The sequence below is a fragment of the Sorangium aterium genome (genome assembly GCF_028368935.1).
Classification (GTDB): Bacteria; Myxococcota_A; Polyangia; order Polyangiales; family Polyangiaceae; genus Sorangium; species Sorangium atrum.
In genome coordinates this window covers 403,701-460,717 of sequence record NZ_JAQNDK010000007.1, presented here as the reverse complement: position 1 = coordinate 460,717, position 57,017 = coordinate 403,701, and the positions used below count along the sequence as shown (strand labels likewise).

Annotated in this window: 49 protein-coding genes (2 of these 49 cut by a window edge); 34 read left to right on the top strand and 15 right to left on the bottom strand. The window is 72.2% G+C overall.

Annotation, left to right across the window (positions count from 1 at the left end; genetic code table 11):
* The 4 genes from POL72_RS49625 to POL72_RS49610 all read right to left on the bottom strand — a co-directional run.
* Positions 1-1,564: the 5' portion of a DUF2254 family protein gene (locus tag POL72_RS49625; RefSeq protein WP_272104392.1), read on the bottom strand. 95 nt of this gene lie to the left of the window's left edge; 1,564 of the gene's 1,659 nt are visible here — the first part of the coding sequence; the start codon lies at positions 1,562-1,564; the stop codon falls past the left edge of the window.
* 97 nt (positions 1,565-1,661) lie between these two features.
* Complete coding sequence (locus tag POL72_RS49620) at positions 1,662-2,762, bottom strand: RomY N-terminal domain-containing regulatory protein (RefSeq protein ID WP_272104550.1); 1,101 nt, start codon at positions 2,760-2,762, stop codon at positions 1,662-1,664.
* A gap of 204 nt (positions 2,763-2,966) precedes the next feature.
* Positions 2,967-3,302 (bottom strand): hypothetical protein, encoded by a 336-nt coding sequence (locus POL72_RS49615; protein WP_272104391.1) that lies wholly within the window; start codon positions 3,300-3,302, stop codon positions 2,967-2,969.
* Complete coding sequence (locus tag POL72_RS49610) at positions 3,299-3,568, bottom strand: hypothetical protein (RefSeq protein WP_272104389.1); 270 nt, start codon at positions 3,566-3,568, stop codon at positions 3,299-3,301. Before POL72_RS49610 ends, POL72_RS49615 begins: the two co-directional genes overlap by 4 nt.
* A gap of 690 nt (positions 3,569-4,258) precedes the next feature.
* Here POL72_RS49610 and POL72_RS49605 point away from each other — a divergent pair.
* The 3 genes from POL72_RS49605 (at position 4,259) to POL72_RS49595 (ending at position 7,480) form a co-directional block, all read left to right on the top strand.
* Entirely contained in the window at positions 4,259-4,957 is a 699-nt protein-coding gene (locus POL72_RS49605; protein WP_272104388.1) for a tetratricopeptide repeat protein, read from the top strand.
* A 61-nt stretch (positions 4,958-5,018) separates the two neighbouring features.
* A complete protein-coding gene (locus POL72_RS49600) occupies positions 5,019-6,434 on the top strand; it encodes a protein-disulfide reductase DsbD family protein (RefSeq protein WP_272104386.1) in 1,416 nt (471 codons plus the stop codon).
* Positions 6,435-6,544: 110 nt separating this feature from the next.
* Positions 6,545-7,480: a hypothetical protein gene (locus POL72_RS49595; protein ID WP_272104384.1), complete on the top strand. Its 936-nt coding sequence runs from the start codon at positions 6,545-6,547 to the stop codon at positions 7,478-7,480.
* Between the two features lie 36 nt (positions 7,481-7,516).
* On the opposite strand, the gene POL72_RS49590 is transcribed toward POL72_RS49595, so the two are convergent.
* The 3 genes from POL72_RS49590 to ribF are packed head-to-tail and all read right to left on the bottom strand — an operon-like array spanning position 7,517 to position 11,697.
* Positions 7,517-8,494 carry a hypothetical protein gene (locus POL72_RS49590; protein ID WP_272104382.1) on the bottom strand — a complete coding sequence of 326 codons (978 nt, stop codon included), beginning with the start codon at positions 8,492-8,494 and terminating at the stop codon, positions 7,517-7,519.
* A gap of 55 nt (positions 8,495-8,549) precedes the next feature.
* Entirely contained in the window at positions 8,550-10,664 is a 2,115-nt protein-coding gene (locus POL72_RS49585) for a tetratricopeptide repeat protein (RefSeq protein WP_272104381.1), read from the bottom strand.
* Positions 10,665-10,695: 31 nt separating this feature from the next.
* Entirely contained in the window at positions 10,696-11,697 is a 1,002-nt protein-coding gene (gene ribF, locus POL72_RS49580; protein WP_272104380.1) for a riboflavin biosynthesis protein RibF, read from the bottom strand.
* Between the two features lie 173 nt (positions 11,698-11,870).
* On the opposite strand from ribF, the gene POL72_RS49575 reads away from it, so the two are divergent.
* The 6 genes from POL72_RS49575 (at position 11,871) to rplI (ending at position 15,941) form a co-directional block, all read left to right on the top strand.
* On the top strand, positions 11,871-12,815 hold the full coding sequence (locus POL72_RS49575; RefSeq protein ID WP_272104378.1) for a ribose-phosphate pyrophosphokinase: 945 nt from the start codon (positions 11,871-11,873) through the stop codon (positions 12,813-12,815).
* A 202-nt stretch (positions 12,816-13,017) separates the two neighbouring features.
* Positions 13,018-13,710: a 50S ribosomal protein L25/general stress protein Ctc gene (locus tag POL72_RS49570; RefSeq protein WP_272104377.1), complete on the top strand. Its 693-nt coding sequence runs from the start codon at positions 13,018-13,020 to the stop codon at positions 13,708-13,710.
* Positions 13,711-13,834: 124 nt separating this feature from the next.
* The gene (pth, locus tag POL72_RS49565; protein ID WP_272104375.1) at positions 13,835-14,506 is read left to right on the top strand and encodes an aminoacyl-tRNA hydrolase; all 672 of its coding nucleotides are present in this window, start codon (positions 13,835-13,837) and stop codon (positions 14,504-14,506) included.
* Between the two features lie 108 nt (positions 14,507-14,614).
* Positions 14,615-15,154, top strand: coding sequence for a 30S ribosomal protein S6 (rpsF, locus tag POL72_RS49560; protein WP_272104374.1), 540 nt, complete (start codon positions 14,615-14,617; stop codon positions 15,152-15,154).
* A gap of 3 nt (positions 15,155-15,157) precedes the next feature.
* Positions 15,158-15,478: a 30S ribosomal protein S18 gene (rpsR, locus tag POL72_RS49555; RefSeq protein WP_272104372.1), complete on the top strand. Its 321-nt coding sequence runs from the start codon at positions 15,158-15,160 to the stop codon at positions 15,476-15,478.
* A 10-nt stretch (positions 15,479-15,488) separates the two neighbouring features.
* The gene (rplI, locus tag POL72_RS49550; protein WP_272104370.1) at positions 15,489-15,941 is read left to right on the top strand and encodes a 50S ribosomal protein L9; all 453 of its coding nucleotides are present in this window, start codon (positions 15,489-15,491) and stop codon (positions 15,939-15,941) included.
* A 127-nt stretch (positions 15,942-16,068) separates the two neighbouring features.
* Here the strand turns inward: rplI and POL72_RS49545 are convergent, their stop codons facing one another.
* Positions 16,069-16,995 carry a PfkB family carbohydrate kinase gene (locus POL72_RS49545; RefSeq protein ID WP_272104368.1) on the bottom strand — a complete coding sequence of 309 codons (927 nt, stop codon included), beginning with the start codon at positions 16,993-16,995 and terminating at the stop codon, positions 16,069-16,071.
* Between the two features lie 484 nt (positions 16,996-17,479).
* Between POL72_RS49545 and dnaB the strand changes: the two genes are divergently transcribed.
* The 6 genes from dnaB (at position 17,480) to POL72_RS49515 (ending at position 27,984) form a co-directional block, all read left to right on the top strand.
* Positions 17,480-18,982, top strand: a complete 1,503-nt coding sequence (dnaB, locus tag POL72_RS49540) for a replicative DNA helicase (protein WP_272104367.1) — start codon at positions 17,480-17,482, stop codon at positions 18,980-18,982.
* Positions 18,983-18,997: 15 nt separating this feature from the next.
* Positions 18,998-19,426: a DMT family transporter gene (locus tag POL72_RS49535; RefSeq protein WP_272104365.1), complete on the top strand. Its 429-nt coding sequence runs from the start codon at positions 18,998-19,000 to the stop codon at positions 19,424-19,426.
* Between the two features lie 44 nt (positions 19,427-19,470).
* The gene (locus POL72_RS49530) at positions 19,471-22,281 is read left to right on the top strand and encodes a CehA/McbA family metallohydrolase (protein WP_272104364.1); all 2,811 of its coding nucleotides are present in this window, start codon (positions 19,471-19,473) and stop codon (positions 22,279-22,281) included.
* 878 nt (positions 22,282-23,159) lie between these two features.
* Positions 23,160-24,149 (top strand): L-threonylcarbamoyladenylate synthase, encoded by a 990-nt coding sequence (locus tag POL72_RS49525; protein ID WP_272104363.1) that lies wholly within the window; start codon positions 23,160-23,162, stop codon positions 24,147-24,149.
* A gap of 315 nt (positions 24,150-24,464) precedes the next feature.
* Positions 24,465-25,667, top strand: a complete 1,203-nt coding sequence (locus POL72_RS49520; RefSeq protein WP_272104361.1) for a YcbK family protein — start codon at positions 24,465-24,467, stop codon at positions 25,665-25,667.
* Between the two features lie 280 nt (positions 25,668-25,947).
* Entirely contained in the window at positions 25,948-27,984 is a 2,037-nt protein-coding gene (locus tag POL72_RS49515) for a PrkA family serine protein kinase (protein ID WP_276598213.1), read from the top strand.
* A 238-nt stretch (positions 27,985-28,222) separates the two neighbouring features.
* Here the strand turns inward: POL72_RS49515 and POL72_RS49510 are convergent, their stop codons facing one another.
* Together POL72_RS49510 and POL72_RS49505 are read right to left on the bottom strand one after the other, a co-directional pair.
* Positions 28,223-28,486 carry a hypothetical protein gene (locus POL72_RS49510; RefSeq protein WP_272104359.1) on the bottom strand — a complete coding sequence of 88 codons (264 nt, stop codon included), beginning with the start codon at positions 28,484-28,486 and terminating at the stop codon, positions 28,223-28,225.
* A 33-nt stretch (positions 28,487-28,519) separates the two neighbouring features.
* Positions 28,520-29,275 (bottom strand): PP2C family protein-serine/threonine phosphatase, encoded by a 756-nt coding sequence (locus tag POL72_RS49505; protein ID WP_272104357.1) that lies wholly within the window; start codon positions 29,273-29,275, stop codon positions 28,520-28,522.
* Between the two features lie 133 nt (positions 29,276-29,408).
* Between POL72_RS49505 and POL72_RS49500 the strand changes: the two genes are divergently transcribed.
* Positions 29,409-30,584: an FIST signal transduction protein gene (locus POL72_RS49500; RefSeq protein WP_272104356.1), complete on the top strand. Its 1,176-nt coding sequence runs from the start codon at positions 29,409-29,411 to the stop codon at positions 30,582-30,584.
* Between the two features lie 103 nt (positions 30,585-30,687).
* On the opposite strand, the gene POL72_RS49495 is transcribed toward POL72_RS49500, so the two are convergent.
* Positions 30,688-33,087, bottom strand: a complete 2,400-nt coding sequence (locus POL72_RS49495; RefSeq protein ID WP_272104354.1) for a serine/threonine-protein kinase — start codon at positions 33,085-33,087, stop codon at positions 30,688-30,690.
* A gap of 115 nt (positions 33,088-33,202) precedes the next feature.
* Here POL72_RS49495 and POL72_RS49490 point away from each other — a divergent pair, with 115 nt between their 5' ends.
* From POL72_RS49490 to POL72_RS49460, 7 genes are all read left to right on the top strand, one after another.
* Entirely contained in the window at positions 33,203-34,246 is a 1,044-nt protein-coding gene (locus tag POL72_RS49490) for an ABC transporter ATP-binding protein (protein ID WP_272104352.1), read from the top strand.
* On the top strand, positions 34,243-35,049 hold the full coding sequence (locus POL72_RS49485; protein ID WP_272104351.1) for an ABC transporter permease: 807 nt from the start codon (positions 34,243-34,245) through the stop codon (positions 35,047-35,049). The genes POL72_RS49490 and POL72_RS49485 overlap by 4 nt, the downstream gene beginning before the upstream one ends.
* The gene (locus POL72_RS49480; RefSeq protein WP_308738147.1) at positions 35,046-35,840 is read left to right on the top strand and encodes an ABC-2 family transporter protein; all 795 of its coding nucleotides are present in this window, start codon (positions 35,046-35,048) and stop codon (positions 35,838-35,840) included. Before POL72_RS49485 ends, POL72_RS49480 begins: the two co-directional genes overlap by 4 nt.
* 123 nt (positions 35,841-35,963) lie before the next feature.
* Complete coding sequence (locus tag POL72_RS49475) at positions 35,964-37,871, top strand: PAS domain-containing protein (RefSeq protein ID WP_272104349.1); 1,908 nt, start codon at positions 35,964-35,966, stop codon at positions 37,869-37,871.
* A gap of 68 nt (positions 37,872-37,939) precedes the next feature.
* Entirely contained in the window at positions 37,940-39,085 is a 1,146-nt protein-coding gene (locus tag POL72_RS49470) for a prohibitin family protein (protein WP_272104348.1), read from the top strand.
* Between the two features lie 154 nt (positions 39,086-39,239).
* Positions 39,240-40,895, top strand: coding sequence for a delta-60 repeat domain-containing protein (locus POL72_RS49465; RefSeq protein ID WP_272104346.1), 1,656 nt, complete (start codon positions 39,240-39,242; stop codon positions 40,893-40,895).
* 118 nt (positions 40,896-41,013) lie between these two features.
* Positions 41,014-41,604 (top strand): Uma2 family endonuclease, encoded by a 591-nt coding sequence (locus tag POL72_RS49460; protein ID WP_272104344.1) that lies wholly within the window; start codon positions 41,014-41,016, stop codon positions 41,602-41,604.
* A 51-nt stretch (positions 41,605-41,655) separates the two neighbouring features.
* On the opposite strand, the gene POL72_RS49455 is transcribed toward POL72_RS49460, so the two are convergent.
* Both POL72_RS49455 and POL72_RS49450 read right to left on the bottom strand, forming a co-directional pair.
* Positions 41,656-42,516 carry an EI24 domain-containing protein gene (locus tag POL72_RS49455; RefSeq protein ID WP_272104342.1) on the bottom strand — a complete coding sequence of 287 codons (861 nt, stop codon included), beginning with the start codon at positions 42,514-42,516 and terminating at the stop codon, positions 41,656-41,658.
* A 97-nt stretch (positions 42,517-42,613) separates the two neighbouring features.
* Positions 42,614-43,579, bottom strand: coding sequence for a hydrogen peroxide-inducible genes activator (locus POL72_RS49450; protein ID WP_272104340.1), 966 nt, complete (start codon positions 43,577-43,579; stop codon positions 42,614-42,616).
* Between the two features lie 133 nt (positions 43,580-43,712).
* On the opposite strand from POL72_RS49450, the gene ahpC reads away from it, so the two are divergent.
* Both ahpC and ahpF read left to right on the top strand, forming a co-directional pair.
* Positions 43,713-44,276, top strand: coding sequence for an alkyl hydroperoxide reductase subunit C (gene ahpC, locus POL72_RS49445; protein WP_272104338.1), 564 nt, complete (start codon positions 43,713-43,715; stop codon positions 44,274-44,276).
* An 85-nt stretch (positions 44,277-44,361) separates the two neighbouring features.
* On the top strand, positions 44,362-45,924 hold the full coding sequence (gene ahpF / locus POL72_RS49440; protein WP_272104336.1) for an alkyl hydroperoxide reductase subunit F: 1,563 nt from the start codon (positions 44,362-44,364) through the stop codon (positions 45,922-45,924).
* A 43-nt stretch (positions 45,925-45,967) separates the two neighbouring features.
* Here ahpF and POL72_RS49435 read toward each other — a convergent pair whose 3' ends face one another.
* Positions 45,968-46,870 carry a LysR family transcriptional regulator gene (locus POL72_RS49435; protein WP_272104334.1) on the bottom strand — a complete coding sequence of 301 codons (903 nt, stop codon included), beginning with the start codon at positions 46,868-46,870 and terminating at the stop codon, positions 45,968-45,970.
* A gap of 148 nt (positions 46,871-47,018) precedes the next feature.
* Here POL72_RS49435 and POL72_RS49430 point away from each other — a divergent pair, with 148 nt between their 5' ends.
* The 6 genes from POL72_RS49430 (at position 47,019) to POL72_RS49405 (ending at position 52,967) form a co-directional block, all read left to right on the top strand.
* Positions 47,019-47,642, top strand: coding sequence for a glutathione S-transferase family protein (locus tag POL72_RS49430; protein ID WP_272104333.1), 624 nt, complete (start codon positions 47,019-47,021; stop codon positions 47,640-47,642).
* Complete coding sequence (locus tag POL72_RS49425) at positions 47,639-48,640, top strand: pyridoxamine 5'-phosphate oxidase family protein (protein WP_272104331.1); 1,002 nt, start codon at positions 47,639-47,641, stop codon at positions 48,638-48,640. Before POL72_RS49430 ends, POL72_RS49425 begins: the two co-directional genes overlap by 4 nt.
* Before the next feature lie 138 nt (positions 48,641-48,778).
* Positions 48,779-50,263, top strand: a complete 1,485-nt coding sequence (locus tag POL72_RS49420) for a sensor histidine kinase (RefSeq protein WP_272104330.1) — start codon at positions 48,779-48,781, stop codon at positions 50,261-50,263.
* A gap of 136 nt (positions 50,264-50,399) precedes the next feature.
* Positions 50,400-51,782 (top strand): sigma-54-dependent transcriptional regulator, encoded by a 1,383-nt coding sequence (locus POL72_RS49415; RefSeq protein WP_272104329.1) that lies wholly within the window; start codon positions 50,400-50,402, stop codon positions 51,780-51,782.
* Between the two features lie 349 nt (positions 51,783-52,131).
* Positions 52,132-52,602 (top strand): response regulator, encoded by a 471-nt coding sequence (locus POL72_RS49410; RefSeq protein WP_272104328.1) that lies wholly within the window; start codon positions 52,132-52,134, stop codon positions 52,600-52,602.
* A gap of 242 nt (positions 52,603-52,844) precedes the next feature.
* The gene (locus POL72_RS49405) at positions 52,845-52,967 is read left to right on the top strand and encodes a hypothetical protein (protein ID WP_272104327.1); all 123 of its coding nucleotides are present in this window, start codon (positions 52,845-52,847) and stop codon (positions 52,965-52,967) included.
* 191 nt (positions 52,968-53,158) lie between these two features.
* Here the strand turns inward: POL72_RS49405 and POL72_RS49400 are convergent, their stop codons facing one another.
* Positions 53,159-54,349, bottom strand: a complete 1,191-nt coding sequence (locus POL72_RS49400) for a hypothetical protein (RefSeq protein WP_272104325.1) — start codon at positions 54,347-54,349, stop codon at positions 53,159-53,161.
* 401 nt (positions 54,350-54,750) lie between these two features.
* On the opposite strand from POL72_RS49400, the gene POL72_RS49395 reads away from it, so the two are divergent.
* From POL72_RS49395 to POL72_RS49385, 3 genes are all read left to right on the top strand, one after another.
* Positions 54,751-55,311, top strand: a complete 561-nt coding sequence (locus tag POL72_RS49395; RefSeq protein ID WP_272104323.1) for a CAP domain-containing protein — start codon at positions 54,751-54,753, stop codon at positions 55,309-55,311.
* 59 nt (positions 55,312-55,370) lie between these two features.
* Positions 55,371-56,510: an acyl-CoA dehydrogenase family protein gene (locus POL72_RS49390; protein ID WP_272104322.1), complete on the top strand. Its 1,140-nt coding sequence runs from the start codon at positions 55,371-55,373 to the stop codon at positions 56,508-56,510.
* A 225-nt stretch (positions 56,511-56,735) separates the two neighbouring features.
* A protein-coding gene (locus tag POL72_RS49385) for a M3 family metallopeptidase (RefSeq protein ID WP_272104321.1) crosses the window boundary here: on the top strand, positions 56,736-57,017 show its 5' portion. Its footprint extends 1,773 nt past the window's final position; the window shows 282 of its 2,055 coding nt (coding positions 1-282); the start codon lies at positions 56,736-56,738; its stop codon lies off the right edge, out of view.

The window sequence follows — 57,017 nt, the reverse complement described above, 5'->3', positions numbered from 1 at the left end:
CGATGTACTCGAACACGGCGCCCCGGTCGTTGATCTCCCAGAACTCGTTGCTCGTCACGGCCAGGAGCTCCGCGCGGATGGAGCGCAGCCTGTCGGGCCGCTCGTCGCGCATGTCGCGGTAGATCTTCCGCGCGAGCCCCTCCTCGCCCTTCTGCAGGTAGTACGTGGCGAGCTTGACCTGCGCCTTGCGGACGCCGCGGAGCGACGGCTCCTGCTGATCGAGCTCCGCTTCCTTGTCCACCTCGAGGAAGAGCTGGAGGAGCTCGTCCCGGGCAGGTGCGTGCAGGTCGTACGCGCGCTCGTTGACCACGCAGAGATCGAACGCGACGGTCTCGGTGAGGAACGCGAGCCCCATCGCGTGCGCCGTCTGCGCGTAGTACTTGAAATGACGCGCGATCTCGAGGACCTCGTCCCCCCAGCCCGCCTTGAGCAGCTCCTCCGCGAGGTAGCGGTACTGGTTCAGGCTGTTGTAGGCCGCGGCGATGTCCTTCGCGTTGAGCGACCTGCGCATGTAGGTGTTGAAGAACTTCACGACGACCGCGACGGCCGCCCGGTCTCCAGCGGCGATGGCGGTCTGCCCGATGTAGCGCGTGTCGATGGCGATGCGCGTGATGAGGTCGGGCATCGCCGTGAGCGCCTCGCGATAGACCATCAAGAACTGGCGGAGCGCCTTGTATTCGAGCCAGGTCCGCGCGGTCGACAGCTTGCCGAGCGCCTCGGCGTTCATGCTCACGAAGTCGGTGTCCTTCGCGAGGCGATCGCGGATCTGGAACCAGCGCGCGTCGAGCGTCGCCTTGTGGGGCAGGTACGCGACGACGAGCTCCGACAGCGAGTCGATCGTCTTCGACGCGATCCCCTTGTCCTTCTGGTCGATCGCGTTGAGCGCCACGTCGGCGAGCTGCTCCAGCGACGAGAGCGCCGTCACCCGCCGCTCGTCGACCTCGCCGTCGCTCTCGCCGCCGGCGGGCCGGAGCGCCTGCTCGACGCCGCTCGTCTTGATCCGCCGGACCACGTTGTCGGGCTCGACGAAGTCGAACACGTACCCGAAGTACGGCGCCATCATGAGCAGGCTCGCGGTGAGCAGCGCCATCGTGACGAGGACGCCGTAGGCGGGGACGAAGACGTCCTCGGTCGGGCCGCCCCCGCCGACGCGGATCGAGAAGTTGACCCAGAGCGAGAACACCGCGCTGACGACGAAGAAGCCCATCACGACCATGTTCGTCCGGTCGCGGAAGAACATCTCGGTGATCCGCGGCGTGTAGCGGTTCGCGGCGAGCTGCACGATGATGGACGCGACCGTGATGACGATGCCGAGGATGGCGGCGATGACCTCGCCGATGCCGCTCATGATGTGCTCGGCGTCGCCCGGCGACATACGCGCGAACACCTCCCAGAGCGAGAGGTGCGCGTTCTCGAGCCGCGCGACGTCCAGCAGGTGGACGGCGGCGAGGGTCGCGACGCTGACGCCCAGGAGATACGACATCGGCCGCAGCCAGATGCGGGCCACGGTCGCGCCCCTGCGACGCTTTCCATCGGCGTCGTCTGCGGTCCGATCCGGTCTCATCAGGTGACCACCGCCTGGTCGACCTGCTTGCCGACCCGCTCCACGCTGCCCCCCACGCACCTGCTCCACACGTCCGCCACGCCAGGCGGCAGCCCGGCTATTTCTTCTCCGGGGGGCTGTCGAGATCTTCCGCGAGGTAGCTGAGGATCACCTCGTCGAGCGATTTCTCGCTGATCAGGTCCTCACCGAAGATCGATGCGCCTTCCGCCGGCCGGTTCGTCGCGAAGATGCTGGCCGGGCGCGAGGCCGCGTAGCGGCCGGAGCCAGGGCCACCCGAGAAATGCTCGACCGCGACCTGGGGCGCGGGCGGCGCGATGGGCTGCTCGGGATGGACGTTGCTGTAGACCCCGGCGCCGGAGGCCGCGGACTCCGCCCGCCGCCCGATCACCGACGCAGGCGGCGGCGGGAGGTCCTGGATCTGCTGAAAGAACGGCGTCTGTGCCTCGGCAGCGGCGCGCTCCAGCGCGTCGAGATCGAGATCGATCGACGGTTCGGGCTTGATCTCCGGGGGCGACGCCGGGCGTACGGCCCTGCCGGCGAGCGGGCTGGCCGCGCGCCCGCTGCCGAGCGCCTGGAGCGCGACGGGATCGAGCTCGAGCCGGGGGCGCCCGCTGGCCGAAGCGGGCGCCGGCTCGGCCGCCGGGGGGCGCGGCGCTGCGGCGAGGGGCGCGGCCGCTGGCCTTGCGGGCTGAGCGGCGGGCCTGGGCGCCGGCGTGGGCGCGGCTGCCGGCTTCGGGCGCGGCGACGCCTCGGGCACGACGGGCGGTACGACGGGCGGCGCGAGGGGCCGGGAAGGCGGGGGCGGCTTCGGCGCGCCCGTCACCTCGGGCGACGACGGCGACGACGCCCGCGCGGGCTTGCTCGCCTCGGGATGCGACGGGGAGGCGACGGCGCCCGCGGACACGGGCGGGGCGGCCGCGTCATCGAAGAGGTAGTCGAAGTGACCGTCGCGCAGGGCGATGAACATCGCCTTGTGCTGCTCCTTCATGAGGCCGCGAACCGTCTCCGCGAGCGAGGCCTGACCGACGTGCTCCGCGTACGAGGTCTTCGTGGTCTTGAGGATGCGCCCGCCGTCGGCGAAGAGGTGCGTGATGATGTGAGGATGGCGAATGCCCGAGTCCTCAGTCTGTATGTGGAACAACCGCCCCTTATGCCGGACGTTGTTGTTGAAGCCGAGCAAGGGCGACGGGGCTTTCACGACAGGCAATCCGAGGGTGGGGAGGTGAGGAGATCGCGCCAGCGGGGAGCGCTCGCCACGGCCGAGACTATCACAGCGCGGCGCGCCCGGAACGATTCGCAGCGCGCCGGCGTCCCTTCACGTTCCTTCGCCGCTCCTCCGCCGTTCCTCCGCGGTGGGGGAGCATGTCGGGGCTGGTCCTCCGCGGGCCGCACGCTGGTCGCGTCAGGGCAGACAGCGCTCCAGGTCGTCCGCAGTTCCCGCCTGGAGGGCGCACGCCACCTCCGCCTGCGTGAGGTCGGCCTCGCAGCGGACGAAGCCGCGCTCGCCGGCGGCCTCGCGCGCCATTGCGGTCCTCTCGGCCACCTGGGACGCAGCGGGCTCGGGGTTGGCCGCGCGCAGGACGAGCTCGACGTACCGATCGAGGAGCGCGGCGCACGCCTCGGCGGACGGGCGCGGAGCGGCGCGGCGGAGCGCGGCGCGCCCCACGAGGATACCGAACACCAGCAGGACGATCGCCAGGGTTGCCAGGACATCGGCGCGGGTCGCGGGGCGCGTCACTCCAGGCACTTATCGACCTGCTCCGGGGTCGTTGCCTGCCGGACGCACACCATCGCAGCGTCCGTGATGCGGCGCCCGACGCACCTGTCGATGAGCTCCTTGCCGCGGGCGTCCCGCACCGCCGCCGTGCGCTCCTCGACGATCTTCGGGTCGACGACGTTCTGCGCCCGGAGCTCGATCTCGGCGCTCCTCCGGAAGATGGCCTCGCACTCGTCGCGGCTCGCCGGGTGCCCGCACCCGGCCAGAAGCAGAAGGCCGGCGAGCAAGGCCAAGCATGGCGCGGGCCAGGAGGGGATGGGGGCCCGACCCAGGTTGAGGACCCGACCCAGGTTGAGGACCAGGACCCGACCCAGGTTGAGAACCCGACCCAGGTTGAGAACCCGACCCAGGTTGAGAACCCGACCCAGGTTGAGGACCCGACCCAGGTTGAGGACCCGACCCAGGTTGAGGACCCGACCCAGGTTGAGGACCCGACCCAGGTTGCCGGAGACCGTGGAGACGGAATACCGCCTCCTTTGAAGGGAAGTTGAGCCAGGACGGCGACGCATGGCCGCGACGATGGCGCCACGCTCGATGGGGCGCAACAAGGTCCAGCCGAAGCCGACAGCCCGCGGTGACGCACGACCAACCCCAGCCGGCAACCGGCCGTCGTCCACGACCAGCCCACCCGCCCGCCACCGGGCCCGAGTCAAGATGGAAACGTCGCGTATTGCTGGAACGCGTGTGCAGGTCTGTTAGGATTGCTTTCTGTGCGCAAGGCGAGCGAGCACGGTGACAGCGTGGGCGGCGCTCGATCCGTCCGTACGGGCTCCGGGGGTACGCGACGACGCACGAAAGCGACGGCGCAGTCCGTTGCGGGCAGCGGGAATGACGCTGGCCCCCCTGTTCCACGAGAGAAACGGCCCAGCAATGCGCCGCGACGGCGCGCGCCCGCGGCGGCGCTGACCGCGGAGGAGATGTTGCGGCGCGCGCTGGGCGCGGCGACCCCGCGGTCGCGCGCGCTCTGGGCGCGGCGGGGCCTGTCGCTCCGGGGGCCGCTCGACCGGACGACGCAGGCCATGCTGCTGCGGCAGCTCTACCTCGCGTATTTCGAGACACGCCGCTTCGAGCGGGCAGCCGAGGTGGCGGAGCAGATCCTGGCGCTCGGCGTGCTGAGCGACGTCGCCCACCAGGACGCGGCGCGCGCGAAGCAGGCCCTCGGGGACATCGAGGGGGCCGTCGGGCACCTCCGGCTGGCGGCGCGCACGGGGCCGGCGAGCCGGAGGGCGTTCCACTGGTGGACGCTGGGCAGCGTGTATCACCTGGCGCGCCGGTACGACGAGGCGATCGGGGCGCTCACGCGCGCGGCGCGCTGGGGCACGCGGGACAAGCCGCTCTACCAGGGCCACCTCGCCGTCGTGCAGTGCGAGAGCGGCAAGGCGGTGGAGGGGCTCGGCGCGCTGATCGATCGGCTCTCGGAGGTGCCGGCAGGCCAGGGTTACGGCCGGTTCGTGCTCGGGCAGATGGCCTACTTCGACCATCGCTGGGACGAGGCCAAGAAATACCTGGAAGCCTTCGTCCAGCGGAGCACCTCGGGGAGGGCCGCGGTCGCGATCGCGCTCGGCGCGGAGATCGAGGCGGCGCGCCGGACGCTCGCGTCCCTCGCGGAGCGCTGATGCCGGCCTGAACGGACGGCGCGCCGCACGACCCCGATCGCTTTGCTATAGAACCTTCGTGATGACCGCTTCGACTCGTTTCAAGGCAAGCGCCGGCGCCGCGCCGGCGGGTGTCCGACGTGGCGCGCGAGGCGCGCTCGGACCCGCGCTCCCGGCGCTGGTCGCGCTCGCCACGCTCGCGTCCCCGGCGCTCGCGCTGGCCGATGATCAGCGCGACCTGTTCACCCGCGGTCTGGAGGCCGGCCCGCTCTTCGCCGCGCTCGCCGCGCTCGGGGGCGGGCTGCTCACGTGCCTGACCCCCTGCGTGTACCCGATGATCGCCATCACGGTGAGCATCTTCGGGGCGCGGGAGGCGAAGTCCCGGCGCGAGGCGATGCTGCTCTCGACGAGCTTCGTGCTCGGGATCGTCGTGCTCTTCACGACGATGCTCGTGGTCGCGGCGCTCACGGGCAGCCTGTTCGGCGGCGTGCTCTCGAACAGGTGGGTCATCGTCGGCATCGCGGCGGTGTTCATCGCGCTCTCGCTGTCCATGTTCGGCGCGTTCGAGATGACGCTGCCGGACACCCTGATGCAGCGGCTCTCGCAGGTCGGGGGCATCGGCTACGGCGGCGCCTTCCTGCTCGGTCTGGTGAGCGGCCTCGTCGCCGCGCCGTGCACCGGGCCCGTCCTCACGGGCATCATCCTTTGGATCGGAAAGACCCAGAACGTCGGCCTCGGCGCGCTGGTCGGCGCCACCTTCTCCCTCGGGCTCGGCCTGCCGTTCTGGCTCGTCGGCGCGTTCGCGTTCGCGCTGCCGAAGGGCGGCAAGTGGATGCTGGGGGTGAAGTCGTTCTTCGGGATCGTGATGATGGTCGTCGCGCTCTATTTCCTGAAGACGACCTTCCCGGCGCTGTCGTCGCTCGCGCAGCCCACGCCGCAGTTCATGGCCGTCATGGCGGGCCTCGTCGCGGTCGGCCTCGCGCTCGGCGCGGTGCACCTCTCCTGGGACGACGGCGGCGCCGGCGTGAAGGCCCGCAAGGGGGTCGGGATCGCGCTCACGGTGGCCAGCAGCTTCCTGCTCATCGCGAGCCTGGATCTGCCGAAGCTCGCCTCGCCCGTCCCGTCGGCGGTGGCCGGCGAGGCCGCGTCGCCGCAGCTCACGTGGCTGCACGAGGAGCCGGTGGCCGTCTCCAAGGCAAAGGCGGAAGGACGCCCGCTGCTCGTGGACTTCACCGCGGAGTGGTGCGGCGCCTGCAAGCAGCTCGCGAAGGAGACCTTCTCGGATCCTCGTGTCATGGCCAAGGCGGCGCACTTCGTCGCGGTGAAGGTCGACGCGACGGACGATGAGGATCCGCAGATCGACGCGGTGAAGGGCAAGTACAAGGTCGTCGGCCTGCCCACGGTGGTGCTGTACGACTCCACCGGCGCCGAGCGGAAGCGCTTCAACGACTTCGTCGGCCCGGACGTGTTCCTGGCCGCGATCGAGGGCATCCAGTAGCGCGCTGCGCCCGGCAGCAGCGCGCCGCACACGCCGTCGGCATGGCCCAGGAGGACCGAACGCCGCGAGGATGGAGCGACGGGCGCCGCGCCCCTCGCGGCCAGGCCGCCATGAACATCCGCACCTTCCTGCTCGCCGCCCTCGCGCTCTGCGCCCTGCTCGTCGCAGGCTGCGGCGCTGCGGGGCCCACCACCGGGACCGTGGTGTTCGGGGTGACGAGCGAGCTCCGCGCAGGCGCCGACATCGACCTGCTGCGCGTCGTCCTGCGGGTCGACGGACACGTCGTCCACGAGGACGCGCTGGCGCAGAAGAACGGGCAGCTGTTCTTCCCGCGGGAGTTCTTCTTCAGCGATCTCGAGGACGGCGCGGCCGTGGAGATCTCCCTGGAGGCGTTCGGACCGGAGGACACCGAGAGGCCGCTGCTCACCCGCACCGCGTCGACCCGGGTGATCGGCGGCCGCACGCTGCTGCTCCGGGTGCGCCTCGAGCGGGAGTGCGTCGTCGCGCCCGGGGCGGCCACGTGCCCGGCGCCGCAGACCTGCGTGGCCGGCGGCTGCAGCGCCCCCGACGTGGATCCCCGGCAGCTCGAGCCCTACACCACCTCGTGGAACGCGGACGCCGAGCCGGACCTCTGCAAGCCGGCCCCAGGGGAGGAGCCCGTCGTCCTCGTCGGGGAGGGGCAGGCCGACTACTTCCCGCTCGATGACCTCGACGAGGTCCAGGTGGAGGCTGGGCCGCAAGGCGGCTACCACATCTTCGTCGCCATCCGGCTCAAGAACCTCCGCCGGTCCGGCTCGCTCACCGTGGTGAACGGCCTCGTGCCCGAGCTCGGCTATGCGATCGAGCCGCTCGAGGTCATCTTCACCCTGGATCCCGACGAAGGCGGCTTCTGCAAGCTCGCCGGGCTGCGGTTCCGGCTGGATGGCGAGCGGAAGATCGAGGAGCTGCTCGGGAAGGTCGTGGAAATCGAGGTGACGGTGACCGATCCCGACGGAGACGCCGGTACCGGCAGGCGCGCGGTGACGCTCTCGCAGACCATCCTGTAGCGCGCGGGCGCCCTGCGCGGGCGGAGGCACGCGGGCTCACTCGCGCGCAGCGCGCCACCGCGTCATCCAGCCGCCGGTGAGCAGGTCGAGGGTCGCCTCCGCTTCGAGCGCCGCGAGCGTCGCGGTGCGGTGCTCCTCGGGGCTCTGTCCCGGATCGGCCGCGAGCGCGACGGCGCGCTGCCACGCGAAGAGCAGCTCGAGCACGCGCGCCGTGAGCTTCGTCTGCAGCTCGGCGCGCTCGCGGCGGAGGCGCTCCAGGGCGATCTCCTCGTCGGCGAAGACGATCCGGTCGAGCCGCCAGGTCGCGCGCGCCTCGAGCCACAGGCTCGTGCCGCCGGACGCCGTCCTTCGCGTCGGATCGTACTCCGTGGGGGCCAGGCTCTCGGCTTCATCGACGAGCCGCGAGACGCGGAGCCGGAGCTCCGGGAAGAGCGACGACGTCCGCGCGCGCGACGCGATCGCGTCGATGCGCGCCTCGGGATCGAGGAGGCGGGATCGCCGCAGCGCCGCCTCGACGATCGCGCGGGCCATCGCTGGCGTGACCCGGACCGGCAGCGGGAGCGGCGGCTCGGCCTCGGCTGGCTGCGCGGGCGGAGGCGGCTCCGGGAGCTCGCTCTCCGGCGCCGCGCGTGGCGGGCTCGGGGTCACGGGGGCAGGCTTCAGCCGAGGCGCCGCAGGTTCGGCGACGGCGGACGGCGGAGGCGGCGCGCCAGAGCGGGTGGATAGCCGCTCGAGGGGGATGCTCGCGAGCAGCATGCCGGTGAGGGAGCGCTGGCCGCCTTCGAGCCGAGCGATCCCGAGCTCCACAGCGAGCCACAGCGGCTGCGCGCTGCCCGGGGACGCAGCCCAGAGCTCGTGGGGTGCGGTGTCGAGGCGGTCCACGCGCGGGTCGAGCGCCGTGGGCTCGTCATCGAGGGGGAGCTCCGCGCGTGCGCGCGGCGTGAGCAGAGCGCAGGCGAGCGCGCCGAGGAGGAAGAGAGCGGAGCTTGCGATGGATCGGTGGTTCGGGTGCACGCGAAGAGGGTCGACCGCCGCGCATCGCGAGTTGCGTGCGGGTCGACCGGCTCGCTCAGCGGCCCCGGGAAGGCGGGCGCGCCCGGGTGGCGAAGCTCCGCCAGAGCTCCGCTCCACCGCCCAGGGATCGTCCCCGATCGGCGCCAAGGCGCGGCCCGCTGCCCGGGGAGAGGCCCCGCTCCGCGCTGGTGCGCCGGAGCGCCTCGCTGGCGTGAGGTCCCGCGCTCCCGCCGCTTCCTCGGAGCAGCTCGCTCGAACCGCCGCGGGTCGCCGCGACCGCCTGCGCGATCGCCTCCGGCGTCGGCGCCGTTCCTGACGGGAAGCGGGCTGGTCCCTCGCTCGCCGCGCCGCGGGTCGCCGCGACCGCCTGCGCGATCGCCTCAGCCGTCGGCGCCGTTCCCGAGGCGAAGCGCGCCGGCGCCTGGTCGGGCAACGGGAGCGTCGGCTCCGCGACGAGCGTCGCGCTGCGCCCAGGCGCGACCGCCTCGAGGCCGCGAGGCGCGGCCGCTCGGACAGCCTCGGCGGCCACGTCGCTGGTCGCGGCCGGCGCAGCGGGCTCCACGTCGCTGCTCGTGACGACCGCCGCCGCGGCCGCCTCGACCTCCGCGTCATCGCTGGCGACCTGCGCGCTCGACGCCCGCAGCGCCGTGGTCACCGAGCCTCCGCTCGCGCCGGGCACGGCGACAGGCTCGCCGTGCTCTCCGCGGGCACCTGGAATCGACAGGGACGCCGTCCCCGCGGCGATCGCGTCAAGCGCCGGGGATGCCGCATCGCCGACGTCGCCCTCGATGTCTCGCTCCGCGACGTTCATCGACGCACTGGGGCTGCCCGGCGGGATCTCACCTGTCAGTTCCGACGCAGAGGCCGGACGCTCCTCCGAGGTCTCACCCGTCAGCGCCGGCACAGAGGCCGGACGCTCCTCCGAGGTTTCACCGGTCAGCGCCGGCACAGAGGCCGGAGGCTCCTCCGAGGGCGGCCTCGGCGAAACCGGCAACGCGCGTGGCACAGCGACCTCGAGGCCGACCGCGAAAGGCTCGAACACCTCGCCGGCGAGCCAGCCCGTGCACATGCGGAGGTTCGCGCCGGACGGGATGTCGCGCACGAACATGTCGCCGAAGAGCGCGTCGATGGCGAGATCCCGCTGCTCGACCACGGGCCGCTCCCAGCTCGGCATCACCGCGACGACGCGGATGGCGAGCTGCCCTTCCGGGCGACGCGCCCGCGCTCGCGCGAGCGTCCTGGGTCGCACTTCCCAGTAGAGGTAGATTGTCTCGTGATCGACCGCGATACCGACGATCTCGTCGACGTCATACCGCGCCGGGAGCTCCGCGCGCTCGTCGCGCAAGGCCGCCGCAAGACCCAGCGCCACCCCTGGGGCGACGGGCGACGCCGGCGCTTCGACACCTGCAGGCGACGGATCTCGCGGTAGCTGCACCGGAACGTCGCCAGGCGCTCCGGCAACGGGCCCGGGCTGCCCCTGGTGCTCGCTCGCGATCGCGGCCCCGCGAGGCTCGGTCGCGCCATCGTCCCGCGCGAACGGAGCAGGGGAAGCCTCCGCGGCGGCGCTGTCCGCATCCTTCGCGGCTGCGTCCGCATCCGCATCCTCCGCGTCCGCGTCCGCATCCTCCGCGTCCGCATCCTCCGCGTCCGCATCCTCCGCATCCTCCGCATCCGCGTCCACGCCCGGCGCTTCCGCGCCTGCCCCCTGCCCGCGCGGCGCGCTCTCGATGAGCCTCTCCCGGAGCCGCCGCGCATCCTCGTCCTCCGGCGCTCGCGCGAGGATCTCGTCGAGCACCGCGATGGCGCGATCCGTGTGCCCCTGGGACGCATAGATCTCGGCGAGCGTCGTGGTGGACCGCGGCGGCGGCGGCGGGGGGGGCGGCGGCCACTGCTCCGGCGGCGCCTCGCCGCGCAGCGCGCGCGCGGTCTCCGGCATGTGCAGGCCCCGCTCGACCACGCGCGAGAGCAGATCGCGCGCCCGCCCGAGGAAGCCGCGGAGGCGGGCCCGCTCCGGCTCGCTCTGCGCGGTGCGCGCCACGATCTCGTCGATGAGCTCGACCTTCGTGAGCAGGCGCGGCCGCGGCACCCCGAGCCCCTCGGCGCGCGCTATCAGCTCCTCCCGCGTCAGCCCGTCGAGCTCCCGGCGCTCCATCGCCGCCGACGCTACCACATCCGACGCTCGCTCACCCTGGCCGGACCGCTCAGCGAAACGCCCCCTCCGCCGCCGGATCCGCGCTGATCGACGCGAGCCGCGCGCGCGCCGCCTCGGCGTCGCGCGCGATCTGCGCCTTGAGCTCCGGCAGCCCGGAGAACCGCCGCTCCTCGCGCAGCCGGGCGATCAGGTGCACGCGCAGCGCCGCGCCGTAGAGATCCTCGTCGACGTCGAAGAGGTGCACCTCTAGGTTCGGCCGCGCCTGCCCCGACGCCTCGACCGTCGGCCGGACGCCGAGGTTGGCCACGCCGCGCGCGAGCGCGATCGCGCGGCCCGACGAGGTCACCCGATCGACGAGCGTCGCGTACACGCCGAACGGCGGGAGCGCCTCGTCGATCTCGTCGATGTTGCAGGTGGGGAAGCCGATCGTCCGGCCCCGCCTCGCCCCCTGCGCGACGACGCCCGACAGCATGTGCGGGCGCGACAGCATCCGCTCGGCCGACTCGAGATCCCCGCGCGCGAGGGCCGCTCGGACGCGGGTGCTCGACCAGGCCCCCTCGGCGTCGCCGACGAGCGGGTGCGATCGCGTCTCGAAGCCGAGATCCTCGCCGAGGCGCCCGAGCGTCGTGAAGTCGCCGGCGCGCCCGCGGCCGAACCGGAAGTTCGCGCCGACCAGGACGACGCGCGCCGCGAGCCGATCGAGCAGCACGCGCCGCACGAACTCCTCCGGCGTCTGGGCCGCGAACGCGCGGTCGAACGTCACCGCGTCGACCCGGATCGTCGGCTGCACGCGCTGGATGAGCTCGATCTTGCGCGGCAGCGCCGTCAGCGTCGCCGGCGGGGTCCGGCCGAGGACGCTCGCGGGGTGCGGGGCGAACGTGAGCGCCACCGGCTCGAGCCCCCGCCGCTCCGCGTCCAGCGCCGCGTCGGCGAGCAGCGCCTGGTGCCCCAGATGAACGCCGTCGAAATTGCCGATGATCACCAGGCTACCCCGCGGCCCGGCCGCGGCGCGCCCGCCCTGCCCGGAAGCGGCGGCAGCAAAATACTCCACAGCCGCTACCTAACCCGAAGCAGCGCCGAACGAAATGCGGGTGGACGCAGGCGAGAACAGCGCCGCCCGTCACGATACGCACGTACAGCCAAGCGATCGCTGTACAGAGTCGCTTGACGTGCCCATGGCCGACTGATAGAGCCGCGCTCCCCGAAACGGGTTGGAGGCGCGCCGTGTTCAAGAGAGTCAGTATCTTCTCCGGCAACGCCAATTTCCCGCTTACCCAGGAAATCTGTCAGGTCCTGGAGCAACCGATGGGGAAGTCGCGCGTGTCGCGCTTTTCGGACGGCGAGACGTTCTGCGTCATCCAGGAGAACGTCCGAGGCGTCGACACCTACGTCGTTCAGCCCACCTGCTCGCCGGTCAACGACAGCGTGATGGAGCTCCTGATCATGGTCGACGCGCTCCGCCGCGCCTCGGCCGGCTCCATCACGGCGGTCATCCCCTACTACGGCTATGCCAGGCAGGACCGGAAGGTCGCGCCGCGGACGCCCATCACCTCGAAGCTCGTCGCCGACCTCATCGTCGCCGCCGGGGTGAACCGGATCGTCGCGCTCGACCTGCACGCCGGGCAGATCCAGGGGTTCTTCAACATCCCGTTCGACCACCTGTTCGCGATGCCGGCGCTGCTGGAGCACCACCTCCGCGAGCACTACGGCAAGGACGTGGTCATCGTCTCCCCGGACGCGGGCGGCGTGGAGCGGGCCCGCGCTTACTCGAAGCGCCTCCAGGGCACGCTCGCGATCATCGACAAGCGCCGCGAGCGGGCGAACGAGAGCGAGGTCATGAACATCATCGGCGAGGTGGCCGGCAAGCACTGCCTCATCCTCGACGACCTCATCGACACCGCCGGCACCCTGGTGAACGCCGCCAACGCCCTGATGAAGCAGGGCGCCAGGAGCGTCGCCGCCTGCGCCACGCACCCGGTCCTGTCCGGCCCGGCGGTCGAGCGCATCAAGGACTCGCCCCTCACCGAGGTCGTGGTGACGAACTCGATCCCGCTCTCGGACGAGGCGAGGGCCTCCGGTAAATTCAAGGTCGTCTCGGTGGCGCGGCTGCTCGCCGAGGCGATCCGCCGCATCCATCACTCGGACTCGGTGAGCTCGCTCTTCGTCTGACCGGCCGCGCGCGTTCGGCGGCGGGACGCACCGGCGACGCAGGTCGCCCGCGCCCCCTCGCCAGAACACTCAAAAGACACAAAACGCGCCCTCCGGCGGACGAAGGCTCGACTTTCTCTTCTCCGTTCTGCTATAGCGCCGCACCCTACGCCGGGGTGGACCGCGCACCGCGGACACCCGGATCACTTCTGGAGCCGTCGTCATGGACATCATCAAGCTCAACGCCACGAGGCGCGAGGATAGCGGCAAGAGCGCGTCGAGCCGCCTGCGCCGCGCCGGACAGATTCCCGCCATCGCCTACGGGCGCGAGCTCGCGCCGCAGTCGGTCGCCATCTCGCCGAAGGCGCTCCTTCAGGTGCTCGGCTCCGACCACGGCAAGAACTCCGTCGTCGAGCTGGCCATCGAGAATGGCCAGACGCTCACCGTCATGGTGCGCGACTACGACTACCACCCCATCTCGCGGGAGCTCGTCCACGCCGACTTCATCCAGGTGAAGCTCGACCAGCCCGTCGACGTGCAGATCCCCTTCCGCTGCGTTGGCAAGCCGAAGGGCGTGGTCACCGGCGGCGTGCTCCAGCAGATCTTCCGCACGATCCCCGTGCGCTGCCTGCCGGAGAAGATCCCGTCGTTCATCGAGATCGACGTGACCGAGCTCGACCTGGGTGACTCGTACAAGGCCAGCGGGCTGAAGCTGCCGGAGGGCGTGAAGACGCTCCTCGCGGACGACCAGACGATCGCCGTTGTCAACGCGCCCGAGAAGGCTGGCCCCGAGGAAGAGGCGAAGCCCGCCGCCGGCGCGCCGGCCGCTGGTGCGGCCGCTGCGCCCGCCGCCGGCGCGGCTGCCCCCGCGAAGGGCGCGGCCCCCGCGGGCGGCGACAAGAAGGACAAGAAGTAATCCGGGAGCGGGCCGCCTCGCGCCTCCGCACCGCGAGGCGCGCGCGGCCCGCCCTGCCCCGCTCCTCGCCTGCCTCACCTGCATCGTCTGCCCAATTCCGGGGACTCAGCAGAACCAGCTCGTCATGCTGCTCGTGGTCGGCCTGGGGAACCCCGGCAAGGAATACGCTGCTCACCGGCACAACGTCGGCTTCATGGCCATCGACGCGCTGGCCGACGAGGTCCGGGCGGATCCGTTCCGCGAGAAGTTCTCGGGCGTCCACGCGCGGGCAGAGATCGCCGGACAGCAGGCGATCCTGCTCAAGCCGATGACCTACATGAACGAGTCGGGGCGCAGCGTGCAGCCGGCGATGGCCTTCTTCAAGGTCGCGCCCTCCGAGCTGATCGTGCTCCACGACGAGCTCGACCTGCCGTTCGGCACGGTTCGCCTCAAGGTCGGCGGCGGGCACGCGGGGCACAACGGGCTGCGCTCGATCATCTCCCACGGCGGGACGGGCGACTTCGGGCGCGTCCGCCTCGGGGTAGGACGGCCGCCGCCGGGTTTCCGGGGCGAGGTCGCGGATTACGTCCTGTCGGGGTTCGACGCCGTCGAGCGCGCGAGCCTGCCCGACTGCTTGAAGCAAGCTGTCCAAAGTGTGCTAGAAGTCGCCGCCCGCGGCTTCGACGCCGCGATGAACGTCCGAAACACCCGGCCCAAGCCGGGCAAGAGGCAGAAGGGCGAGGGGGATGGGTCGACGGAGCCAGCCCCCGCCGCGAAGGAAGGGAAGGGTCCCCTCCCCCCGACGCAGAAGCCCTGATCCTCTACGGAACAGCCTGCCGAGCTCGCCGGTGCGTCGCTCGACAGGCTGTTCCTTTCCTCGCTCCGGGGCACCGCCCCGGGGCCATTGGCCGAGAGGGAAGACTGAATGAGCCGACAGGTAACGGCGCCCGGGCGCGCCAGAGAGTACGAAACGATCTACATCCTGCGACCCGACATCGACGCCGACGGCGCCGAGCGGATCGGGTCGCGCCTCGCCGAGGTCGTCGGACGCGAGTCGGGCCGGCTGACCAAGGTCGAGACGTGGGGGCGCCGCCGCCTCGCGTACGACATCGCCAAGCACCGCCGCGGCGTTTACGTGTACCTGAAGTACCTCGGGGGCGGGAAGGTCGTCTCCGAGGTCGAGCGCAACCTGCGCCTCTCCGACGGCGTGCTGAAGTACCAGACGGTGCTCGTGCGCAACGACGTCGAGGTCGAGGGCGTCACGATCGCCGACGAGGACGTGAAGTTCGAGCGCCTCGAGCTCACGCCGCTGGAGGACGACCGCGACGATTCGCGCGAGCGTCAGCTCGGCCTGATCGAGCCGGAGCGCCGCATCGACCGGAGCTCCGAGCAGGCCCCGGCGGGCGAACTCGACGATGCCGAAGAGGCTGAGGCGGAAGGCGCCGCCGACGAGGAGGAGAGCTGAGCTATGAACGGCCGCAACAGTGACATGGGCCGCAACGGCGGCGCTGACTACGACGATCGCGACTTCGGGCGCACGCCCGACCTGAACGCCGACGCCCCTGGGCGCCGCCGCACGGGCCGGAAGCGCGTCTGCCGCTACTGCGCGGACAAGGCGCTGGTCATCGATTACAAGGACCCGCAGGCGCTCAAGTACTTCATCTCGGAGCGTGGCAAGGTCGTCCCGCGCCGCATCAGCGGCAACTGCGCGCGCCACCAGCGCAAGGTGACCCTCTCGATCAAGCGCGCGCGCAACATCGCGCTCTTGCCGTTCACCGTCACGGCGTAGGAGGTCGATCATGGCAACCCACATCCATGTGGTCCTCACGGAGGACCTCCACAACGTCGGCAAGAGCGGCGAGCTCGTGAAGGTTCGCCCCGGCTTCGCGCGCAACTACCTCATCCCGCGCGGCCTCGCGGTGGGCGCCACCGCCGAGAACGTGTCCCGCATCGAGCACGAGAAGCGGGTCGCCGAGTCGCGCGCCGCCAAGACGCGCTCCGAGGCGGAGCAGCTCGCGGGCAAGCTCAACCAGGTCAAGCTCACGATCAGCCGCCCGGTCGGCGAGGGCGACAAGCTGTACGGCTCGGTCACGGCGCGCGACATCGAAGAGGCGCTCGCCGCGCAGGGCTTCAGCGTCGACCGCCGCCGCATCGAGACCGACGCGATCAAGTCGCTCGGCGCCCACCCCGTCGTGATCCGCCTCGCCCCGTCCATCACGGCGTCGGTCGAGGTCACGGTCTCCGCCAAGTAGCGCAGCGCCTGGGAGCGCGGCTCAGCCCGCGCTCCCGTGCTTCCCCTCCAGCCGCGCTCCCTCTCCCGCTGCGCCGGCGCGCCCCCTTCAGCCGAGTTCCCTCTCCCGCTGCGCCGGCGTGCCCTCTTCAGCCGCGCTTCCGCCTGACCCACGCCCGCGCGACGTCGTGCCCCCGCGCCACCGCGCGCAGCATGAGCGCCGCGTCCCCCCACCGCGCTCGCCCCTCCCAGACGAGGCTCGCCAGCATCCCGGCGCAGAAGGCGTCGCCCGCGCCCGTCGGATCGTGCGGGCGCACCGGGCGCGGCGCCACGGCGCGCTCGCCCCCGGGGCCGAGCAGGAGCGTCTCCCGCGCGCCATCGGTGACGACCAGCGTCGCCTCGGGGCGGAGGCGCTCGCGGAGCCCGCGCGCCGTCGTCCCCAGCACGTCGAGGTCGCCGGCGCTGCACTTCACGAGGTCCGCCTGCCCGAACAGCCGGAAGCAGCCGCGCACGCCTGCGCCGGCGTCGGAAGCCGACGCGGCACCGGCCCCCGCGCCGGGGACGGACGCGGCGCGCTCGGCGCGCGGCCACATCCGCGGGCGCGCGTTGACGTCGACCGAGACGGCGCACCCTTCGCGGCGAGCGCTCGCGGCCGCCCGCGCGAGCGCGCCGCTCGCCCCGCGCACCGGCGCGATCCCGGTGAAGTGTACGACCCGGGTCTGCCATCGTTCGGGCATCGCTGCAGCGAGCGCCTGCGCCTCGCTCTCGCCCTGCCTGTACCCCGCGAAGCGCGCCTCGCCGCGCTCGATCGCCACGAGCATGAGGCCTGTGCGCGCCGCGCTCAGCGCGAGCCGTCCCACGTCGACGCCGGCCGCAGCGACCTCGTCCTTGAGCCCGCGCCCCATCGCGTCATCGCCCAGCGCGGCGCACAGCCCCGACCGTATGCCGAGCCGGACGAGCGCCGTCGCGGTGTTCACCGCCCCGCCCCCCGGCACACGGCGCAGCAATTTCGCTTGCTCGAGCGGAATGCCTTCGGGCGCATAGAGATCCCACAGCGCTTCACCGACGCAGACCACCTCGGCGGGCTCAATCCTTGTATGGCGTGTTTTGTGATCCACAATGGCGGCTCCCCGCGATGGCTCACGCCGAGGCGCGAAGCGTCATCGCAGCTGAGTCAAGCGCGAAAAGAAATGGCGATGAGACCGGGGTTGCTCAATTTCCATACCTCGCCGCCGGCGTCGGCGCCTCGCCGCGAGGCCCCTCGGCAGCGGCCGCCGACGAGGCCTCCTCGAAAGCGTCCGAGCAAGCCTCCGACCATGCCTCCGGTCATGGAAGAGCGCCCCCTCGACGTGGAACCAGCATTGGGATGCCCACCGCACGAACGCTCACTGCAATGCAAACAGAAACCCTTCTCAGGGCTGCCCATGTTCTGGTAGACGGAAATCAACCCTGCACCCGACGCCCCGGAGGAACGTTTCCTCTCCGGGGCGTCGCCCATTTCGGCACCTGTGGAAAAGCTCGGGGCGGGATGGGGGGAATCGGTGGGGAGGAGAAGCACGGATGATGAGAATGATGGAGCGCCGAGGCCAGCGGCCTCAGAGGATCGAGCCTCCCATCGTCGCCGGACGCGTGCCGCCGCACGACCTCGACGCCGAAGCAGCGGTGCTCTCCGCCATCCTGCTGCACCGCGACGCGCTCGATCGGGTGCTCGAGATCCTGAAAGCGGACCATTTCTACAGCGAGGCGAACAGCCGCGTCTACGAGGCCGCGCAGGAGCTCGCGGCCGCCGGCACGCCCATCGACATCGTCTCGGTCGCGTCGTGGCTGCGCGACCGGGAGCGCCTCGCCCAGGTGGGCGGCGCGGCGTACCTCGCCCAGCTGGCGGACGCGACGCCCGCGGTCGCGCACGTCGCGGCGCACGCGCGGGTCGTCTACGAGAAATGGCGCGTGCGGCAGCTCATCGCCACGTGCCAGCGCGTCGCGGCCGAGGGGTACGGCGACGTCGGGGTGGTGCAGGAGTACATCGACGGCGCGGAGCAGGCGGTCTACCAGCTCGCCCGCACGCCCCAGGGGACGGCGACCCAGCCGATCGCCCAGGTGCTCAAGGCCGCGTTCGAGCAGATCACCGCCGCCGCCGAGCGCGGCGACCGGATCACCGGCATCTCGACAGGGTACGAGAAGCTCGACGCCAAGACGGCAGGCCTGCACGACGGTGACCTCTCGATCATCGCCGCCCGCCCCGGCATGGGCAAGACGTCGTTCGTCCTGAACCTCGCCGTGAACGTGGCGTCGCCGCGCACCGTGAGCTCCCCGGGGCCCGACCAGTCGGGGCACGGCGTCGAGCGGCACGATCCCGGCTTCGGCGCCGCCGTCTTCTCGCTCGAGATGCCCCGCGAGCAGCTCGCGACACGTATGGTCTGCAGCGAGGGCCGCGTCGACGTCGGCAAGCTCCGCCAGGGCTTCCTGCAGCCCGACGACTGGCGCCGCCTGACGGAGGCCGCCTCGTTCCTGTCCACCCTGCCCATCTGGATCGACGACACGCCGGCCATCTCCCTCCTCGAGCTGCGCGCCAAGGTGCGGCGCATCCAGGCCGAGTACGATCGGCCGCCCAGCGACGGCAGCTCGGGGCGGCGCATCGGGCTCATCGTCATCGACTACCTGCAGCTCATGAAGGGGCGGGACGGCGTGAGCAGCCGCGAGCAGGAGATCAGCGAGATCTCCCGCGGTCTCAAGCAGCTCGCGAAGGAGCTCAAGGTGGCGGTCATCGCGCTCTCCCAGCTGAACCGCGCCGTCGAGACGCGGACCACCAAGGACAAGCGCCCTCAGCTGTCGGATCTCCGCGAGTCGGGCGCGATCGAGCAGGACGCCGACAACATCATCTTCATTTACCGCGACGAGTACTACAACCCGGAGACGACCAACCACAAAGGCATCGCCGAGCTCATCGTCGCCAAGCAGCGCAACGGGCCGACGGGCAAGGTGCTCACGCGGTTCACCTCCTCGTGCACCCGGTTCGACAACCTCGCGCCGGGCGACTACCCGGAGATGGTGGACGACGAGTAGGCTGCGACGCACGACATGTCCGCCTGGTACGTCCCTGCCCTCCTCGCCGCGCTCTGCATGGCCGGTCACTACCTGATGCTGCGCGCGGCGGCAGGCCGGGTCGGAGACGCCCTTGGCGCGCTGTGCCTCGAGGGCACCGCGGCCGTCGGGATCCTCGTCTTCCTCCTCCTCCGCCCTGGCACGGAGACGCCTCCGTCGGCCCAGGGGGTGCTCTGGGCCTGCGCCGCGGGCCTGTGCATCAGCGGCGTCGCGACGCTCACCTTCATGGCGCTCCGCATCGGCGGTCCGGTGACCGCGACGGGACCGATCGTGTTCGCCGGCGGCATCGCGATCGCCGCGCTCTTCGCGCCGCTGCTCTTCGGAGAGGTGTTCACCGCGCGCCGCGCGCTCGGCGTCGGCCTGGGGCTCGCCGCCCTCTTCGTCCTCGCCACCGAGCGCTCCTGACCCAAGCCGCGCCGCGGCCGCGCATCGGAGTCGGAAGAGGACCGATGACCCGCTCGCCCGAGAGCCACCGCACCCCCAGGAGCCCCGCGCGCGCGGGGCGCGCCGCGCGCCACGCCCTCCGCTCGGCGAGCCTCTGCGCGCTCGCGCTCGCCTCCGCGACCTGCGCGCCGCCCGTGCAGGGCGGCAGCGTCGTCGTGTCCTCCGGCGCCGTCGAGCGCCTCGGGATGCTCTGCCGGTGGGGCCGCGGCGGCGCGGAGCAGGGCGATCTCTGCCCGAGGGACGGCGGCGCCGCGCAGCCGGCGCGCGTCCGGCGGATCACGGGGCCCGCGGACGCGCTCTCCGGTCCGCTCGCGGCGGGGCGGCCCGGCGACTACGTGCTCGAGAACGACGCGATCGCCGTGGTCGTCGATCAGCTCGGCCCCGGGGCCGGCCTCGCCGAGAGCGGCGGCAACCTCATCGACGCGGCGGACGCGCGGGCGCGCCGCGACGAGCTCGGGCAGATCGTCACGCGGCTCGGCGCGCCGCCGCGGCAGGTGATCTACCGCGACATCACCACGGGCGGCGGCGAGGACGGCGCCGCCTGGATCGAGGCGCGCGGCGAGGTGCGCGGGCGCGATCTCGCCGGCGGCGCGCTCTCCGTCACCACCCGCTACACGCTCCGGCCGGGCGACCGGGCGGTCATGATCGCGACGTCGCTCCAGAACGACGGCGACCGCCCGGTCGAGGCGCTCGACCTGGGCGACGTCGTCCACTGGGGCGCGGCGGAGCACGTCGCGCCCGGCATGGCGCCGGGGCTCCGCGGCGAGCTCGAGGCGCCGTACCTGGCCGGCGTCGGGACCGGCGTCGCGTACGCGCTCGCCCCGGTGGACGGCGCGAAAGTCCGCGCGCGGAGCGGCGAAGGCTTCAGCGACGTGACGTTCGCTCGGCAGGCCGCGCTGCCGCCCGGCGGGCGCGCCGCGTACCAGCGGATCCTCGCGGTCGCGCCGCGCGGCGACTCGCTCGCCGTCGAGACGGAGCTCTTCTTTCTGGGCGGCGGCGCGCCCGGCGGCGTCGCGCTCGCGCTCGTGGACGGGCGCGGCGCGCCGCTCCCGCCCCTGGCCGGCAAGGTGACGCTGACGCCGATCGCCGAGGACGGCGCCGCGCCGCCCGCCGCCGCGCTCGATCTGTGGTTGCGAACCGGCGACAGCGCGCCGCTCGCCGCCGAGGCGCCGCCCGGCCTCTACCTCGTCGGCTTCGAAGGGAGCGGCCGCCGGGCGCTGGGGAGCGCGCGGATCCGGATCCGCGCAGGCGAGATGGCCCCTGCGCGGCTCACGCTCTCCGGCGCCGGCCGGCTCTACCTCGGGGTGCGCGAGGGCGGCGCCTCGGCGCCCGCCGCGGCCCCCGATCCCCTCGATCCGCTCGCGCCGGCGAAGGTCAGCCTCTTCGACGCGGCGACCGGCAAGGCGCTCTCGCCGCCCCGGCTCGCGCTCATGGGCGAGCTCGATGTCTCCCTGCCTCCCGGGCGAGTCCGCGTCGTCGCGTCGCGCGGGCCCGAGTACGCGCTCACCGAGGCGACGGTCGACGTCACGGACGGCGGTACGTCGCGGCTCGATCTCACGCTGGAGCGGGTGGTCGACACGTCGGGCTACATCGCCTGCGACCTCCGGCAGCACACGGCGCGGAGCGCCGACGCGGGCGTCTCCTCGGCCCTGCGGCTCCTCTGGAGCGCGGCGGAAGGCGTGGAGTGCGCGGTGGCGAGCGAGCACAACCTCGCCTCGGATCTCCGGCCGGACGTCGCGGCCCTGCGGCTCGAGACGAGGCTGCGCATGCTCCCGGGCGTGGAGCTCACGGGCGGCCGGAGCGGCGCCGGGCTCGGGAGCCTCAGCCTGTTCCCGCTCGGCAGCGAGGCGGCCGCGCCCCGCGAGGGCGCGCTGAGCTGGGTCGACGAGACCGCGAGCGAGATCCTCCGCGAGGTGCGCGCGCTGCCCGGCGAGCGCGTCGTCCAGGTGAGCCGGCAGCACGGCGGCGGCTCACCGCTGCATGGATCCGGAGCGCCGCAGGTCGCGCCCGATCAGGGCCCGAGCCAGCTCGCGCAGATCGTCGGAGACGGCGCCGGCGTCGATGCCGTCGAGGTCTGGACCGGGCGCGACGCGGCCGCGCGGGACCGCGCGCTCGAGGAGCTCTGGGCGTTGCTCCGCGCGTCCCACCCGGTCACGCCGACGGCGACCAGCGACAGCCACGGGCTGCACGGCGCGGAGGCGGGTTACCCGCGCACGTACGTCGCCGTGGCCGACGATGATCCGGGCCGGCTCGACGTGGCCGATCTCGTCGCGGGCCTGCGGCGCCGGCGCGACGTGGTGATCACGAACGGGCCGTTCGTGACGATGCGCCTCGGCGACACCCGCCAGGGCGGCGTCGCCTCGCCGCGGCGCGGGTCCCGCGGCGGGCCGCTCTCGCTCTCGATCCGCGTCGAGCGTGCCCCGTGGGTCGACGCGCGCGAGCTCCACGTGCTCGTCGGCGGCGTCGCGATCGGCGCGCCGATTCCGCTGGAAGGCGCGCGCACCACGCCCGCGGGCGCGCTCCTCGACGAGATCGCGATCCCCGTCGTCCTCGGAGCCGGCGGCGGGCGACGAGCGCCGCGGCCCGACGCCCGCGCCGGCGCAGCGCGCGGCGACCGCGGGCCCGGGCAGAGCGCGCACGGCGCGATCTCCGTCGCCGAGGACACCTTCGTCGTCGCGATCGTCCGGGGGCGGCGCTCGCTCGAGCCGGTGCTCGCGGGGGACCCGGGCGAGATCACGCCGTTCGCGATGACGGCGCCGCTCTGGATCGACGCCGACGGCGACGGCCGCTCCCTCGGCCGCGCGACAGGCCCTTGAGCGCGGCGAGCTCGGTGACGCGCCAGGCACAGCAGCGCAACCCCGCATGAAGCGGGCAGCACGCGTTGCCGCAAGCTGGCCGGCGCCTGGCCCGGCTGTGCCGCATTACGTGTAGCGGTCCAGCTTTGCTTCCAAATCGTCCTTGGCGCGCGAAAGAAGCGAGCAAAGAGGATTCCAACGCAAAGACGCCAAGAGCTCAAAGACGCAAGGATGTACGAAGTTTGTTTTTTTGCGGCTTTGCGACTTTGCGTTGAAATCTCTCTCCGGATCCCTCGCCGGACTCCTGGTGGGTGGAACCAGTACACCCAGAGGACCGGCGGCTGGAACTCCAAGGCGACGCGAGCTGCCCACCCTTCCGATACGAGCGCACCGACGGCGCCAATGGATCTGTACGATTGATACGGCGCCCCTGGTGCGTGCACGTCGAGAAAGGACCTGTGCCAAAGGTCACGACCAGCGCCGGCGCTCGTTTGCGAGGCCGCGAACAGGTCACGACCTATCGCGGAGGATCTTTTCGGCCCCGGAGGCCGGTCCCGATCTGAAGAAATGGATCTTTTCATACAAGTGGCCAGGTCGCGACCAGGCCATCGGCTCACGAGGAGCCTCCGCGCCAGGTCCCGACCTCGCCGCCGGCTCGCGAGGAGCCTCCGCGCCAGGTCCCGACCTCGCCGCCGGCTCGCGAGGAGCCTCCGCACCAGGTCGCGACCTCGCCATCGGCTCACGAGGAGCCTCCGCGCCAGATCGCGACCTCGCCGTCGGCTCACGAGAGGAGCCTCTGCCCCAGATCGCGACCTCGCGGGGGGGCATCCAAACGAGCGGCCGGAGGGGATCGCTTTTCGTTTGCCTCCCGCGCGCCCGGGCAACATGGACCGCGGCGCATGCGAACCGAGCGGCTCGCCGCTGACGCGGCATCCATCGCACGGGCCGCCGAGATCCTCCGCCGCGGAGGGCTCGTCGCCTTCCCCACGGAGACCGTGTACGGCCTCGGCGCGCGCGCCGACGACGCGCGCGCGGCGCGCGGCATCTTCGAGGCGAAGGGGAGGCCGCCCGGCAACCCGCTGATCGTCCACGTCCCCGATGTCGCCTCTGCCCGCGCCCTCGCGGACGGCTGGCCGCCGGACGCGGAGCGGCTCGCGCACGCCATGTGGCCAGGACCCCTCACCCTGATCGTCGCGCGCCGAGCCGACCGCGTCGCCGACGTGGTCGCCGCCGGCGGGCCGACGGTCGCGATCCGCATCCCCGTCCACCCGGTCGCGCGCGCCCTGCTCGACGCGGTCGGGCTGCCGATCGCCGCGCCGAGCGCCAACCGCTCGACCGAGATCTCGCCGACCACGGCCGAGCACGTCGAGAAGAGCCTCGGCGGGCGCATCGACGCGATCCTCGACGGCGGGCCGACCGCCGTCGGCATCGAGTCCACCATCGTCGACGTCACGCGCTCGCCGGCGCGGGTGCTCCGCCCGGGGCACGTCACGGCCGAGGCGATCGCCGCCCTCGTGCCGCTCCAGGCGGCCGCCGCGCTGATCACCGCCCCGGCCGAGCGCGCCCCGTCCCCGGGGACCCACGCGCGCCACTACGCCCCCCGCGCGCAGGTCGCGCTGGTCCCCGCGCAGGCCGTCCGCGGCGAGCTCGATCGCGCCGCGCAGGCCGGGGCGCGCGCCGGCGCCATCGAGCACGGCAGCCGCACCGCGACCGGACCGCACGCCGAGCTCCTCCCGGGAGATCCCGCTGGCTACGCCGCGACGCTCTACGCCGCGCTGCACCGGCTCGAGGACGCCGGCTGCGACGTGATCGTCATCGCCGCCGTCCCCGAGGATCCCGCGTGGGACGCCGTGCGGGACAGGCTGACGCGCGCCTCCGCGCCCCCCTGAGCACGCGCCACGCGCCCATCGGTCACCAACGTGGTCGTGGTCGTGGTCGTGGTCGTGGTCGTGGTCGTGGTCGTCAACGATAGGCCGTGGTCGTGGTCGTCAACGATAGGCCGTGAACGACCACGACCACGACCACGACCACGACCACGTAAACGTTCGGATGTAGGAGAACGCGGCGCGAAGCTTTAACGCCCAGGGAGCCACCCCCCGCAGGTGGGTTTTCATCCCCCGAGCTAGCGGTTTGTGGCAAATCAGGGTCGCCCGCCCGCTGGGTGAGCTACCTTCCTCGCCCGACTCTCACCCCTCGTCGATCCCATGCCGGCAACGTCCCGCGCCGCCGTCCACAGCCTCGCGACAGCCCTCGGCCTCGCTGCGCTGCTCGTTGCCGCCCCCCAGCGCGCCAGCGCCAGCCTGCTCGACGAGCCGCCGAAGCGCGCGAGCTTCAACCTGAACGAGACGGTCGCGCCGGAGCTGCCGCTCCTCCGCGCCTTCCACAACGCCGCCGTCGAGCGGCCCGGACCGTTCCGGCTCTACCTGAGCAGCGCCTACGGGAAATGGCGGGAGCAGCCGTGGTGGCAGCTCGCCTGGGGCGGCGCGCGGCCGGACGCCGCGGACGCGCTCGGCGAGCACGCGCTCGCCTCCCCTGCCCTCGGCTCCACGGCGTTCGCGAGCGCCGGCTCTCCCTTCATCCCCTTCGAGCTACCCGGCCCCCTCCGGCTCGATCCGGCCGCTCCGGCGTGGTTCCGCCAGCTCGATCCGATCCTCGGCCCGCCGGTGCTCGCGACCACGGGGCCGAGCCTCTCCTCGAACGGCTTCGATCTGCTCTGGGATCTGCCGAAGAAGCAACCGCTCGACTGGCGCTGCCGCAGGGGCCCGGTCCAGTTCGCCCGGTACGGCGGCCAGCACGACGCCTTCGAGCTGGTGCGCTGCGACGGATCCGTCGCGCCCGGCGCGCTGGATCGCCTGTCGATCATGGCCCGTCCGCCCGACGCGCCGGACCCGGGCGCAGAGCTCCCCGATGAGCCCGACGCCGACACCTGGCAGCGGGCGCTCGAGTGGGTGCCCCAGGTCCGCCTCGTCCACCCGCGCCTGCTCTGGCTGCTCCAGCAGATCGCCGACGCCTTCCCGCGCCGCGGGATCCACATCTTCAGCGGGTACAGGCCGCGCGCGCCGACGACGCGCGACGCGCCGGCCGCGCGCAGGCCGGCGTCCGGCACGCACCACAGCCAGCACGCCGAGGGGCGCGCCATGGACATCCACGTGATGGGCGTCCCGAACACCGCGCTATTTCAGTTCTGTCGCACGCTCGACGACGTGGGCTGCGGCTTCTACCCGAACAGCAAGTTCGTCCATGTCGACGTGCGCCGCCCCGGCGCCGGGCGCGTCTTCTGGATCGACATCTCCGCCCCCGGCGAGCCGTCGGAATACGTCGACTCCTGGCCCGGCGTCGTCGAGAGCGGCGGGCTCTCCTGGGGAGGCGCGCAGGGAACGCGCTCCGGCGGGGCCGTGCCTCGCTGACGTCGCCTCCCCGCGGTCGCCCTCGCACCTCACACCTCGACCCGCGCGACCGGCCGCTCCGCTGCGCGCTCCCGTTCCGGATGATGGAGCGCGCCTCGGGGCGCGGTGACTTGCCTCCCCGCGATCGGTGTTAAGCTTGGCTTCTTCCCCCTGGGCGCGCGACGCGAGACGGGGGCGGAGCTCGGCGAGCCGAGATCTGTCCCTGCACCTCCGGCGGCAAAGGCCGCCCCGCGGTCGCCCTGGAGAAAAAGGGTGCGAAATGGGCGAGTTGCGGACAGGGATGGTTGAGAAGATCGCGGCGATGCAGGACTTCGCGCTCTACCGCGATCTCGCGTGGGAGGGCACGTTCGAAGAGTACCTCCAGATCGTGCGCCAGAACCCGCAGGTGACGCGCAACGCGTTCCAGCGGGCGTACGACATGATCATCCGCTACGGCATCGAGGAATACACCGACAACAAGAAGAAGCTCATCCGGTACAACTTCTTCAAGGACGAGATGCACGGCGGCGCCGACGCCGTGTACGGGCTCGACATCCCGCTGATGCGGCTCGTCCACGTGCTCCGGGCCGCCTCGGAGGGGTACGGCCCGGAGAAGCGCGTCATCCTGCTGCACGGCCCGGTCGGCTCGTCGAAGTCGACGATCGCCCGGCTCCTCAAGAAGGGCATCGAGCACTACTCGACGACCCCCGACGGCGCGCTCTACACGTTCGACTGGGTGAACCTCGACGACGTCGGCATGGCCGGGACGGAGAGCGCCCGCTTCAAGTGCCCGATGCACGAGGAGCCGCTGCGCCTCGTCCCGCCGGCGTGGCGCGACCGCGCGTTCCGCGAGCTCGGCCTCTCGAGCGCGCAGCACCACGTCCGCACCGAGGGCGACCTCGACCCCGCGTGCCGCTTCATCTTCAACCGCCTGATGGACAAGTACGGCGGCGACTGGTCGAAGGTGATGCAGCACGTGCGCGTGCGCCGCCTCGTGCTCAGCGAGAAGGACCGCGTCGGCATCGGCACGTTCCAGCCGAAGGACGAGAAGAACCAGGACTCGACCGAGCTCACGGGCGACATCAACTACCGCAAGATCGCGGAGTACGGCTCGGACTCGGACCCGCGCGCCTTCAACTTCGACGGCGAGTTCAACATCGCGAACCGCGGCATCGTCGAGTTCATCGAGGTGCTGAAGCTCGACGTCGCGTTCCTCTACGACCTGCTCGGCGCGTCGCAGGAGCACAAGATCAAGCCGAAGAAGTTCGCCCAGACGGACGTCGACGAGGTCATCATCGGCCACACCAACGAGGCCGAGTACAAGAAGCTCCTGAACAACGAGTTCATGGAGGCCCTCCGCGACCGCACGATCAAGATCGATATCCCGTACATCACGAAGGTGTCGGAGGAGATCCGGATCTACGAGAAGGACTTCAACAAGGAGAAGATCCGCGGCAAGCACATCGCCCCTCACACGCTCGAGGTCGCCGCGATGTGGGCCGCGCTCACCCGGCTCGAGGACCCGAAGAAGCACAACCTGTCGCTCGTCCAGAAGATGAAGCTCTACGACGGCAAGGTCCTGCCCGGCTACACGCAGGACACCGTGAAGGAGCTCCGCAAGGAGGCGTCGCGCGAGGGCATGGAGGGCATCAGCCCCCGCTACGTGCAGGACAAGATCTCGAACGCGCTCGTCAACGACCTCGGCGAGGGGACGATCAACCCCTTCATGGTCATGAGCGAGCTCGAGAAGGGCCTCCGGCACCACTCGCTCATCACGAACGACGAGCAGCGCAAGCGCTTCACCGAGTGCATCGGGATGGTGAAGCGCGAGTACGAGGAGATCGTCAAGAACGAGGTGCAGCGGGCGATCAGCGCCGACGAGGACGCGATCCAGAAGCTCGCCGCGAACTACATCGACTCGATCAAGGCCTACACCCTGAAGGAGAAGGTGAAGGACCGCTTCACCCGCGAGGACGTCGAGCCCGACGAGCGGCTGATGCGCTCGATCGAGGAGAAGATCGACATCCCCGAGAACCGCAAGGACGACTTCCGCCGCGAGATCATGAACTACATCGGCGCGCTCGCGGTCGACGGCAAGAAGTTCGAGTGGCACACGAACGACCGGCTGCGCCGCGCCCTCGAGCTCAAGCTGTTCGAGGATCAGAAGGACGCGATCAAGCTCCAGACCCTCGTGTCGAGCGTCATCGACAAGGAGACGCAGGAGAAGATCGACATCATCAAGACCCGGATGATCAAGTACTTCGGGTACAACGAGGTCTCGGCGCGCGACGTGCTCGACTACGTGGCCAGCATCTACGCGCGCGGCGACACGAAGTGACCCTTCGCGGGGGCGCGGCGCGCGAGGCGCCGCGCCGCCTGCCCCCCATCAGTCACCAACGTGAACGTGAACGTTTACGTGGTCGTGGTCGTGGTCGTGGTCGTCAACGGTTGGCCGTGAACGACCACGACCACGACCACGACAACGTAAACGACCACGACCACGACTGCGTAAACGTTCGGATGTAGGAGAACGCGGCGGGGAGGCTTGGCTAGCGCCTACGAACCGCGCGCGAGGCTCAGCCTTCGCGCCTGAGCCTCGCGAGCTCGCGCTCCAGAGAGGCCACCGTCCGCTTGAGGTCGCGGACCTCCTCGACGGTCGCAAGGCCCATCGCCTTGGCGAACGTCTCCTTCTGCTCCGCGGTGAACGAGGAGACCCGGCCGGGCACGCTCATCGCCGTCATGAACAGCCGCATGAACCGCTCGTCCTGCATCAACTTCGCCACGTTCGGGTTCGCGGCGAGCTTCATGCCCTCGGTGACCAGTCTGTCCTTCAACGCCATCCGGGCAGCGTAGCCGACTTTCGCGCGGGCGCGTCAGCCCACCTCGACCAGCACCGCCGTGATGTTGTCCCGCCCCCCGCGCCGATTCGCGAGGTCGATGAAGAGGTCGACCGCCACGTCGCCGCCCTTCGAGGCGATGCTCGCGACCTCCTCCTCGGCGTGGAGATACCCGTGCAGCCCGTCGGAGCAGAGCAGGTATCGATCGCCCTCCTCCACGGCGACGATCGAGGTGTCGACCTCGACGTAGTCCCGGTTGCCGACCGCGCGCGTGATCACGTTGCGGTGAGGCGAGCTCTTGGCCTCGTCGACGGAGATGAGGCCGTTCTTGATCTGCCACGCGATCAGCGTGTGATCCTCGGTCATCTGCACCGCGGTCCCGTTGCGGACCTGGTAGATGCGGCTGTCGCCCACCTGGCCGGTCACGAGCGCGCCGCCGACGATGAGCGCCGCGCTGATCGTCGTGCCCATGCCGCTCTTGTCGCGATCGAGCTCGGCGATCGCGAAGACCATGTACGTCGCCGCCTGGATCGCGCCCTCGAGGATGCGCAGCACGGCGCGCGCCTTGGGCTGCGTCAGCGGCTCGTTCGGATCGCCGATGGCAGGAAGGCCCCGCTTCACCATGCCGTAGATCGTCTCGACCGCCTCGGCGCTCGCGACCTCGCCGGCCGCGTGCCCGCCCATGCCGTCCGCGACGATGTAGAGACGGAGCTCATCGTCCCGGAAGAACGCATCCTCATTGGCGCGCCGGTGGCGCCCGACATCGGTGCGGCCAAATGATTGGATCCTCATCGAGCTTGCCCGGTCCTTCGCTCGCCGTCCCGTGAGGAAATCCCCGAGGCGCCGGCGCGACTGTCGCACGATAAACTTCTTCAGCGTGGCCTGTCGAGTGGTCGGAGGCTCGGTTAGGATGGGCGAGCCAGCCATGGCACGAAGCTTCTCCGCGACCTGTGGGCCGGATGGCCTTCTCCAGCACCTGGCCGATCTGCGCAGCGCAGTCCCGTCGCCGTCGGGCGGCGTCGTCTTCGTCTCCGGACAGCTCGCCCAGCGCGCCTCGGGCGTCGCCGAGCTCGTCCGTAGCGCCTGGCGCGGCGTCCCGGCCTGCGTCGTGCCGGCCGCGGGCGTGCTCAGCGAGCGCGGCGAGATCGAGGGGGACACCGGCGCGAGCGGCGTGCTGTGGTCCGGCGGGCAGGTCACGCCCTTCGCGCTGCCCGAGCGGGCCGAGGAGCCGAGCCGCCTCCTGGGGGAGGCGCTCACCCGCGCCGTCGGCCAGCGCTCCGCGACGGCCATCCTCTTCGCCAGGCCCGGGGCGTTCGCGCCCGAGCGGATCGAGGCGCCCGCCCTGTCCGCGCCGAGCGCTTGCCTGTTCGGCGCCGGGACGGCCTCCGGCTCCGCCATCGGCGTGACGGCGCAGGGCGAGCTCATCGAGGGCCCGGCGACGGGCCTCGCCATCACCGGGTTCGCGCCGCCGCTCGTCGACGCCTCGACCGCCGCCAGGCTGCTCTCCGGCTTCCACCGCATCGACGACGCGAGCGGAGGCGTCGTGCTGCGCGCCGGCGGGCGGCCGGCGCTCGACCTGCTCTCCGCCGCGACCGCCACGCTCGGCGAGCCGCCAAGCGCGCAGCAGCTCATCCTCGCCGCGCTGGCCGACCCGCAGCTCGATCCGCCGGGCGCGCCGGGCGCCGACCGCGGCGACGCCGCCGAGGCGGCAGCGCCACGTTACGTGCTGCGGCCGGTCCGCGGCATCGATCCCTCGCGGCGGGGGCTCCTGCTGGGCGACGAGGCGAGGCCCGGCGCGCGCCTCGCGTTCGCGGTCCGCGACGCCGCCGTCGGCCGCGCCGGGCTCGAGGGGATCGCCCGGCAGGTGTCCCGGAGCGCGCTCGGGTCGGCCCCCCGCTTCGCGCTCTACCTGACCTGCGCCGGGCGCGGCCAGGGCCTGTACGGGACACCCGACGTCGAGGCGCGCATCCTGCGCCAGCGCTTCGCCGACCTCCCGATCGCCGGCATGCACTCGAGCTTCGAGATCGCTCCCTGGGCCCGGGGCCAGGCGAGGCTCGCCCTCTACACCGGCGTGCTCGCGCTCTTCCGCGCGCCGAGCTGAGCGCTTTTCTACACCGGCGTGCTCGCGCTCTTCCGCGCGCCGAGCTGAGCGCGCGCCGAGCTGCGCGCCGCGTCGCGCCTCGGCGCTCGCAGCGCGCCGCGCCTCAGCGCTCGCGGTAGACCGCGACCACCGCGGAGGCCCGCCGCTGCACCGCCGCGTGGACGGCCGCATACCGCGGCTCGTCGCGCAGGGACGCGAGGACGGGACAGCGCTCGAGCCAGATCAGGTCGAACAGGCCGTCGGCCAGCGAGAGCTCGAGCGCGGTCAGCGCGAGCTCTCGCTGGCCGAGGAAGGCCGCGAACTCCGCCTGGAGCTGCCGGATGAACGACGTGCGCCGCAGCGCCGTGACGGGCGGGCGCTCGCCCTCGACCTGCACGGGCCGGACGTCCAAGAGCCGCCCCTCGATGAGGTCGTCGATCACCTGCGCGAACGGCGTGGGGAGGTCCGGGAACGCCTCGCTCACGCGCTTCTGAGAGAGCTTCTCGACCACCTCCGGGTCGCGCTGCCAGAGCACGCGGCGCATCCGCAGGACGGTGTAGCCCGATCCGCTCCCCACCGTCGGATGCGCCCGGATCACGTCGTCGGCGTCCGACCACCTGCCCAGCAGCGTGTACGCGCGCGCCAGCGCCTGCGCCGCCAGCACCACCTCGGGATCGCGCGCCAGCGCCGACCGCGCGCGCCGCGCGCCCTCCTCGAAGGCGCCGCACTCGAGCAGGATGTGGCCGATGAGGCCCTCCGCCTCGGCGTTCCCCGAGCGGCTCGCGAGCGCCGCCTTGAGCTCCCGCATCGCGCCGACCACGTCGAGGCGCTGGAACCGCACCGACGCCATCGCGAGCCGCGCGTCCGGCAGCCCGGGCGCCGCGGCGACGGCGCGCGACGCCGCCTCCGTGGCCAGCTCCCCGCCGCGGTCCGTGAAGAACCAGAAGCGGCAGCGCGCGAGCGCGTAGGCCGACAGGATCATCGGATCCTCGGGCGCGCGCGAGAGCGCCTGCTCGAACAGCGCGATCGCCCGCTCCTGGTGCTCCGGCCAGAACCTGCGGTACTCGTGGCGCCCGCGCAGGAACAGGTCGAGCGCCACGGGATCGCTCGGCGCCGTGCGGTTCGGCGCGGCCCCGTCGAGCGTCAACGCCTCCGCGACCGCCTCGGCCACCTCGTCGTTGATCCGCAGCACCTCCGCCTCGGGGCGATCGAAGCGCTTCGCCCACAGCTGGAACCCGTCGGCGACGCTGATGAGCCGCGCGTTGATCCGCACCGTCCCGTCGCGCCGCCGCACCGAGCCCCCGACGACCACCTGCACCCCGAGCTCGCGCCCGATCTCGCGCGGATCGAGCTCGGAGGACGATCGCCGCCCGAGCGCCCCGCGCGGCCTCACCCGGAGGCCCGGCGTCATGGAGAGCGTGTCGACGAGATCGTCCGTCAGCTCCTCGGCCAGGTACGCGTCCGACGCAGGTCCCTGGTTCGCGAACGGCAGGACCACGACGCTCTTGCCGCCGTGCTCGGCCACCCCGGAGCTCGCCCCCGGGGTCACCCCGGAGACCGCCGTCCGCCCCTGCGGCGGCGTGAACGCCGGCGGCGTCGCCGTGGCCGGGCGGGTGAGCGAGGCGAGGTCGTGCACGACGCTCTCGACGGACGCGTACCGGTCGTCGCGCTCGCGCGCCATGCAGCGGAGCACCACGCGCGCGAGCGCGTCGGGCAGGTCGGCGCGCCGGAGCCGCGGATCCGGCGGGTCGGCGAAGAGCCGCGCCGCGGCGACGGCGAGCGGCGCGTCGCCCTGCCACGCGCGCTCACCCGTGAGCATCTCGTAGAGCATCGCCCCGAGGGCGTAGATGTCGGCGCGCGCGTCGACGTCGTCGGCGCCCTGCACCTGCTCGGGCGCCATGTACGCCGGCGTCCCCATGACCGCGCCCAGCGTCTGGCCCGCCTCGCCGCTCGCGACCGCGCGCGCGATCCCGAAGTCGGTCAGGACAATGCGCCCGTCGCGCCCGAGCAGCACGTTGTCCGGCTTGAGGTCACGGTGGATGACGCCGGCCCGGTGCGCGGCGTGGAGGCCCGCGCAGACGCCCTCCACGACGTCGAGCGCGCGGCTCACGCCGAGCCGCCGCTCGCGCGCGAGCAGCGCGGCGAGCGGCTCGCCGTCGACGAACTCCATCGTCAGGAACCGGTCGCCCTCGTGCTCGCCGATGTCGAAGACGCGCGCCACGTTCGGGTGCGTCACCTTGCGCGAGAGCCGCACCTCGCGCCGGAACCGATCGGTCACCTCCGGCGCGACGCTGAGCTCGCGGCGCAGCACCTTGACCGCGACGAGCTCCTCGAGCTCCAGGTCGCGGGCGCGGTACACGCTGCCCATCCCGCCGATGCCGACCAGCCCGAGGAGCTCGTACCGGCCTGCGAGGACCTGCCGCGGGCCGGTCGCCACGGCGTCCGCGGGGTCGGCCGCTTGCCGCGCGCCGCTCGCCGCGAGCGGAAGGTCGTGGATCGTGTCGTCCTTGAAGCTCTGCGGCATAGGGGAATTCCGGCGGCCGTTGCCCCCCGCGTCACGAGATTAGCCCACGGGATCGGCCGGTCGAGCGCCGACCGTCGCGGGAGCTCCAGCACGGAGGTGCTAGTCTCCGTCGCCCATGGCAGAGGCGTCGAGCTCCATCGTGGTGGAGTCGCTCTCCAAGACGTACCAGGTCCACGAGCGCGCAGCCGGCTTCTCGGCCACCGTGCGCTCGCTCTTCCGGCGCCGCACCAAGGCCGTCCACGCCGTCGAGGACCTCTCGTTCTCGATCGCCCCCGGCGAGCGCGTCGGCTTCCTCGGCCCGAACGGCGCCGGGAAGACGACGACGCTGAAGGTGCTCTCCGGGCTCCTCCACCCGTCGGGCGGCAAGGTCGAGGTCGCTGGCTTCGTCCCGCGGCACCGTGAGCCCGATTTCCTCAAGCGGATCACCCTCGTGATGGGGCAAAAGCAGCAGCTGCTCTGGGACCTCCCGCCCGCCGAGACCTTCGCGGTGAACCGAGCGATCTATGGGATCGGCGACGCGGATTTCAAGGAGACCCTCGGTGAGCTGGAAGACCTCCTCGGCATCGCCGAGATCGCGACGAAGCCGACGCGGCAGCTCTCGCTCGGCGAGCGCATGAAGTGCGAGCTGGCGGCGGCCCTGCTGCACCGGCCGGAGATCCTGTTCCTCGACGAGCCGACGATCGGGCTCGACGTGGCGATGCAGCTCGGCGTCCGCGAGTTCATCCGCCGCTACAACGAGCGGCGACGGGCGACGATCGTGCTCACGTCCCATTACATGGACGACGTGGCGGCGCTCTGTCCGCGGGTCATCGTCATCGACAAGGGCAGGCTGCGCTACGACGGCGACCTCGCGGCGCTCGTCCGCAGCATGCGGCCTCACAAGCGGATCGCGCTGCACTTCAAGAACCCTGTCGACCGGGCGCTCCTCGAGCGGGTGGGCGCCGTCCTCTCGCTCGATCCTGGCCACGCGGTGCTGCAGGTCCCGCAGGCGGAGCTGCGCGAGGCGATGTCCTGGCTGCTCGGCCGCACCGACATCGCGGATCTCACGGTCGAGGATCCTCCCCTGGAGGAGGTGATGCGCGAGCTCTTTTCGGGCGTGGAGCCCTCGGTGGGACCGGAAGGCGAGGCGGCGGGCTCGACGGGCGGGGCGGCGTCATGAGCGGGTTCTCTCGGGCCGCCCGGGCGTTCCCGACGCTGCTCCGCGTCGGGATCGCGGCCGCGCTCGCGTACCGGGCCGAGATGCTGATCTGGATGCTCACGACGACGATGCCGCTCGTGAGCCTCGCGCTCTGGTCGGCGGTGGCCGCGAGCGCGCCGGTCGGCCGCTTCGGGCCGCGCGACTTCTCCGCGTACTTCCTGGCCATCCTCATCGTCCGGCAGCTGACCGGCTCGTGGCTCGTCTGGGAGATGAACATGGACATCAAGAGCGGCGCCCTCTCGCAGCGCCTGCTCCGGCCGATCCACCCGCTCTTCTCGTACGCCGCCGAGAACCTCGCCGCGCTGCCGCTCCGGGCGGCGCTCTGCTTGCCCATCGCGGTCATCGCGCTCGTCGCGACGTCGGGCGAGCGGTTCCAGCCGACGGCTCTCGAACTCGGGCTCTGGGTCGTCTCCCTCGTCGGCGCCTGGGCGATCAACTTCTTCACCATGGCGCTGATCGGCTCGCTGGCGTTCGTCATCGACAGCTCGACCGCGGTGTTCGACGTCTACCTCGCGGCCTTCATGGTGCTCGCCGGCTACCTCGTCCCGATCGAGCTGTTCCCCTCGTGGCTCGCCGATCTCGCGCGGGTCCTGCCGTTCCGTTACAGCCTCGCGTTCCCTGTCGAGCTCATCACCGGCCTGCTCGACCCGGGCCGCGCGCTCACCGAGCTCGCGGTGCAGTGGGCCTTCGCCGCCGCGTCCGCCGCCGCCGCGCTCGTCGCGTGGCGCGCGGGGGTCCGGCGGTTCTCGGCGTTCGGCGGGTGAGCGGCGTGCGTTACCTCCGGTTGCTCGCGACGCAGCTGCGCGTGTCGATCGCGCTCGGGATGCAGTACCGGTGGGATTTCCTGCTCGGCGCGGTGATGACCGTCGTGTGGACGGTGGTCGGGCTGGTGCCGCTCCACATCGCGCTCGTGGCCCGGCCGCCGGTGCAGGGCTGGACGTACGAGCGGGCGCTCGTTGTCGTCGGGTGGTTCACGCTGCTCAAGGGCATCCTCGAGGGGGCCGTGAACCCGTCGCTCATCAGCGTGGTCGACCAGATCCGGAAGGGCACGCTCGATTTCACGCTGCTCAAGCCGGCCGACGCGCAGTTCCTCGTCTCCACGGCCCGGTTCGAGATCCGCAAGGTCGTGGACGCCGCGGCCGCGGTGGCGATCTTCACCTACGCCTTCGCCCAGATGGGGCGCGCCCCCGCGCCTGCCCACGTCGCGCTGGCGCTCGGCCTGCTCGTGACGGCGACGCTGGTGCTCTACTCCATCTGCATCCTGGTCATCTCCGCCGCGTTCTGGGTCGTGCGCCTCGACAACCTGGCCTACCTCTTCAACTCCATCTTCGATTTCGCGCGCTGGCCGGTCACGATCTTCACCGGCTTCTGGCGCGTCGTCTTCACCGTGATCGTCCCGCTCGCGCTGATGACCACGTACCCGGCGGAGGCGATGCTCGGCACCATCGCCCCGCGCACGGCCGCCGCCGCGGCGCTCGGCGCGCTCGTCTTCGGCGCCGTCGCCCGCGGCGTGTGGAAGCGCGCGATAGGCCGGTATACATCGGCGTCGAGCTGAGCGTCGCCAGGGCTTCCGGCGAGCGGCGCGCTGCGTTAACGTCACACGATTGCCCTCCGGGTGCGAGGAGGACTACGGACACCGGGGAGAAGCGCAGGATCGGGACATCGGGAAGGAGACGCGGTGAAGGACGGAGGGCTGACGCTCGAGGAGTTGGGTCGGAGCATCGTCGATCTCGCGATGACCGAGGACGTGATACGCCGCCAGGCGATCGCCCTCCTCCCGGTCGGGCGCCGCGAGGAGCGAGAGCTCGAGGTCCTCGGCAGGCCGTCGCGGCTCACGATGGACTTCGAGGTCGGCGACCCGGCGGCGACGCGGAGCATGAGCGGCGCGTTCGATGTCGCGATCCCGCACGCCGTGACGGTGCGGGTCGACGCGGAGGGAGAGGCGGAGGAGCACCGGCTCGACGTGACCCTCACGCTGCGCATCACGCCGAGGCCCTGCGCGCCGCTCGGGATCTTCCTGGACGTCGCGGAGCTGTCGGCGGAGTCGGTGAGGTTCGCCGAGTCGCGGGCCTCCGCGAAGGACTACCTGCGCGGCCGGATCGCGGAAGAGGTGCGGAGGGAGCTCCTCCGCCTCGTGCGCGCGCGGATCGCGGAGAGCCGCGCGGACCGCACGCTCGACCTGGAGGAGCCGCTCCTCCGCGCGCTCGGCGACGCCTCCTGGGCGGGGCAGGAGGAGGCGGAGGAGCCGGACGGGCGGGACGCGCCGCCGCCGAGCCGGGTGCGCGGGGCAGGCGGCCCGGCGAGCGGCGTTGGGCTGCCGGACGCGCAGCTCAGCGACCTGGACGCGCAGCTGCGGTTCTTCGGGAACGCGATGCCCCTCCAGGTGTGGACCGCGCGCCCGGACGGCCAGCTGAACTTCGTGAACCGGGCCGTCCTCGACTATTTCGACCGCACGGAGGAGCAGATGATCGGCGAGGGCTGGCTCGCGGTGCTGCACCCGGACGACGTCCCGAAGACGGTGGCGGCGTGGACCCGGAGCCTCACGACGGGGGAGCCGTACGACACCGAGTTCCGCCTGCGGCGGGCGAGCGATCAGACGTACCGGGAGCACGTGGTCAGCGCGCTGCCGCAGCGCGACGCGGCGGGGAACATCTTCCGGTGGATCGGCGGCACCACCGACGTGGCCGAGCTGCGCCGCGCCGAGGCCGCCCTCCGGAGGAGCGAGGCGCGCTACCGGCTCTTCGCGGAGGCGTCGAACGAGGGCGTCTGGTTCTGGAACATCCGCGAGGACACCGTGGAGTGGAGCGATCGCATGCTCCAGATGATCGGCGTCCGCCGAGAGGCGTGGGGCGGGACGTTCGCGAGCTTCTTCGAGCGCGTGCACCCCGACGACCAGGGGCCGGTGCAGGCCGCGCTGAGGGCTCACCTCGAGGAGCGGCGGCCGTTCGAGGCGGAGTACCGGCTGCGGCGCGAGGACGGCGAGTACCGCGACGTGTTCGTCCGCGGCATGGCCGAGTGGGACGACAACGGCGTGCCGTTCCAGATGGCGGGCGGCGCGACGGACATCACCGAGAAGAAGCGTCAGCAGGCCGTGCTGAACGAGCGGCTCGAGATCATCGAGCAGCAGCAGGAGGCGATCCGGGCGCTGTCGACGCCGATCATCGAGGTCTGGAGGGGGGTGCTGACGATGCCGGTGCTCGGCGTCCTCGACGAGGAGCGCGCGCAGCAGATGATGGAGGTGCTGCTCGAGGCCGTGGCGCGGACCCGCTGCCGTCACGCGATCATCGATCTGACCGGGGTGAGCGCCGTGGACGCGGCCACGGCCGATCACGTGCTGCGGCTCATCGACGCCGTGGCGCTGCTCGGGGCGCAGGGCATCGTCGTCGGCATCCGGCCGGAGGTGGCGCAGACGGTGGTGTCGCTGGGGCTCGATCTGTCGAACATCAAGACGCTCTCGAACCTCCGCGAGGCGCTCCTCTTCGCGATGCAGTCGAGCGGGGTGTCGGTCAAGCGGCGGCGCAGGCGGAGGGCGGGGCGCGAGCGCGCGGACGACGCGAAGGGGACGCGCGATCCGCGCGACGGCTGATCGGCACAGGCGGCGCGAGCGCGCTCGACCTCCTCGTAAGGCGCGGCGGTTGAGGTAGAACCTCGCCCATGGCGAAGATCCCCTCCATCAAGCTCGGCGGCCAGGGCGGCGTCGCCGGCGCGCTGCGCGGCGTCGCGCTCGGCCTCGTGCTCCTCGTGACGATGCTGTTCGTCGCGTGCACCACGGTGACGCGGATCGACGCCGCGCACGTGGGCATCCGGGTCAAGCTCGCCGGCTCGAACCGCGGCGTGAGCGATATCCCGGTCGTGACCGGCTGGGTGTTCTACAACCCGCTCACCGAGCAGATCGTGCAGTTTCCGACGAGCGTGCAGAACGTGGTCTGGACGGCGTCGGCGCACGAGGGCCGGACGGTCGACGAGTCGATCACGTTCTCGTCCTCCGAGGGCGTCAACGTCGGCGCGGACATCGGGATGTCGTTCCACATCGAGCCGGACAAGGCGCCCCACCTGTACCTGCGCTTCCGCGAGAACGACCTGATGCGGCTCGCCGACCGCTACGTGCGCAACGCGGTGCGCGAGGCGTTCAACTCGGTCGCGTCGAAGATGCCGGTCCAGGAGATCTACGGGTCGGGCAAGACGAGGCTCATCCACGACGTGCAGAAGGAGCTCGTGCTGGTGCTCGAGAAGGACGGCATCCGGATCGATCAGCTCACGATCAACGGCGCGCTGAGGCTTCCCGAGAACGTGGCCGCGGCGATCAACCAGGCGATGGAGGCGACGCAGAAGGCGATCCAGGCCGAGAACCGGGTGCGTCAGGTGAGGGCGGAGGCCGATCAGGCGATCGCGACGGCCCGCGGCGCGGCCGAGTCGGCGCGGGAGCGGGCCCGCGGCGAGGCGGACGCGCTGCTCATCCGCGCGCGCTCCGAGGCCAAGGCGAACACGATCATCCGGCTGTCGACGACGGCGGCGGTGCTGCAGTACCGCGCGCTCGAGCGGTGGAACGGGCGCCTGCCGGCGATGAACCAGGGCCCGCTGCCGATGCTGACGTTCGACATGAAGAGCGCGCTCGACAAGGACGCCGAGCAGAAGCTGGCCGAGCTGCTCGAGGAGACGGCGCCAGGCGGTGATGCGGCGCCGGCTCCCGGGTCGGCGCCGGCTGGCGGGGCGGCGACGGGCGCGGGCGGCGACGAAGGCGACAAGGGCGCGAAGCCCGCGGAAAAGCCGGCAGGGCAAGCGCCGGTCAGCGCGCCCTGAGCAGCTCCTGGTCCTGGTTGACGTCGCGAGGGGGGGTGCGACGATGACGGCAATGCGTCCTCGCCGGCGGCTCGCCGCCTTACTCCCGCTTCTGTGCGTGCCCTCGCTCCCGCTCGCTCTCGCGGGCTGCCAGCAGATCCTGGGCATTCATGACGTGAGCGACGATCGAGACACGGTCAGGCCCGACGGCCAGACGTCTCAAGGGAGCGGGGGCGCGCCCTCCGGGGTTGGCGGCGGCGGCGATGCCAGCGGCGGGCTCGGCGGCGGCGAGGCAGGCGGCGGCGGTCACGGCCCTGACGTCATGGATCTCGCGCTCGTCGTCCTGACGCCCAACGTCACGGTGCCTCTCGGGGGGAAGAACCTTGTCGAGATCGAGATACGCCGTACTGGCGGCTTCGATGGCGAGGTAACCGTGGCGGCGGTGAGCCCTCCTGCGGGCCTCGTCGTCAAACCCGTCACGATCGCCGCCAAGGAGACGAAGGCCGAGATCGTGGTAGGCGCCGAGGCGCCGCTCGCCCTGGGCAACACGATCTCCTTCACCCTGGCGGCGACCTCCGGCGCCCTGGAGAGCACCGCCGCCGTGACGAACGCGCTCGTGACCGGCCGCCCGGGCTCCCTGGACGCCACATTCGGCGTGGCGACGGGCATCGCGCCGGTGCGCTTCGGGAACGACGACGGCGGCTATTTCACCGATATCGAGGTGGTCGGCGAGCGGATCGTCGCGACCGGCTGGGGCATCGGCGGCGTCGGCGGCTCCTCGATGAAGATAGCGCGCCTGACCAGCGCCGGCGCGCTGGATCCCGACTTCGCCGGCGGCGCCTTGCTGTCGACGAGGATCGGGAGCAGCTCGGGCTCCGAGGCCGAGTCGTTCGCGGTGGGGCACCGGGTCGACGGCAAGATCATCGCGATAGGCTGGCACGAGATCCCGGAGCCGCGTGACATCGCCCTCTGGCGCGTCGGGGCGAACGGCGCGACCACCGACCCGGAGTTCGGCAACAACGGCAAGGCGCTGGTCGATACGGGCGGCGAAGAGACGGTCGTGGATGGGCTCGTCCTGGCCAACGACAAGATCCTCGTCGCCGGCGCTCGCGACGCGCGCATGATGGTGGCGCGCATCTCTTCGAATGGGAAGCTCGACACCGCCTTTGCCGCGCCGAACGGCTTCTGGGCGCTCGACCGCGCCTCCACCGCGAGGGCCGTGGTCGTCGACCGCGAGGGCCGGATCCTGGTCGTGGGCGAGGTGGACACGGGGGGCCAGTCCGACGGCATCCTCGCCCGCTTCCTGGCCAACGGGCAGCCCGACACCACCTTCGGGACCGGCGGCCAGCAGGTCTTCGGCACGTCCGCGAGCAGCGAGCGCACGGCGGCGGTCGCTGTCCTCGACGACGGCCGCATCCTCGTGGGCGGCAGCGCCGGCAAGGACGGGAGCGCCGACTTCGAGGTCCGCCGCTTCCTCGAAGACGGCGCCGCCGACCCGAGCTTCGGCGCGTCGGGCGTCGTCGCGCTCCCGATCACCGACGGCGACGACGTGGCGGAGGACGCCATCGTGCTCCCCGACGGCCGGATCCTGGTCGTGGGCAATGCGACCGGCGGCGCCACGCCTGGGCCGGTGCTCGCGCGCTACCTGCGTGACGGCAGGCTCGATCCCAACTTCGGAGTTGGTGGCGTGCTCTCCTTGTATGTCGGCGACTCGGGCAGCATCCAGCGGGCCGCGGTCTACCCGGGCCAGAAGGTCGTGATCTGCGGCGAGAACCAGGGGGGTGTGCCAGGTCCAGGGACGTACGGGATCGTGGCGCGCCTCTGGATGTAGCGCTCGTCCGCGCCGAGTCAGGGTCCGAGCAGCGGTCGCCCTTCGCCACATCCACAGGTCTCAAGACAAGGCTCCTCGCTGCCTTGCCCCGCCGCCCACCCCCGTGCACGCTTCGCCCATGGGCCAGCCCGCCGAGAAGCAGCGCCGAGCCACCTACGCCGACCTCGAAGCCGTCCCGGCGAACAAGGTGGCGGAGCTCATCGGCGGCGTGCTCCACGTCCTGCCCCGCCCGGCACCCCGACATGCGAACGCCGAGGGAGCCCTTCAGGGCGAGCTGTTCGGCCCCTTCCACCGCGGTCGTGGCGGTCCGGGCGGATGGTGGATCCTCCCCGAGCCCGAGCTCCACTTCCCCGACCCGGACGCGCCGGGCGAGATCGACGCGCTCGTACCCGACCTCGCCGGCTGGCGCCGCGAGCGCATGCCGGAGCTACCGGAGACGGCCTTCTTCCCGCTCGCTCCGGACTGGATCTGCGAGGTGCTGAGCCCGTCGACGGCGTCTGTCGACCGTGACGAGAAGATGCCGATCTACGCGCGCGAGGGCGTGCGGTACGCATGGCTGGTCGACCCGATCGCACGGACGTTGGAGGCCTCCTCGCTCGTCTTGGGCCGGGGCTGGGGGCCCGCCGTCATCTACCGCGACGCTGCGCGCGTGGGAGTCGAGCCCTTCGAGGCGATCGAGCTCGATCTCTCGGTGCTCTGGGCGACGTAGCAGGCCACCGCGCCGTTCAGTCCCTGGCGCCGCGGCCCGGGCAGCCCGAGCTCAGCGCGGCGCTCGCGTCGTGGCCTCCCACCGCTCCAGCGTGACGACGAGCCGAGCCGCCCCGAGGACGCCGGCCGGGAGCACGAAGAGCAGCGCGCAAGGCAAGAACGAGAGCAGCGCGAGGCCGGAGCCGAAGCCCATCACCGCGGCGAGGTTCCGGCGCACGAACTCGATCCGCGCCGCAACGGGCACGCCGCGGATCGACAGCGGGCAGTCGCAGAGGTCCCAGGCCCCCGCGAGCGCCGTCACCGCGAGCTGGAGCGGGACGACGACGACGTTCGCCGGCGCGAAGAGCAGACCGACGACGCCGAGGACGATGAGGATCGGGAGCGTGAAGGCGAGCGCCACGAGCGACGACTGCAGAGCGCGCCACATGTCCGCGAAGAAGCCGACCTCCGGCCACGGGGGCGCCCCGAGATCGGCCTCGGCCCTGCGCACCATCCGCTCCAGCGCGGTCCCCGAGAGCGGCTTCGCGAGCCCGAACGAGATCACGAGGGCGGCCACGAGCACCACCGCGAGCGAGAGGATCCGCAGCACGGCCATGAGCACGGTCCAGAGCCCCCCCGTCCCCGGCTCCCTCACGATCAGCTCGACGAGCGAAGGCGCGAGCTTCACGCCGACGATGGAGAGCACGACCATGAGCACCAGCGCGATGCCCGTGGGGACGAGCGCGAGCGGCCAGAGGTCCGGCGTGCGAAGGAGGTAACCGTAGCCGCCCAGCATGGCCTCGAGGCCCGCGCCGAAGCCGGGGCGATCGAGCGGCACGAGCCCCGCGGTCGGGCGCTGCGCGGGCGCCGAGAGAGAGCCGCGGGGAGCGTCGGGGGTGATCATCCGGCCACGAACGTCCCAGCGGTCGTGCATCGGGTCAACACCTTCCGCGCGCTGGCATCCGCCGCTGGACGAGCTCCCGCCTGCTGCGCAGTGAACGCGGCCCCTTGGATGCGTGGAGGACGCCTCGTCAGCCCTCGGGGAGCAGCGGATCGAGCACGCTCCCGCCCGGGGGCGAGGGCCCGAGCGCGCGGCCGAGGTGCTCGCGGATCGCGGCCGCGAGCGACTCGGTGACGCGCCTGCGCAGCTGGGTTCGCGACGTGACGAGCCCGATCTCCCGGAGCGGGATCGGCCGGGCGAGGGGCCGCACGCGGTCGCGGCGCTTGTCCGGGGGCAGCCCCTGCGCCACCAGCGCGGGCAGCACGGTCGCTCCGAGCCCGGTGTCGACCAGGCCGATCAACGTCTCGAAGCTGCCGCTCTCGAGCTGGACGCCGCGCGGGGGCCTCGCCTGGCCGCTCCTGCAATACGAGAGCACCTGGCTCCGGAAGCAGTGCCCCTCCGGGAGCACCCACAGCTCGCGATCGCTGAGGTTGGCCTGCGTGACCGTCTTGCGGTCGAGCAGCGGGTCGCCCTCGGGGAGATAGGCGACCATCGCCTCGTGTCCGAGGGGCGTCTCGCTCAGCCCCGGAGCGTGGAGCGGCGTCGCAGCGAGCCCCGCGTCGAGGGTGTCGGCGGCGAGCCGCTCGATGATCTCCTCGGTCTTCAGCTCCTCGATGAACAGCTCGACGCGCGGGTGCGCCTTCACGAAGGGCTCGAGGAACAGGGGCAGCACGGTGGGAGCGAGGGTCGGGATGATCCCCAGCCGGTAGCGCCCCGCCGGAGCGTCGTCGCCGGCGACGATCTGACCGAGCCGCTCCGTCTCCCGGAGGATCTCGCGCATCTGAGCGATGGCGCGCGCCCCCTCCTCGGTCACCAGGACGGGCTTCTTGCTGCGGTCGAACAGCACGATTCCGAGGAGCTCCTCGAGCTTCTGGACCTGCATGCTGAGCCCGGACTGCGAGACGTGGCAGCGCTCGGCCGCGGTGCGGAAGCTGCGGGTCTGCTCCACCGCCACGGCGTAGCGGAGCTGCGTGAGCGTCACCTGCTCGAGGTCCATGGCCGGAGGAGTATCATAAAAAATGAACGATTCATAAAATCGTTCGATTGGCACCGCGGGCGCAGAACGACCACGTTGCCTCTCGCTGGCGCGGAGGCACGAGACGCCCCCGCCCCGAAACGAGGAAAAGAGAATGTCGCTCATCAACACCCGCATCAAACCGTTCAAGGCCACCGCGTTCCACCAGGGGAAGTTCGTGGACGTCTCGCACGAGTCGGTCCTCGGCAAGTGGTCGCTCTTCGTGTTCTACCCGGCGGACTTCACCTTCGTGTGCCCGACCGAGCTCGAGGACCTCGCGGACCTCCACGGCGAGTTCCAGAAGCTGGGCGTCGAGATCTACGGCGTCTCCACCGACACGCACTTCGCGCACAAGGCGTGGCACGACACGTCCGCGGCGATCAAGAAGGTCAAATACCCGCTCGTCGGCGATCCGACCGCCACCCTCTCGCGCAACTTCGGCGTGCTCATCGAGGAGGAGGGCCTCGCGCTCCGCGGCTCGTTCCTCGTGAACCCCGACGGCGTCATCAAGGTCTACGAGATCCACGACCTCGGCATCGGCCGCAGCGCGGCGGAGATGCTCCGCAAGGCCAAGGCGGCCCAGTACGTCGCCGCGCACCCGGGCGAGGTCTGCCCGGCGAAGTGGGACGAGGGCGCGAAGACCCTCAAGCCGTCGCTCGATCTCGTCGGCAAGATCTGAGGTGTTCGGGCGTCGCCGCGCGCGTGGCGCGGCGACGCCCGACAGCGCTCGTGACCCGCTCGTATTCGCCGGAAGGAACGCAGCCATGCTCGAAGACTCCATCAAGACCCAGCTCCGCGACGTCCTCGGACGGCTGACCCGTCCCGTCGCGGTCACCGCCTTCGTCGACGACTCGCAGGGGTCGGAGGAGATGCGCGCGCTCCTGCGCGACGTCGCGAGCGCCTCGTCCCTCGTCGAGCTCCACGAGCAGCGCGAGGGCGAAGGGCGCACGCCGTCGTTCGGCATCCACTCCCCTGGCGAGGAGCCGCGCGTGATCTTCGCGGGGCTCCCGCTCGGTCACGAGCTCACCTCGCTGATCCTCGCGCTCCTGCACGTCGGCGGCTATCCGCCGAAGGTGAGCGCAGAGGCGCTCGAGCAGATCGCGCGGCTCGACGGCGAGCTCCGGTTCGAGACCTACTTCTCTCAATCGTGCCAGAACTGCCCCGACGTCGTGCAGGCGCTGAACCTGATGGCGGCCAAGAACCCGAGGGTTCGCCACGTCGCCGTCGATGGCGCCCTCTTCCGGGGCGAGGTCGAGCAGCGGAAGGTCATGGCCGTGCCGACCGTCTTCCTGAACGGCGAGCCCTTCGGCCAGGGTCGGATGGAGCTCGCGCAGATCCTCGCCAAGCTCGACGACGGCTCCTCCGTGAAGAGGCGCGTCGAGGCGCTCGACCAGCGCAAGCCGTTCGACATGCTCATCGTCGGCGGCGGGCCCGCCGGCGCTTCGGCGGCCATCTACGCGGCGCGCAAGGGCCTCGACACAGGCATCGTCGCCGAGCGCTTCGGCGGGCAGGTGATGGACACCCTCGCCATCGAGAACCTCATCTCGGTCGTGGAGACCGACGGGCCCAAGCTCGCGGCGGCGCTCGAGCAACACGTGCGCGCGTACCCCGTCGAGCTCATCAAGCACGAGCGCGTCGAGTCGATCACGCCCGGCTCGCCGTTCGAGCTGCGCCTGGCGAGCGGCGCCACGCTCCGCGCGAAGAGCGTCGTCCTGGCGACGGGCGCCCGGTGGCGCGACATGAACGTCCCCGGCGAGGCCGAGTACCGGACCAAGGGCGTGACGTACTGCCCGCACTGCGACGGACCGCTGTTCAAGGGAAAGCGGGTCGCCGTCATCGGCGGCGGCAACTCCGGCGTCGAGGCGGCGATCGATCTCGCGGGCGTGGTCGGCCACGTCACCCTGCTCGAGATCGCCCCCGCCCTCCGCGCCGACGCGGTCCTCGTTCGCAAGCTCAAGAGCATGCCCAACGTCGAGATCATCACCCGCGCGCGCACGACCGAGGTGGTGGGCGACGGGCAGAAGGTCGTCGGGCTCCGCTGGGCGCACACAGAGACGAAGGAGCAGAACCAGATCGAGGTCGAGGGCGTGTTCGTGCAGATCGGCCTCCTCCCCAACACCCGGTTCATCAAGGGGACGGTGGAGCTCAACGGCCTCGGCGAGGTCGTCGTCAACGATCGCGGGCAGACGTCGGTGCCCGGCCTCTTCGCCGCCGGCGACATGACGACCACGCCGTTCAAGCAGATCGTCGTCGCCCTCGGCGACGGCGCGAAGGCCGCCCTCGGGGCCTTCGAGCACCTCATCCGCGCCACCGCGCCGGCCGACTGAGCGCCCTCCGGCTGAGCTCGCTCGACGGGCTGCGGTCACGAGCTCAGCAGCTCAGCCACGCCTCGGACCGGAGCCGCTCGACAAGGAAATCGACGAACGCGCGCACCCTGGCCGCCGCCCGCCGGCCCTCCAGATGGACGACATGGATGGGGACCGGCGGGGGCTCGTGCGCGGCGAGCACGATCGAGAGGCGCCCGGCGCGCAGCTCCGGGCCGATCTGATACGAGAGCACCCGCGCGAACCCCCGCCCGGCCACGGCCGCCGCGATGGCGACGTCGGCGGTGTTGACGAGGAGCTGCGATGTTGGAAAGACACTCTCGACCCGTGAGCCCGACCCGAACGACCACTCCTCGGGTGAGCCCGTCGGCGAGAAGCCGATCGTGTCGAGCCGCGCCAGATCGGCCGGCGCCCTGGGCTCGCCCCGCGCGGCCAGGCACCCCGGCGACGCGCAGACCACCCGCCGCACCGAGCCGACGCGGATCGCGCTGAGCGACGAGTCCGGGAGATGGGCTATCCGGACGGCGACGTCGAGCCCCTCATCGAGCATGTCGACGATGCGGTCGACGAGCAGCGTCCGCGCCGACACGCGCGGATGGAGAGCGAGGAAGTCGAAGAGGGCCGGCGCGACGAACATTCGCCCGAACAGGACGGGCGCCGTCACGCCGATCTGCCCTCGCAACGCGGTATGGGACCCGGCCGCGGACGCCTCGGCCTCCTCGATCTCGCCGAGGATCCGCTTGCAATCCGCGAGGTACCGGGCGCCCGCCTCGGTCAGGCGGACGACGCGCGTCGTGCGGTGCAGGAGCCGGGTGCCGATGCGCTCCTCGAGCGCAGCGATGGCCCGCGTCACCGCCGGCGGCGACATGGACAGCCGCCGCGCGGCCGGCGCGAAGCCCTCCTCCTCGGCGACGGCCACGAACACGCGCATGGAGTCGAGGCGATCCATCGGATTATTCCATTTTCTGAAATGGTCCCTTGTCAAGGACGACCATTACCCTTGGCCACGGGAATGGACATCCTGGCTCGGCGAGCGCGGGAGGCCCACGCGGGCTGTTCCGCTCTCCGCTGACATCCACAGCCGAAAGGACCCCTCGATGACCCTCCCTGCCAGCCCCATCCGCCTCTACCGCTATGCGCTCTCGGGACACGCGCACCGCGTGGAGCTGTTCCTGTCGCTGCTGCGGCTGCCGTTCGAGAAGGTCGACGTCGATCTGAAGGGCGGCGCGCACAAGTCGCCCGAGTTCCTGAGCAAGAACGCGTTCGGTCAGGTGCCCGTGATCGAGGACGGCGACGTGACGCTGGCCGACAGCAACGCGATCCTCGTGTACCTGGCGACGCGGTACGACCCGTCGGGGCGCTGGCTCCCGCGCGATCCGGTGGCGGCGGCGCACGTGCAGCGGTGGCTCTCCGTGGCCGCCGGGCAGCTCGTGGCGGGGCCCGCGGCGGCGCGCGCCGCGAGCGTGTTCGGCCGCAAGCTGGACGTCGAGCAGGCCAAGGGGATCGCCGCGCAGCTCTTCGCGGTGATCGACCAGCACCTCGCGAACCAGCGCTTCCTGGCCGGCGACGAGCCGACCCTCGCGGACATCGCGATCTACACGTACACGGCGCACGCGCCCGAGGGCGGCGTGTCGCTGGATCCGTACGGGAACCTGCGCGCGTGGCTCGCCCGCGTGGAGGCGCTGCCCGGCTTCGTGCCGATGAAGAAGGCGCTGTCGTGACCTCCCTGCCCGGGTGGACAAGGGAGGGCTCGCCCTATCACCCGGGCGAGATGGCCATGCAGGCGCGGGCCGGGGCGCGCGAGCGCGCCGAGAAGGCCGGGCGCCGGATCATCCGGGACTTCATGCCCGACCAGCACCGCGAGCTGTTCGCGCAGCTGCCGTTCCTGCTCGTCGGGGCCCTCGACGCAGGGCGCCGGCCGTGGGCCTCGATCGTCGTGGGGCAGCCGGGGTTCATCTCGTCCCCGGATCCGCGGACGCTCGCGGTGAAGGCTCGCCCGGGAGCCGGCGATCCGCTCGGCCCGCACCTCGTGGCCGGCGCGCCCGTCGGCCTCCTCGGCATTCAGCTGGAGACCCGCCGCCGAAACCGGATGAACGGGACGATCAGCGCGGCCGGCGAGCAAGGCTTCGTGGTCGAGGTCGGGCAGAGCTTCGGCAACTGCGCGCAGTACATCCAGGCGCGGGAGCCCGAGCTCGTGAGGGCGCCGGACGTGGCTCCCGCGCCCCCGGCGCTGCCGGAAGGGCCGGCGCTGTCCGCCGGCGCGGCGGCGCGGATCCGCCGCGCGGACACGTTCTTCATCGCGACCGCGGCGCCGGCCGCGCGGGGAGGCGACGCGATCGAGGGCGCCGACGTGTCCCACCGGGGCGGCAAGCCGGGCTTCGTGCGCGTGACCGAGGAGGACGGCCACACCGTCCTGACCTCGCCGGATTTCACCGGGAACTCCATGTTCAACACGTTCGGCAACCTGGCGATGAACCCGCGCGCCGGGGTGCTCTTCGTCGACTTCGCCTCCGGCGGGGTGCTGTCGCTGACCGGCGAGGCCGAGGTGCTCTGGGACGGGCCGGAGCTCTCGGCCTTCGCCGGCGCCCAGCGGCTCCTGCGGTTCCACGTGGCCGAGGGCGTCTGGCGGGAGGGCGCGCTGCCGCTGCGCTGGTCGGCGCCGGTGCCCGCGCCGCAGCTCGCGGCGACGGGCTCGTGGGAGGACGTGGAGCGCAGGTGACGCCGCGCCGCGGGCCGCGGGGGCCCGTCCAGGGGAGTTTTGCCCCATCGGGGCGATCCGGGGCGGGCCCGGGCGGGCCGGCGTGCGGACGCGCACCTTGAGAATGCGTACGCGTCCTGCATCCTAGCCGGCGACCCCATGCGGCTCGCCAGCAAGCTCACCTTGGCCCTCGTCCTCGTCATGTGCGCGGCGCTGGGCCTGTACGGTTATCTCTCCGTCCGGCGCGAGCGGGCGCTCTTCGAGGCGGACATGCGGCGCGACGAGCACCTCATCGGCATCGCGCTCCGCGCGGCGGTTGTCGAGACGTGGCGCCGGGACGGGATGGGCCAGGCGCTCCAGCTGCTCGACGAGATGAGCGAGCGCGAGGATGGCGTGCGCTTCCGCTGGGTGTGGCTCGACGCGCCGGCCGGGGATCGCTTCGCGCCCGCGCTGCCCGCCGCCGAGATCGCGGAGCTCTCGCACGGCACCGAGGTCTTCCGGCTCGAGCGCGAGGGCGACAAGAGCGGGCGCTTCTACACGTACGCGCCCGTCGCGGTGGAGCCCGGGCGCGCCGGCGCCATCGAGATCTCCGAGTCGCTCGAGGAAGAAGAGACGTACGTCCAGGCGAGCGTGGTCAACACCGTGGTCACCATCGTCGCCCTCGCGGCGCTGAGCGGGCTCCTGGCGATGACCTTCGGGCAGGTCCTCGTCGGGCGCCCGACGCGGCGGCTCGTCGACAAGGCGCGGCGGATCGGCGAGGGCGACCTCGGCGGGCCGCTGCTCCTGCCGCAGCGCGACGAGCTCGGGCGGATCGCCCACGAGATCAACGCGATGTGCGAGCACCTGGCCGAGGCGCGCGAGCGCGCGGCCCGCGAGACGACCGCGCGCATCGCCGCGCTGGAGCAGCTCCGGCACGCGGATCGGCTCACCACCGTGGGCAAGCTGGCGTCGGGGCTCGCGCACGAGCTCGGCACGCCGCTCAACGTGGTGGGCGGCCGCGCCAAGATGATCGCGCGCGGCCTGCCGCAGGAGGAGGCGGCGGAGAGCGCGCGCATCATCGCCGAGCAGGCGGACCGGATGACGAAGATCATCCGGCAGCTGCTGGACTTCGCGCGCCGCCGGGTGGCGCAGAAGGCGCCGGCCGATCTCGCGCACATCGCGCGCCAGACGCTGGCGCTCCTGGAGCCCCTCGCCCGGAGGCGGAGCGTGACGCTCCGCCTCGACGAGGCGGCCGGCGGGGCGGCGCACGCCGAGGTGGACTCGGGGCAGATGCAGCAGGTGCTCACGAACCTCATCATGAACGGCATGCAGTCGATGAAGCGGGGCGGCGAGCTCACCGTGCGGGTGGAGCGCGCCGAGGCGCGCCCGCCGGCCGACCACGGCGGCGCCGCGGGCGAGCACGTCGCCGTCCGGGTGACCGACGGCGGCGAGGGGGTCGCGCCGGAGAACATCCCCCGCATCTTCGAGCCGTTCTTCACCACGAAGAACGTCGGCGAGGGCACGGGCCTCGGGCTGAGCGTGTCCTACGGGATCGTGCGCGAGCACGGCGGCTGGATCGAGGTGGAGAGCGAGCTCGGCAAGGGCTCGACGTTCACTGTGTACCTCGCGCCGAGCGGGCAGGATGGCGCGGATGGCGCAGGATGACGCGCGCCCGGCGGCCGCGAGCCGAGGGCGAGGGCGCGCTCGCCAGGGCGGCCGCCGCGCCGCGGCTGGCCGCGGGCGATGCGCTGTATTACGCGAGCTATCGAGGAGAGGTGGCGGGCGCGCCATCGAGGTGAGGATGGGCAGGCGAGCGCTGATCATCGACGACGACGAGGCGATGTGCGCGTGGCTCTCGGCGGACCTGCGGTCGCGCGGCGTCGAGGCGACGACCCGGACCTCACCGGCGGAGGCGCTCGCGCTGCTCGAGGCGGACGACGGCTTCGACGTCATCCTGACCGATCTGAACATGCGCGGGATGGACGGGATCGCGGTCTGCGGCCGGGCGGCCGAGATCCGGCCGGACGTGCCGGTCGTCGTGATCACCGCGTTCGGCAGCATCGAGACCGCGGTGCAGGCGATCCGCGCGGGCGCGTACGACTATGTGACCAAGCCGGTCGACATCGAGGCGCTGGCGCTGGCGCTGGAGCGGGCGATCGCGCATCACGCGCTCAAGGCCGAGGTGCGGCGGCTGCGCCGCGCCGTGGCGGGGCCCGGCGGGTTCCCGGACCTCATCGGCCGGAGCGCCGCGATGCGGGGCGTGCAGGACCTGATCGAGCGCATCGCCGACGCGGACGCGACGGTGCTCATCACCGGCGAGAGCGGGACGGGCAAGGAGGTCGTCGCGAAGGCGCTGCACGCGCGGAGCCGCCGCAAGGAGGGGCCGTTCGTGGCGATCAACTGCGCGGCGGTGCCGGAGTCGCTGATCGAGAGCGAGCTCTTCGGGCACGTGCGGGGGGCGTTCACCGACGCGCGCGCGGCGCGCTCCGGGCTGTTCGTCGAGGCGAACGGGGGGACGCTGCTGCTCGACGAGATCGGGGAGCTGCCGCTCGCGGTGCAGCCGAAGCTGCTCCGCGCGCTCCAGGAGCGCCGGGTGCGCCCGGTGGGCGGGAACGCGGAGGTGCCGTTCGACGCGCGCATCGTGGCCGCGACGAACCGCGACCTGGACGAGGCCGTCGAGGCGCGCCGGTTCCGGGAGGACCTGTACTACCGGATCAACGTGCTCCACGTGGAGCTGCCTCCCGTGCGCGCGCGGGGCAGCGACGTGCTGCTGCTCGCGCAGCGCTTCATCGAGGATTTCGCCACGCGCTGGGGCAAGGAGGTGGTCGGCCTGTCGCCGGCCGCCGCCGAGCGGCTGCTCGCCTACACGTGGCCGGGCAACGTGCGGGAGATCCAGAACGCCATGGAGCGGGCGGTGGCGCTCACGGGGTACCCGGAGATCACGGTGGAGGACCTGCCGGCGAAGATCCGGGAGCACCGGCCGTCGCACGTGCTCGTGGCGGGGGACGACCCGTCCGAGCTGGTGCCGCTCGAGGAAGTGGAGCGGCGCTACATCCTGCGGGTGCTCGAGGCGGCGGGCGGGAACAAGACGCTGGCGGCGAGGATCCTGGGGCTGGACCGGAAGACGCTGCACCGGAAGCTGGAGCGGTGGGAGCCGGGAGCCGGGGGGGCGAAGGGGAGCTGAGAGGGTAGGCGGGGTAGAAGAGGCCGCGGAGCCAGGCGCCGAGCGCGGATCGGCGGTGGAGGAGACCGGCGGCTGAGGCGCGGAGGAATACCCCGGACGGGGAACGACGCCCCACCCCGGATGGCCGACGCGGGGGGATCACCCCTGCAACCCGCCCGTCCGCCTCAACCTGGGTCGGTTCCGGCCACCTCAACCTCGGTCGGTTCCGGCCACCTCAACCTCGGTCGGTTCCGGGCGGTCACCTCAACCTGGGTCGGTTCCGGCCACCCCAACCTGGGTCGGTTCCGGACGGCCGCCGGTGGGCGGCACGCGGCCTGCAATACAGACCGCTCACCAAGGAGAGAGCCCGATGCCCCACGACTCGATGCGCGGTCTTGCCTCGATCCTGAATACGCCCCCTGAGCCGGTGCCGCGCGTCCACCCCGGCGCGACCCGCATCCGCGTGCTGCTCGCCGAGGACGACAAGGAGTTGAGGCTGCTCCTCGCCACCGCCCTCCGCCGCGACGGCTACGAGGTCCTGGAGGCGCACGACGCCAAGCACCTCCTCGAGCTGATGGGCGAAGCGCTCATCTCCGGGAACGGCGCCCCGGTCGATGTCGTGGTGAGCGACATCCGGATGCCAGGCGCGAGCGGACTCGATCTGCTGGCCGGGCTGCGCCGCGACGACTGGACCACGCCGGTGGTCCTCATCACCGCGTTCGGCGACCCGGAGACGCACGCGGAAGCCTACCGCCTGGGCGCCGACGCGGTGCTCGACAAGCCGCTCGACGTGGACGACCTGCGGCTCGTGGTCCAGACCCTCGTCTCGATGCGCGGCTGACGCACCACGAAGCCATGCGCGCCGCTCCACGCTGCGGCCAGCATCCTCGCTGCCACAGCCATCACAAGACGGCGCGTGGGCGGGAGTACGTCGACGAGCAACTGGCCTCCACACAACCCTTCTCAGGAGCACGTCAGTCGACCGACTGATAGGCTTTCAACATCGTCGTAGAGCAGATCCGTGCAATCGTGGCTCGCCGCCCGTGCATAGGCGCGATCGCCTGGCGCGGCGCGCACCCCGCCATGCCCACCACGGACGCCGTGTGGGCGTGCCGCTCGTCCGGCGGCAGGCCGTCGAACCAGGGCACCGGCGGCCGCGCGGCGGCGCTCTTCGAGGCGGACATGGCGATCGGCGAGGTGGCGTAATCTGCTCGGCGATTCCGAGCCGAGGGCGTTCCGGCGCTGGACCGGCGTGAGGCCGGAGGCGTTCCGCGCGCGGACCAGGGGCGCAGCGCCGCGGTGAGCGGCCTGCGCCGACGGCTGGCCTGACGGGTTCCTTCACGCGCGCCCGGCCGCGGCCTGCGCCGCTGCCGGGCCTGCGCTCACGGGCCCTGCGCTCAGGGGCCCGGGGGGGCGATCTCCAGCTTCGCCATCACGCTGCCGCTGCCCGTGATGCCCGCCTGGATGTTCTCGACCGCCTGCGTGATCGCATTGGTGGCCGGGATGAGGCACGCCCCCGCCTTCACGCTGCCGGTGGCCGCGCCCTCGAGGTGGCCGCCCGACTCGACCACCGCCTTGGCGCTGGCGAGGAGCAGCTCGCCGCGCGCGTGCGCGACGACGAGGAGCCGCGGCAGGTTCGCCCTGAGCGTCGCGATCGCCGCCTCGGCGTCGGCCCCACCCTCAATGTTGACCGCGGGCTCCCTGCAGCTGGCCTTCGCGCTCGCGCTCGCCTCGCAGGAGCCGCTGCACTCCGCGGACCCCTGGCACTCGGCGCTCGGCGGCTTGAGCTCGGCCCTGCACTTCGGCGCCTTGAACTGGACGTCGCACGAGCCCGAGCAATCAGCGTTGCACTGCACCGCTGCGTCGGCCGCGAACGCGCACGAGCCACGGCACTCGCCCGTGCAGTTGCCCTGGCACTCGCCGCGGCAGTCGCCGCCGGCGGTCGTCGCGGAGCACTCGCCGTCGCACGTGCCCTCGCACGTCCCCTGGCACGTTCCCTCGCAGTGGACGGCCAGGTTGGCCGAGCCCTCGCACGAGCCGGTGCACTTCCCCTCACACCGCCCCGAGAGCTGGCCAGGATCGCAGCGCGCGACGACCTCCGCCGGGGTCAGCTGGCACTCGACGTTGGCGCTGCACCTCGCCTCGCAGTTCGCCTGTACGCTCGCGTCGACCGTGCAGCTCGGCGGCTGGAAGGTGATCGACAGGCCGGCCGTCGCGTCCCCGAGCGCGTCGACGGCGAGCTCACACCATTGCACTGCCCGTTCGTTCGGCTTCGTCGCCGTGATCGTCGCCACATCCGCGCCGAGGTCCAGCGCGATCGCCTGACAGGCGCTCGTCACGTCCGCCACGATGGCGCCCGCGGCGCCCGTGAAGTCCGACACGGACTGCATGAAGGCACCATAATTGAGCTCTGCCTCGCCCTCGAGACCCCATTCCACCGTGGCGAGATCGGCGCCCGGCGTGAAGTCGCGACAGCAGACGTCATTCTGCAGCTCCGAGACCTTGTCACACCCCATCGCCGGGACGACGGAGAGCCCCGCCAGCGCCAGCGGGAATGCCGCGATTCGCCACGTCACACGGATATTCATCGGGAAACTCCTTGGTTCTTTGTCGGGCGTGCCGCTGGTGCCGAATTGCCACGGAGAGCGGTGATACCCCGTGAGGGAGCACGCTCGCCGCCGAGCTCGGACCGCAGCCGCCTCCGAAGCAGGGCGACAATAGCTCATAGATCGACCCGCATGACAAGGCCCATGCTGCGGAATTGTTGCTCGTCTCGACGTCACCCTAGGGCGAAGCCCGTCAGCACGGGAGCCAACGACGACGAGATCTGTTGATATCCATGTCGACGGCAGAGGTGGGAAGAACGCCCGGACGCGGCCGTCCAGGGACGGCTGCGGGCGCGCCATGACACGGCACGTCGTGGGTACAACCAGCCTTCATCGAATCGCCGTTGCAGAGCTCGGCCGAGCCGTAGGACAATGGCCCCGTGATGACGCTCGGCCCACGGCTCCCCCGGTTCGTACAGCTCTCTCTCATGCTCGCCCTGACGGCCGGTTGCGGCGCCTCGTCCGACGACGACGCGGGCCCGACGAGCGGCCAGGCCGCCGGCGAGCCGCCGAGGATGATCGGGATGACGGCGGCCCACAACGCCGCGCGCGCCGCGGTCGACCCGCCCGCCGAACAGGGGGTGCCCCCTCTCTCGTGGTCGCCCGAGATCGCCGCGGTGGCTCAGGCCTATGCCGCCCGGTGCACGTTCGGCCATAGCGCGAGCAACTATGGAGAGAACATCTTCGCGTCGACCGGCTCGTCACCCACACCGGAGGACGTCGTCGCCTCGTGGGTCGACGAGGCGGCCAACTACGATCTTGCGAGCAACGCCTGCAGCTCCACCTGCGGCCATTACACTCAGGTGGTATGGGCCGACTCCCTGCGCCTCGGCTGCGGGGTCGCCGATTGCACGACCGGCTCGCCGTTCGGCAGCGGCACCTGGCAGATCTGGGTGTGCAACTACGATCCTCCCGGCAATTTCGCCGGAGAGCGCCCCTACTGAGCCCGCGCGCCGTCCCCGTCTCCTCCCCGCCCCTCGCCGGCTCTGGTATCGAAGCGGCGATGGACTTCGGGTGGACCCCTCCCCAGCGTGCCGTCCACGACCGCATGCGCGCCCTCGGCGCCGAGGCCGACGCCGCGGCGCCGGACGATCGCATGCGCGTCCTCGCCCGGGGCGGCGCCCTCGGCCTGCCGATCGCCCGCGATCTCGGGGGCGAGGGCCTCGACCTCGTCACGACGGCGCTCGCCTACGAGGGCCTCGGCGCGACCCTGCGCGACGGCGGCGTCCTGCTCGCCGCGGGGGCGCACCTCTTCGGCGTGGCGCTCCTGCTCGCGCGGGTGGGCACCCCCGCGCAGCAGCGCGCGTGGCTGCCGCGCATGGCGAGCGGCGCGTGCATGGCGACGGTCGCCGCGACCGAGGCCGGCGCCGGCTCGGACGTCGCGTCGGTGCAGGCCAGGGCCGACCGCACGGACGCCGGCTACCGGCTCACCGGCGACAAGCGGTACGTGACCTGGGCCGACCGGGCCGACGTGTACCTCGCGATCGCGCGCGACGGCGGCGGCCGCGACGGAGGGGCCCCGGCGCGCGGCCTCACCGCGCTGCTCGTCCCCCGCGCCGCGGGCGAAGGCGCCGCGCGCGTTCTCCCCGGCGCGCCGCTCGCGACCGCTGGCCTCCGGGGCGCGCGGCTCGCGCCCGTCTCGTTCACCGGCTGCGAGGTCGGCCACGACGCGCTCCTCGGCCGCGCCGGCGCCGGCCTCGCCGTCTTCCAGATCGCGATGACCTTCGAGCGCGCGCTCATCCTCGCCTTCCGCCTCGGCGCCATGGAGCGCGCCCTCGGCGAGGCCGTCCGCTTCGCCCGCGAGCGCGAGATCGGCGGCCAGGCGATCGCGCGCCACCAGGCCGTCGCGCACCGCCTCGCGCAGATGAAGCTGCGGCTGGAGACCTCGCGGCTGCTCATCTACCGCGCCGCGTGGGCGCTGGATCAGGGCGAGCGCGGCCAGGCCGAGGCCGCGCTCGCGAAGTGGCACACGGCGGACTCGGCCGTGGCGTCCGCGCTCGACGATCTCCGGCTCCGCGGCGGCGCTGGCTACCTCGAGGAGAGCGGCCTCCCCTCCGCCATCGACGACGCCCTGGGCGGCAGCATCCATTCGGGGACGTCCGACGTGCTCGCCACGATCGTCGCGCGGTGGCTGGGCGTCTAGCCGCTCGCCCGCGCTTCACCTCGTCTCACCAAGCTCTTCCCTCGTCGTGACGTCAGGCCCCCGGGGAGGGTGCTCGGCCCCCTCCCAGGCAATGAGGAAGAACTTGGACGACGAACTACTGGCCAACCCTCGCCGGCGCCTTTACCAAGGTAGGGCTGCGCGGACCGGCCGAGGGTCGCCGGCCCGCGCTCGTCCGCCGGCCCTTCAAGCCCAACCAGGAACGATATGACCGAAGCGACCGACAATCCCCTGCTCACTCTCGGCTTCGAGATCCCGTTCGATCGCATCCGGAGCGAGCACGTCGAGCCCGCCGTGCGCGCGCTGCTCCAGGACGCCCGCGCCCGGCTCGACGCGCTCGTCGCGGCGCCCGGCCCCCGCACCTACGACAACACCCTCGCCGCGCTCGAGGCCGTCACCGACCGGCTCGACCGCGCCATGAACGTCGTCTCGCACCTCGAATCGACGTCCACCACGCCCGCGCTGCGCGCCGCGTACAACGCCGTCCAG

What these genes read in the sequence shown, in the direction of transcription:
- POL72_RS49605 (WP_272104388.1), top strand. Translation starts at nt 4,259, where the DNA reads ATGTTGCGGCGCGCGCTGGGCGCGGCGACCCCGCGGTCGCGCGCGCTC.
- POL72_RS49600 (WP_272104386.1), top strand. Translation starts at nt 5,019, where the DNA reads ATGACCGCTTCGACTCGTTTCAAGGCAAGCGCCGGCGCCGCGCCGGCG.
- POL72_RS49595 (WP_272104384.1), top strand. Translation starts at nt 6,545, where the DNA reads ATGAACATCCGCACCTTCCTGCTCGCCGCCCTCGCGCTCTGCGCCCTG.
- POL72_RS49570 (WP_272104377.1), top strand. Translation starts at nt 13,018, where the DNA reads ATGGACATCATCAAGCTCAACGCCACGAGGCGCGAGGATAGCGGCAAG.
- pth (WP_272104375.1), top strand. Translation starts at nt 13,835, where the DNA reads ATGCTGCTCGTGGTCGGCCTGGGGAACCCCGGCAAGGAATACGCTGCT.
- rpsF (WP_272104374.1), top strand. Translation starts at nt 14,615, where the DNA reads ATGAGCCGACAGGTAACGGCGCCCGGGCGCGCCAGAGAGTACGAAACG.
- rpsR (WP_272104372.1), top strand. Translation starts at nt 15,158, where the DNA reads ATGAACGGCCGCAACAGTGACATGGGCCGCAACGGCGGCGCTGACTAC.
- rplI (WP_272104370.1), top strand. Translation starts at nt 15,489, where the DNA reads ATGGCAACCCACATCCATGTGGTCCTCACGGAGGACCTCCACAACGTC.
- dnaB (WP_272104367.1), top strand. Translation starts at nt 17,480, where the DNA reads ATGATGAGAATGATGGAGCGCCGAGGCCAGCGGCCTCAGAGGATCGAG.
- POL72_RS49535 (WP_272104365.1), top strand. Translation starts at nt 18,998, where the DNA reads ATGTCCGCCTGGTACGTCCCTGCCCTCCTCGCCGCGCTCTGCATGGCC.
- POL72_RS49530 (WP_272104364.1), top strand. Translation starts at nt 19,471, where the DNA reads ATGACCCGCTCGCCCGAGAGCCACCGCACCCCCAGGAGCCCCGCGCGC.
- POL72_RS49525 (WP_272104363.1), top strand. Translation starts at nt 23,160, where the DNA reads ATGCGAACCGAGCGGCTCGCCGCTGACGCGGCATCCATCGCACGGGCC.
- POL72_RS49520 (WP_272104361.1), top strand. Translation starts at nt 24,465, where the DNA reads ATGCCGGCAACGTCCCGCGCCGCCGTCCACAGCCTCGCGACAGCCCTC.
- POL72_RS49515 (WP_276598213.1), top strand. Translation starts at nt 25,948, where the DNA reads ATGGTTGAGAAGATCGCGGCGATGCAGGACTTCGCGCTCTACCGCGAT.
- POL72_RS49510 (WP_272104359.1), bottom strand. Translation starts at nt 28,486, where the DNA reads ATGGCGTTGAAGGACAGACTGGTCACCGAGGGCATGAAGCTCGCCGCG.
- POL72_RS49505 (WP_272104357.1), bottom strand. Translation starts at nt 29,275, where the DNA reads ATGAGGATCCAATCATTTGGCCGCACCGATGTCGGGCGCCACCGGCGC.
- POL72_RS49500 (WP_272104356.1), top strand. Translation starts at nt 29,409, where the DNA reads ATGGCACGAAGCTTCTCCGCGACCTGTGGGCCGGATGGCCTTCTCCAG.
- POL72_RS49495 (WP_272104354.1), bottom strand. Translation starts at nt 33,087, where the DNA reads ATGCCGCAGAGCTTCAAGGACGACACGATCCACGACCTTCCGCTCGCG.
- POL72_RS49490 (WP_272104352.1), top strand. Translation starts at nt 33,203, where the DNA reads ATGGCAGAGGCGTCGAGCTCCATCGTGGTGGAGTCGCTCTCCAAGACG.
- POL72_RS49485 (WP_272104351.1), top strand. Translation starts at nt 34,243, where the DNA reads ATGAGCGGGTTCTCTCGGGCCGCCCGGGCGTTCCCGACGCTGCTCCGC.
- POL72_RS49470 (WP_272104348.1), top strand. Translation starts at nt 37,940, where the DNA reads ATGGCGAAGATCCCCTCCATCAAGCTCGGCGGCCAGGGCGGCGTCGCC.
- POL72_RS49460 (WP_272104344.1), top strand. Translation starts at nt 41,014, where the DNA reads ATGGGCCAGCCCGCCGAGAAGCAGCGCCGAGCCACCTACGCCGACCTC.
- POL72_RS49455 (WP_272104342.1), bottom strand. Translation starts at nt 42,516, where the DNA reads ATGCACGACCGCTGGGACGTTCGTGGCCGGATGATCACCCCCGACGCT.
- POL72_RS49450 (WP_272104340.1), bottom strand. Translation starts at nt 43,579, where the DNA reads ATGGACCTCGAGCAGGTGACGCTCACGCAGCTCCGCTACGCCGTGGCG.
- ahpC (WP_272104338.1), top strand. Translation starts at nt 43,713, where the DNA reads ATGTCGCTCATCAACACCCGCATCAAACCGTTCAAGGCCACCGCGTTC.
- ahpF (WP_272104336.1), top strand. Translation starts at nt 44,362, where the DNA reads ATGCTCGAAGACTCCATCAAGACCCAGCTCCGCGACGTCCTCGGACGG.
- POL72_RS49435 (WP_272104334.1), bottom strand. Translation starts at nt 46,870, where the DNA reads ATGGATCGCCTCGACTCCATGCGCGTGTTCGTGGCCGTCGCCGAGGAG.
- POL72_RS49430 (WP_272104333.1), top strand. Translation starts at nt 47,019, where the DNA reads ATGACCCTCCCTGCCAGCCCCATCCGCCTCTACCGCTATGCGCTCTCG.
- POL72_RS49420 (WP_272104330.1), top strand. Translation starts at nt 48,779, where the DNA reads ATGCGGCTCGCCAGCAAGCTCACCTTGGCCCTCGTCCTCGTCATGTGC.
- POL72_RS49415 (WP_272104329.1), top strand. Translation starts at nt 50,400, where the DNA reads ATGGGCAGGCGAGCGCTGATCATCGACGACGACGAGGCGATGTGCGCG.
- POL72_RS49410 (WP_272104328.1), top strand. Translation starts at nt 52,132, where the DNA reads ATGCCCCACGACTCGATGCGCGGTCTTGCCTCGATCCTGAATACGCCC.
- POL72_RS49405 (WP_272104327.1), top strand. Translation starts at nt 52,845, where the DNA reads ATGCCCACCACGGACGCCGTGTGGGCGTGCCGCTCGTCCGGCGGCAGG.
- POL72_RS49400 (WP_272104325.1), bottom strand. Translation starts at nt 54,349, where the DNA reads ATGAATATCCGTGTGACGTGGCGAATCGCGGCATTCCCGCTGGCGCTG.
- POL72_RS49395 (WP_272104323.1), top strand. Translation starts at nt 54,751, where the DNA reads ATGACGCTCGGCCCACGGCTCCCCCGGTTCGTACAGCTCTCTCTCATG.
- POL72_RS49390 (WP_272104322.1), top strand. Translation starts at nt 55,371, where the DNA reads ATGGACTTCGGGTGGACCCCTCCCCAGCGTGCCGTCCACGACCGCATG.